The organism is Bacteroides propionicifaciens DSM 19291 = JCM 14649, assembly GCF_000375405.1.
GTDB lineage: Bacteria > Bacteroidota > Bacteroidia > Bacteroidales > Bacteroidaceae > Bacteroides_E > Bacteroides_E propionicifaciens.
Map to the genome: position 1 here is coordinate 1 of NZ_AQWS01000014.1, position 57,671 is coordinate 57,671.

General features: G+C 38.5%; 44 protein-coding genes and 4 pseudogenes (1 of these 48 running past the window's edge). 12 read left to right on the forward strand and 36 right to left on the reverse strand.

All coding sequences use genetic code 11. The features are described from left to right. Positions 1 to 207, forward strand: a pseudogene (locus B091_RS12460) (transposase); the annotation flags it as partial. Between the two features lie 87 nt (positions 208 to 294). Here the strand turns inward: B091_RS12460 and B091_RS0105565 are convergent. The 5 genes and pseudogenes from B091_RS0105565 to B091_RS0105580 all read right to left on the reverse strand — a co-directional run bounded on the left by B091_RS0105565 (position 295) and on the right by B091_RS0105580 (position 6,338). After that, positions 295 to 1,449 (reverse strand): MORN repeat-containing protein, encoded by a 1,155-nt coding sequence (locus tag B091_RS0105565; protein WP_025069660.1) that lies wholly within the window; start codon positions 1,447 to 1,449, stop codon positions 295 to 297. A gap of 103 nt (positions 1,450 to 1,552) precedes the next feature. Next, complete coding sequence (locus tag B091_RS0105570; RefSeq protein ID WP_018109023.1) at positions 1,553 to 2,842, reverse strand: M16 family metallopeptidase; 1,290 nt, start codon at positions 2,840 to 2,842, stop codon at positions 1,553 to 1,555. An 11-nt stretch (positions 2,843 to 2,853) separates the two neighbouring features. Beyond that, positions 2,854 to 3,609, reverse strand: coding sequence for a 3-deoxy-manno-octulosonate cytidylyltransferase (gene kdsB, locus B091_RS0105575; RefSeq protein ID WP_025069659.1), 756 nt, complete (start codon positions 3,607 to 3,609; stop codon positions 2,854 to 2,856). Between the two features lie 66 nt (positions 3,610 to 3,675). Beyond that, a pseudogene (locus tag B091_RS12830) lies at positions 3,676 to 3,990 on the reverse strand (2-amino-4-hydroxy-6-hydroxymethyldihydropteridine diphosphokinase); the annotation flags it as partial. 11 nt (positions 3,991 to 4,001) lie between these two features. Beyond that, positions 4,002 to 6,338, reverse strand: a complete 2,337-nt coding sequence (locus tag B091_RS0105580) for a transglycosylase domain-containing protein (RefSeq protein WP_018109025.1) — start codon at positions 6,336 to 6,338, stop codon at positions 4,002 to 4,004. Between the two features lie 201 nt (positions 6,339 to 6,539). Between B091_RS0105580 and pyrB the strand changes: the two genes are divergently transcribed. From pyrB to glyA, 4 genes are all read left to right on the forward strand, one after another. Then, positions 6,540 to 7,481: an aspartate carbamoyltransferase gene (gene pyrB, locus B091_RS0105585; RefSeq protein WP_018109026.1), complete on the forward strand. Its 942-nt coding sequence runs from the start codon at positions 6,540 to 6,542 to the stop codon at positions 7,479 to 7,481. Beyond that, complete coding sequence (gene pyrI / locus B091_RS0105590) at positions 7,468 to 7,932, forward strand: aspartate carbamoyltransferase regulatory subunit (protein ID WP_018109027.1); 465 nt, start codon at positions 7,468 to 7,470, stop codon at positions 7,930 to 7,932. Before pyrB ends, pyrI begins: the two co-directional genes overlap by 14 nt. Positions 7,933 to 8,020: 88 nt before the next feature. Continuing rightward, positions 8,021 to 8,737 (forward strand): porin family protein, encoded by a 717-nt coding sequence (locus B091_RS0105595; RefSeq protein WP_026166325.1) that lies wholly within the window; start codon positions 8,021 to 8,023, stop codon positions 8,735 to 8,737. Positions 8,738 to 8,787: 50 nt separating this feature from the next. Beyond that, entirely contained in the window at positions 8,788 to 10,068 is a 1,281-nt protein-coding gene (glyA, locus tag B091_RS0105600) for a serine hydroxymethyltransferase (protein WP_018109029.1), read from the forward strand. 173 nt (positions 10,069 to 10,241) lie between these two features. Here glyA and B091_RS0105605 read toward each other — a convergent pair whose 3' ends face one another. The 12 genes and pseudogenes from B091_RS0105605 to B091_RS0105660 form a co-directional block, all read right to left on the reverse strand. Beyond that, positions 10,242 to 10,583, reverse strand: coding sequence for a hypothetical protein (locus B091_RS0105605; RefSeq protein ID WP_018109030.1), 342 nt, complete (start codon positions 10,581 to 10,583; stop codon positions 10,242 to 10,244). Positions 10,584 to 10,703: 120 nt separating this feature from the next. Next, positions 10,704 to 11,372 carry a MarC family protein gene (locus tag B091_RS0105610; RefSeq protein WP_025069551.1) on the reverse strand — a complete coding sequence of 223 codons (669 nt, stop codon included), beginning with the start codon at positions 11,370 to 11,372 and terminating at the stop codon, positions 10,704 to 10,706. Positions 11,373 to 11,509: 137 nt separating this feature from the next. Further along, positions 11,510 to 13,144 carry an aspartate 4-decarboxylase gene (aspD, locus tag B091_RS0105615; RefSeq protein WP_018109032.1) on the reverse strand — a complete coding sequence of 545 codons (1,635 nt, stop codon included), beginning with the start codon at positions 13,142 to 13,144 and terminating at the stop codon, positions 11,510 to 11,512. Between the two features lie 29 nt (positions 13,145 to 13,173). Then, positions 13,174 to 14,877 (reverse strand): aspartate-alanine antiporter, encoded by a 1,704-nt coding sequence (gene aspT, locus B091_RS0105620; RefSeq protein WP_018109033.1) that lies wholly within the window; start codon positions 14,875 to 14,877, stop codon positions 13,174 to 13,176. A gap of 26 nt (positions 14,878 to 14,903) precedes the next feature. After that, entirely contained in the window at positions 14,904 to 16,205 is a 1,302-nt protein-coding gene (gad, locus tag B091_RS0105625; RefSeq protein WP_018109034.1) for a glutamate decarboxylase, read from the reverse strand. Between the two features lie 49 nt (positions 16,206 to 16,254). Next, the gene (locus B091_RS0105630) at positions 16,255 to 17,472 is read right to left on the reverse strand and encodes an ABC transporter permease (protein WP_018109035.1); all 1,218 of its coding nucleotides are present in this window, start codon (positions 17,470 to 17,472) and stop codon (positions 16,255 to 16,257) included. Beyond that, positions 17,456 to 18,640 (reverse strand): ABC transporter permease, encoded by a 1,185-nt coding sequence (locus B091_RS0105635; RefSeq protein WP_040368852.1) that lies wholly within the window; start codon positions 18,638 to 18,640, stop codon positions 17,456 to 17,458. The genes B091_RS0105630 and B091_RS0105635 overlap by 17 nt, the downstream gene beginning before the upstream one ends. A gap of 15 nt (positions 18,641 to 18,655) precedes the next feature. After that, positions 18,656 to 19,645 carry an HlyD family secretion protein gene (locus B091_RS0105640; protein ID WP_018109037.1) on the reverse strand — a complete coding sequence of 330 codons (990 nt, stop codon included), beginning with the start codon at positions 19,643 to 19,645 and terminating at the stop codon, positions 18,656 to 18,658. Between the two features lie 30 nt (positions 19,646 to 19,675). Then, positions 19,676 to 21,115, reverse strand: a complete 1,440-nt coding sequence (locus B091_RS0105645) for a TolC family protein (RefSeq protein WP_018109038.1) — start codon at positions 21,113 to 21,115, stop codon at positions 19,676 to 19,678. Between the two features lie 85 nt (positions 21,116 to 21,200). Beyond that, positions 21,201 to 22,331, reverse strand: a pseudogene (locus B091_RS11815) (metal-dependent hydrolase family protein); the annotation flags it as partial. A gap of 116 nt (positions 22,332 to 22,447) precedes the next feature. After that, positions 22,448 to 23,788, reverse strand: coding sequence for an MATE family efflux transporter (locus B091_RS0105655; protein WP_018109040.1), 1,341 nt, complete (start codon positions 23,786 to 23,788; stop codon positions 22,448 to 22,450). A gap of 206 nt (positions 23,789 to 23,994) precedes the next feature. Continuing rightward, positions 23,995 to 25,662, reverse strand: a complete 1,668-nt coding sequence (locus tag B091_RS0105660) for a formate--tetrahydrofolate ligase (RefSeq protein ID WP_025069553.1) — start codon at positions 25,660 to 25,662, stop codon at positions 23,995 to 23,997. Positions 25,663 to 25,835: 173 nt separating this feature from the next. Here B091_RS0105660 and B091_RS0105665 point away from each other — a divergent pair, with 173 nt between their 5' ends. Continuing rightward, positions 25,836 to 26,390, forward strand: a complete 555-nt coding sequence (locus B091_RS0105665; RefSeq protein ID WP_018109042.1) for a hypothetical protein — start codon at positions 25,836 to 25,838, stop codon at positions 26,388 to 26,390. A 4-nt stretch (positions 26,391 to 26,394) separates the two neighbouring features. Here the strand turns inward: B091_RS0105665 and B091_RS0105670 are convergent, their stop codons facing one another. Genes B091_RS0105670 through ftsY form a run of 3 tightly spaced genes read right to left on the reverse strand, consistent with a single transcriptional unit; the run spans position 26,395 to position 29,941 of the window. After that, positions 26,395 to 27,678: a LysM peptidoglycan-binding domain-containing protein gene (locus B091_RS0105670; RefSeq protein ID WP_018109043.1), complete on the reverse strand. Its 1,284-nt coding sequence runs from the start codon at positions 27,676 to 27,678 to the stop codon at positions 26,395 to 26,397. A gap of 11 nt (positions 27,679 to 27,689) precedes the next feature. Next, entirely contained in the window at positions 27,690 to 28,988 is a 1,299-nt protein-coding gene (rimO, locus tag B091_RS0105675; RefSeq protein ID WP_018109044.1) for a 30S ribosomal protein S12 methylthiotransferase RimO, read from the reverse strand. Further along, positions 28,985 to 29,941: a signal recognition particle-docking protein FtsY gene (gene ftsY / locus B091_RS0105680; RefSeq protein WP_018109045.1), complete on the reverse strand. Its 957-nt coding sequence runs from the start codon at positions 29,939 to 29,941 to the stop codon at positions 28,985 to 28,987. Before ftsY ends, rimO begins: the two co-directional genes overlap by 4 nt. A 171-nt stretch (positions 29,942 to 30,112) precedes the next feature. On the opposite strand from ftsY, the gene B091_RS0105685 reads away from it, so the two are divergent. Then, complete coding sequence (locus B091_RS0105685; RefSeq protein WP_018109046.1) at positions 30,113 to 31,138, forward strand: pirin family protein; 1,026 nt, start codon at positions 30,113 to 30,115, stop codon at positions 31,136 to 31,138. A gap of 71 nt (positions 31,139 to 31,209) precedes the next feature. Here B091_RS0105685 and B091_RS12465 read toward each other — a convergent pair whose 3' ends face one another. From B091_RS12465 to tsaD, 5 genes are all read right to left on the reverse strand, one after another. Then, positions 31,210 to 31,362 (reverse strand): DUF4295 domain-containing protein, encoded by a 153-nt coding sequence (locus tag B091_RS12465; protein WP_018109047.1) that lies wholly within the window; start codon positions 31,360 to 31,362, stop codon positions 31,210 to 31,212. 8 nt (positions 31,363 to 31,370) lie between these two features. Then, on the reverse strand, positions 31,371 to 31,559 hold the full coding sequence (gene rpmG / locus B091_RS0105695) for a 50S ribosomal protein L33 (protein ID WP_018109048.1): 189 nt from the start codon (positions 31,557 to 31,559) through the stop codon (positions 31,371 to 31,373). A gap of 16 nt (positions 31,560 to 31,575) precedes the next feature. Next, the gene (rpmB, locus tag B091_RS0105700; RefSeq protein ID WP_025069554.1) at positions 31,576 to 31,836 is read right to left on the reverse strand and encodes a 50S ribosomal protein L28; all 261 of its coding nucleotides are present in this window, start codon (positions 31,834 to 31,836) and stop codon (positions 31,576 to 31,578) included. A gap of 112 nt (positions 31,837 to 31,948) precedes the next feature. Beyond that, complete coding sequence (locus B091_RS0105705) at positions 31,949 to 33,196, reverse strand: CinA family nicotinamide mononucleotide deamidase-related protein (protein WP_018109050.1); 1,248 nt, start codon at positions 33,194 to 33,196, stop codon at positions 31,949 to 31,951. Positions 33,197 to 33,385: 189 nt separating this feature from the next. Further along, positions 33,386 to 34,408, reverse strand: a complete 1,023-nt coding sequence (gene tsaD / locus B091_RS0105710) for a tRNA (adenosine(37)-N6)-threonylcarbamoyltransferase complex transferase subunit TsaD (RefSeq protein WP_018109051.1) — start codon at positions 34,406 to 34,408, stop codon at positions 33,386 to 33,388. Between the two features lie 281 nt (positions 34,409 to 34,689). Here tsaD and B091_RS0105715 point away from each other — a divergent pair, with 281 nt between their 5' ends. The 5 genes and pseudogenes from B091_RS0105715 (at position 34,690) to B091_RS0105735 (ending at position 42,072) form a co-directional block, all read left to right on the forward strand. Continuing rightward, positions 34,690 to 39,021, forward strand: coding sequence for a translocation/assembly module TamB domain-containing protein (locus tag B091_RS0105715; protein WP_018109052.1), 4,332 nt, complete (start codon positions 34,690 to 34,692; stop codon positions 39,019 to 39,021). Between the two features lie 176 nt (positions 39,022 to 39,197). After that, a pseudogene (locus tag B091_RS11820) lies at positions 39,198 to 40,050 on the forward strand (ABC transporter ATP-binding protein). After that, positions 40,043 to 40,858, forward strand: coding sequence for a hypothetical protein (locus tag B091_RS0105725; RefSeq protein WP_018109055.1), 816 nt, complete (start codon positions 40,043 to 40,045; stop codon positions 40,856 to 40,858). Before B091_RS11820 ends, B091_RS0105725 begins: the two are co-directional and overlap by 8 nt. Before the next feature lie 3 nt (positions 40,859 to 40,861). Next, positions 40,862 to 41,236 carry a GntR family transcriptional regulator gene (locus B091_RS0105730; protein WP_018109056.1) on the forward strand — a complete coding sequence of 125 codons (375 nt, stop codon included), beginning with the start codon at positions 40,862 to 40,864 and terminating at the stop codon, positions 41,234 to 41,236. A gap of 5 nt (positions 41,237 to 41,241) precedes the next feature. After that, positions 41,242 to 42,072, forward strand: coding sequence for a hypothetical protein (locus B091_RS0105735; protein WP_025069555.1), 831 nt, complete (start codon positions 41,242 to 41,244; stop codon positions 42,070 to 42,072). A gap of 181 nt (positions 42,073 to 42,253) precedes the next feature. On the opposite strand, the gene B091_RS0105740 is transcribed toward B091_RS0105735, so the two are convergent. The 11 genes in view from B091_RS0105740 to B091_RS0105790 are tightly spaced (at most 54 nt apart) and all read right to left on the reverse strand, a layout consistent with a single transcriptional unit that may run on beyond the window. Then, positions 42,254 to 44,056: a serine hydrolase gene (locus tag B091_RS0105740; protein WP_018109058.1), complete on the reverse strand. Its 1,803-nt coding sequence runs from the start codon at positions 44,054 to 44,056 to the stop codon at positions 42,254 to 42,256. Positions 44,057 to 44,068: 12 nt separating this feature from the next. After that, positions 44,069 to 44,881: an N-acetylmuramic acid 6-phosphate etherase gene (gene murQ / locus B091_RS0105745; protein WP_018109059.1), complete on the reverse strand. Its 813-nt coding sequence runs from the start codon at positions 44,879 to 44,881 to the stop codon at positions 44,069 to 44,071. A gap of 1 nt (position 44,882) precedes the next feature. Continuing rightward, on the reverse strand, positions 44,883 to 45,716 hold the full coding sequence (locus B091_RS0105750; RefSeq protein WP_018109060.1) for a hypothetical protein: 834 nt from the start codon (positions 45,714 to 45,716) through the stop codon (positions 44,883 to 44,885). A 4-nt stretch (positions 45,717 to 45,720) separates the two neighbouring features. Next, on the reverse strand, positions 45,721 to 46,884 hold the full coding sequence (locus tag B091_RS0105755) for an acyltransferase family protein (protein WP_018109061.1): 1,164 nt from the start codon (positions 46,882 to 46,884) through the stop codon (positions 45,721 to 45,723). 29 nt (positions 46,885 to 46,913) lie between these two features. Continuing rightward, positions 46,914 to 48,098: an exo-beta-N-acetylmuramidase NamZ family protein gene (locus tag B091_RS0105760; protein ID WP_238319455.1), complete on the reverse strand. Its 1,185-nt coding sequence runs from the start codon at positions 48,096 to 48,098 to the stop codon at positions 46,914 to 46,916. Between the two features lie 54 nt (positions 48,099 to 48,152). Then, positions 48,153 to 49,451, reverse strand: coding sequence for an MFS transporter (locus tag B091_RS0105765; RefSeq protein ID WP_155888272.1), 1,299 nt, complete (start codon positions 49,449 to 49,451; stop codon positions 48,153 to 48,155). 21 nt (positions 49,452 to 49,472) lie between these two features. Next, positions 49,473 to 50,789: a SpoIID/LytB domain-containing protein gene (locus B091_RS0105770; protein ID WP_018109064.1), complete on the reverse strand. Its 1,317-nt coding sequence runs from the start codon at positions 50,787 to 50,789 to the stop codon at positions 49,473 to 49,475. Positions 50,790 to 50,793: 4 nt separating this feature from the next. After that, positions 50,794 to 51,717, reverse strand: coding sequence for a DUF4922 domain-containing protein (locus B091_RS0105775; protein ID WP_025069556.1), 924 nt, complete (start codon positions 51,715 to 51,717; stop codon positions 50,794 to 50,796). A gap of 3 nt (positions 51,718 to 51,720) precedes the next feature. Next, entirely contained in the window at positions 51,721 to 53,184 is a 1,464-nt protein-coding gene (locus B091_RS0105780; RefSeq protein ID WP_025069557.1) for a glycosyltransferase family 2 protein, read from the reverse strand. Positions 53,185 to 53,204: 20 nt separating this feature from the next. Next, positions 53,205 to 55,052, reverse strand: coding sequence for an outer membrane protein assembly factor BamB family protein (locus B091_RS0105785; protein ID WP_018109067.1), 1,848 nt, complete (start codon positions 55,050 to 55,052; stop codon positions 53,205 to 53,207). Between the two features lie 6 nt (positions 55,053 to 55,058). Continuing rightward, positions 55,059 to 57,671, reverse strand: partial view of a golvesin C-terminal-like domain-containing protein gene (locus B091_RS0105790; RefSeq protein WP_018109068.1) — the 3' portion only. Its footprint extends 372 nt past the window's final position; only the last 2,613 of its 2,985 coding nucleotides appear in the window; its start codon lies beyond the right edge, outside the window; the stop codon is at positions 55,059 to 55,061.

Genomic DNA, 57,671 nt, shown 5'->3' on the forward strand with positions numbered 1-57,671 from the left:
CTATACAACTAACTTAATCGAAAATCTTAATGGCAAGATTAGAAAGTACACCAAGAACAAATTATCGTTCCCAATCGATGATTCTGTGATGAAATCAGTATATTTAGCCGTTAGAGAGGCCACAAAGAAGTGGCAATGCCTATCAGGGACTGGGGCATAATTTTAAATCAGTTCCTAATTATTTACAAAGAAAGGGTCAGGCTATAACAATAACCCAACCCAAGCTTAATTTACTTACACACTTCCTGAGACAGTGTCCGCTTTTAATATATAATGATTGAACTAAATCAAATTCTATTTACGTCTACCCTTGCTATATGAGGTTTTAACAACCTTACCTGCTTTATCCGTTTCGGTAAACTCACCGTCTTTTTTGCCCTCTGCGAAAGTTCCTTCAAACTTATTGCCATCAGCATCGACTAGAATACCATATCCGTTCTCAAGACCATCTTTGAATTCGCCAGTATAAACAGAACCATTGGTTAGAGTTAAAACTCCTTTACCCTCTGGCTGATTGTTAACCCAATCCCCTTCGTAGGTATCACCATTACTCCATATATAGCTTCCTTTACCTTCTCTATTATTAGCTTTCCACTGACCTGAATAGATAGAACCATTCTGCCAAGTAAAAACACCTTCACCATCTTGCACACCTTTACGGAATTGCCCGACATATTTATCGCCGTTAGCATAATAGTAAACACCTTGGCCTGTACGTTCACCTTGAAGATAAGCACCTTCATAGCGATCACCACTGTGAAACTCGTAAATGCCTTTACCGTGCTGTACATCATTTACCCAATCTCCAATATATTTATCGCCATGAAGATAGTTAAATGAACCTCTACCATTACGTGCATCATTTTTCCAAGTTCCTTCATACGACGAGCCATCGTCCCATCTAATCGTACCAAAGCCATCTTTCTTATCGTCTTTCCATTCTCCTGTATATTGAGAACCGTTCAGCCAACTATAAGTCCCACGACCCGATCTTTTATTCTTTATCCAAGTACCAACATACTTATCACCGTTGTGATAGTACATAGTACCCTCACCATCTTGACTGTTATTTTTCCATTCTCCACTGTAGTGGTTATTGTTTAAGTAGTAAAAATTACCCCAACCTGATTCTTGGTTATCTTTCCACTCACCTTCATATTTTTCACCATCAACAAGTTTTAATATGCCATATCCCTGACGATTACCTCGATTGTATTCACCTTCATAGGTATCACCATTTTTATAAATAGTTTTACCCCATCCGTTAGGACGACCACTCTTAACATCTCCAAAATAGATTGCGCCATTCTTAAATACGTAAGAAGCTACAGTCGATTCAGTTCTAAACTTATCTCTCAGCTTTCCAAAGAAACTTGAAGACTGAGCTTTAGTATCTGTTGAAGAGAATATTAAGAATAGTGAAAGAAATGGGTATAGAAATTTCATCATATTTACTATTTAAAGAAGCTTAGCACTATCAAGTTTTCACCAACTTCTGTATTTAATTCAAATATATAATTAATTTAAAGAACAAGAGAAATTATTACACAGATTATAATAACTTTTCACCTGCCACTACCTCTTTTAAACTCTCTTTACGGAGGTGTTTTCTTGCTAAATCTTGGATTTCAGCTGCGGTAATCGACTGTATTGATTCAAAAGATTTCGAAAAATGATCATCATCTAAACCCGATGTAAAAGCAAACATCCAAGCATCAGCTATAGAAAAAGCTGATTCATAGCTTCTACAAGACTCCCCTAGCATGTAGTTTTTAAGCTTGGTCAATTCTTTTTCATTAACTAACTCAGAATGAAGACGATCCATTTCAAAATGAACCTGTTCAATTAACGGACGCACATACTCGTTATCACACTCGGTATGAATCATCAAGAAGCTACTGAATGGATAATGTGTCATATCGGCTCCAATATGGTAGGTATAACCTTTGTCTTCACGAACATTAGAAATTAAACGACTACCAAAATATCCTCCAAAGAGTGCAAGCACTACATGGAATTTAAGATAGTCGGGATGGCTTCGCATCAGAGTTGGCATACCCAAACAAATAGCGCTTTGGCAAGCACCTTTTTTATCAATAAAACGCTGATTATCAACAGAGGGAGTAAATATAGGAGTAGGACAAACCGTGGGTGTGTTTTCATACTGCCCAAACGGGGCAAGTCCAAAAGCTGATTGAACAGCATCAAATATATCCTGATCAATATCACCAGCTAAGAAGATATGACAGTTGCTTGAATGAAAATTAGCATCAAAGAAATTATTTAACAAATCTGTTGTAATTGCACTATAATCTTCTTTTACCGTCTTTTTACCGTAAGGATGCGAATCACCTAGAAGCATATTTAGTAAGGAACGATGAGCCAAAAAGTCAACATGACTCTCATTAACCAAGAATTGTTGGATATTCATATCCTTTACAATCTCTAAACGATCTGCATCAAACAGAGGTTCTTTAATAATGGATTCTAATATGGTCAAAGTCTCCTTAAAACAGCGAGTCAAAGAATAAAGAGTAATACAAGAATAGGCTGCACCACAAGACAAGTCTAACCAAGCTCCATAAAAGTCTAATTGCTCAGCAATCTCTTTAGAACTATACTTCTTAGAACCTTCACGTAGCATTCTATTGGTAAATAGAGCTTGAAGCTTTTGGTCTTGACACCAAGTACCAGCTTTAAAAAGGATATCGATCCGGACTACTTGTTGACTCCCCATATTTATTAGGGTTATGGGAATTCCGTTTTCAAGAGTCTTGCGCTCAGGTAACGGTAGGGTTAATGATTTTAAAGGTTCTATTTTTGGCTGTATAGCTCTATTCATCAAATATGGGTTTAGTTTTTATTCTTCAAGAAAGCTTCTGCACGCTCTAAATCGTGTGGAGTATCAATACCTATTGTTTCGATTGAGGTTTCAGCCACTTTTATAGCATAACCGTTTTCCAACCATCTCAATTGCTCCAACGACTCAGCTAGTTCAAGTGGTGATTGTTTAAGCTTAGTAATTTCAGCAAGCACTGTTGAACGATAGGCGTAAAGTCCGATATGTTTGAAGAAACGGTGAGACATTAACCAGTTCGATTTGTCGATATTTCGCAAATATGGGATAACTGATCGACTGAAATAGAGCGCTCTATTATTTACACCCAAAACCACTTTTGGTGAATTAGGGTTTTCTAGCTCTTCTAAGCTATTTGTAGACCCAAAGGGCTTGACTAATGTTGCAATATCAGTAGAGTCGTCTCCCTTAAAACATGACATTAATGCTTCTATCTGGCTTTTCTGGATAAATGGTTCATCTCCTTGAATATTAATAACTACATCATACTCTTGATCAATGTTTAGATAAGCCTCATAACAACGATCGGTACCCGATTGATGATCGGGTGAAGTCATTACAACTTTACCACCAAAAGCCAGTACAGCATCTTGGATTCTAACATCATCTGTTGCAACATATACAGCATCCAAAACAGATGCTACCTGCTCATAAACACGTTGAATAACGGGTTTACCACCCAAAATAGCTAGTGGCTTTGCGGGAAAACGAGTAGAAGCGTATCTCGCTGGTATAATACCTATAAATTTCATGTTCTTATTATTTAATTCTTTAATCCCCTCACGAATATGCTCATACTCGAAGTCTTTTGGTTTTAGAACTTCGTTGCCCCACTGAATTAAATCAATGTCAAGAACAATATGGTTGGGGTCTTTTCTATCACGTCCTAACTTAGTTTCAATCTCTTTGCAAGTTGCTATAATGATTGAAGGAACTAAGGTACTTCTAAATTGTCCAACTAGGTTAAGAAAAGGGCCAGATTTTGGCAAACCTATGGGTTGGGTATAAACTTTGGTAGAAAACTCTATATTAGGCCAAGTCAGAGTTAATTCCTCAATGGCCTTATTTATGGTATATAAAGAATCTGTATTGCTCCCAAGAGAGACAATACAGATTTTATGTTCAGGATTCATCTAGCTAAATATTAATAAAACAAGTCGTCGAGCTCACTACGGTTCGATTCTTCTTCAACATGTTCTACCCTAGCAGCTTCCGAACTTGTAGCACAAGCATCGAAGTCTTCAGGGAATTCAAATTTTTCTTCAGGGTCATAACCTAGGGATTTATCACCATAGACTTTATTCATAAACTTAACCCACACTGGCAAGGCTGCCGCAGCACCTTGACCGTAGAACATACCATCGAAGTGAATGTCGCGGTCTTCACCACCAACCCATACACCAGCCACAATTGAGGGTGTGAAACCCATAAACCATGCGTCTGAGTTATCGTTTGAAGTTCCTGTTTTACCAGCAGCATCACCCTCAAAACCCAAACGGCGTACACGTCCACCTGTTCCTTCATTGATAACTGCTCGCATCATATCCAACATTTGATAAGCACTATGAGAGCTTATAACCTCCTCCATATCCGGAGTGAAGTTTGAAATGATATTACCATCGCTATCTTCTATACGAGTAACAAACAGCGGAGCTACACGAATTCCTTTATTAGCAAAGGCTGTATAAGCACTCACCATTTCACCAATTGAGATTTCGCATGGTCCTAAAGCAAGTGAAACCGTAGGTTGTATGTCTTGATTAAGTACCCCAAAATTATGAATCAGACGAACTAAAGCGTAAGGATTGAGCTTACTCATCAAATAAGCCGAAATCCAGTTATTAGAGTTGGCAAGTCCCCACTTGAGTGTTACCATCTCTCCTTCTCTACCTTTTGTACTGTTTCGAGGAGTCCAAGGAATTCCGTTTTCGTCCATCAAGGTTTGTTGAACATTTCGAGTCTCATCACAAGGAGTGAAGCCATTTTCCATCGCCAAAGCATAAAGGAAAGGTTTCAGCGTAGAACCAATCTGACGACGCCCTACCATGGCCATATCGTATTGGAAATAAGTATAATTAGTACCCCCAACGTATGCCTTAACATGCCCGTTATAGGGATCCATAGCCATGAATCCTGTACGCAAGAAATGTTTATAATATCGGATTGAGTCAAGGGGAGTAAGTGTAGTATCACGTTCACCATTGAGTGTGTAAACTGACATCTTCTCAGGGGTATTGAATGCTTTTTGAATTTCAGCTTCGGTTGCACCCGAATTTTTCATCAAACGATAGCGCTCAGTTTGACGTATAGCACGCTGTAAGATACGATCAATATCCTCCTGCTCTAATTTATTTGAATATGGAGCCTTGCGACGACCTTTCTTCTCTTTAAAAAAGTTGGGCTGTAGATAATCATCAATATGTTCTTTAACGGCTTCCTCGGCAAATGTCTGCATTGTAGCATTAATGGTCGTATAAATCTTCAGCCCGTCGGTATAAATATTGTAGTTGTCGCCATTACGTTTCTGGTTCTTTAGGCACCATCCGTAAAGCGGGTCAGTATCCCAAGCCACAGAATCTTCATAGAACTTCTGCATTTGCCAACCTCTGTAATTAGATTTAACAGGCTTCTTAGCCGACATTACACCACGAAGATACTCTCTAAAGTATGTCGCTAGCCCCTCTTTATGGTCAACTCTATGGTAATTCAAAGTTAACGGAAGTGCTTGCAATGAATCGCAAACAGCTGTCGAAATATAACCAGCTTTTTCCATTTGCTCCAATACCGTATTTCTTCTATTACGAGAACGCTCATTGAAGCGTAGCGGATTGTAGTATGAAGGGTTCTTACACATTCCAACTAGCGTAGCGGCTTGCTCAGTACTCAAGTTACTTAAGTCTGATCCAAAGTAGGTTTGGGCTGCAGTCTTAATACCAACTGCATTATTTAAGAAGTCGAACTTATTGAGATACATCGTTAATATCTCTTCTTTGGTATAATATCTTTCCAGTTGAACAGCTATAACCCACTCAATAGGTTTTTGGAACAAGCGTTCCATCACATTATCAGCTCTAGGTGAAAAAAGTTGTTTGGACAACTGTTGCGTAATAGTACTACCCCCTCCAGCATTTTTTTGCTGTAAAACACCGCGTTTTATCACGGCACGAAGTAAGGCTTTAAGATCAATGCCTGAATGCTGGCGAAAACGAATATCTTCAGTAGCAATTAGAGCGTCAATCACATTCTCTGGTAATTCATCATATGTTGTAAACACACGGTTTTCGGTACTCAAAGACCAAGTACCAAGTACTTCGCCTTCTTCAGATATAATTTGTGTAGCAAATTTATAGTTTGGGTTTTCTAAATCTTCAACAGCAGGCATATAGCCTATAGAGCCGTGAGATATAGCATAAAACAGACCAAAAACTGCAGCTACACCAAGAAGGAAGAGCACCCACAGTCCAATAATGAACTTTTTCATATGTTATTTCTTAATTAAACCAAAGATGGTTCTAAATGAACACTTTCCTGCAAAATTAGAATAAAACTTTTTCTTTAACAAAATAATGATTGACTCCTTACTAGATATAGAAAAACTTAAGGCTTTCCACGTTGGTAGTCCACCTGTTTTTACATACCTTTACAATCCAAACAATGGTATTTTACTTTTTAAAGATCATTTATGGACAATAGAAGTTTAGTCAGTCTTGCCCAACACTCTAAAGAGAAGCTTCTCTACCTCTTGGATATGGCAAAACGTTTTGAAGAAAACCCCAACCGTCGTTTGTTAGAGAATAAAGTTGTAGCAACACTATTTTTTGAGCCCTCTACTCGAACGCGACTCAGTTTTGAAACAGCAGCCAATCGGCTTAGTGCAAGAATCATCGGTTTTACCGACCCCAAATCTTCCAGTTCAGCAAAAGGAGAAACCCTAAAAGATACCATAACCATGGTAGCCAATTATGCCGACATTATAGTGATGAGACACCATCTCGAAGGTGCGGCAAGGTATGCAGCTGAAATATCCCCCGTACCGATAGTTAATGCCGGAGATGGAGCTAATCAACATCCATCACAAACCATGCTTGATTTATATTCTATCCAAAAAACACAGGGTACGCTCGAAAACCTCAATATCACCCTTGTAGGCGATCTCAAATACGGACGAACCGTTCACTCCCTTCTCACTGCAATGCGCCATTTCAATCCAAACTTTCGTTTTATCTCCCCTGAAGAATTAAAAATGCCGAATGAGTATAAGGTGTTTTGTAGACAGCAAGGCATTCCATTCGAAGAAAGTACCGTTTTTAACGAAAGGGTAATTGCTGATACAGATATTCTATACATCACGCGTGTTCAGTCGGAAAGGTTTACTGATATGTTGGAATATGAACGAGTTAAAAATGCCTATACTCTGCACAATAGCATGCTCGAAGGCACACGACCAAACATGAGAATTCTACATCCACTGCCACGAGTAAATGAAATTTCATACGATGTTGACAACAACCCAAAAGCCTACTATTTCGAACAAGCGAAAAATGGTTTGTATGCTCGTGAAGCAATCTTATGCGATGTTTTAGGAATTACTATTGAAGATATCGATAACTATGAAAGAAAATAAACAAAGACTACTGGTTGCCGCACTAGAAAACGGAACAGTTATTGACCACATCCCCTCCGACCAATTATTTACAGTTGTCCATCTTTTAAAACTAGACAAGTTAGAGACCAAAATAACTATCGGAAATAACCTAGTAAGCTCAAAGCTTGGAAAAAAAGGAATCATAAAACTTGCAAACAAGTTCTTTGATAGTGACGAGATCAATAAAATTTCAATTGTAGCTCCACATATACGTCTAAATATAATCCGAAACTACGAAGTGGTTGAAAAGCGAGAAGTTGATATGCCCAATCAACTTTTAGGCATCGTGAAATGTGCAAATCCCAAATGTATCACTAATAACGAACCTATGACAACTAACTTTCATGTGATTGACAAAGAAAAGTGTACCATAAAATGTCACTATTGTGAAAAAGAGCAAACTAAAGAGGATTTTACGATAATAGAATAAGTTATTTCACAGTAATAGAAAGCAAAATATTTTGCTTTCTATTTGTTAATCGGTATTTTTGGTTAGTTGACAAATCCATAACAACTTTATGAAAAAAATATTTCTGTTATTTATGCTCTTTGCAGTCCATCCTTTTATAAAAGGACAAGATTTGTCGGGCTTAGAAATTCCTTATAAGAAGTTCAATTTTGGAGCTAAGATTGGTTTTACATCAGCAATCTATCTGACTACTCATTTCGATATTGATGGAACAAGAATCGTAAAAGCTCAGAATAACTATAAGGTAGGTTATACTGGGAGTCTTTTTATGAGGTACAACTTCAAAGCTCACTATATTCAACCAGAAATAGCATATACTATTAATCGTTGCGAGGTCTATTTTGAGAAACCAGACTTCAAGCAGGGCACAGGAAAAGAGTTTTCTACACTCAGATCAGAGCTTCACAGCATAGACATTCCCATTCTCTACGGATACAACTTCATAAAAGAAGATATCTATGGCATGTCATTCTTTATTGGCCCAAAGATTAGATATATTTTAGAGGGACAAAGCGATATGGATTATAGCAATTTCGACCAGAAGGGTATAACAGAAAGATTCCACAGATTCAACCTTGGATTTACTGGAGGTGTTGCTGTTTATCTATCCAAAATATTTTTTGACTTCAGGTATGAGCAGTTTTTACAGAATATCTCTAAAAAAGCATCATACGACAAGGAGTTAACTCCCGTTGAAGATCAAAAGAACTTAAGATTGCACCGTAGAGATCACGTCTTAAGTTTCTCATTAGGCTTCATGTTCTAAGAAGCATTTAAACATAAACTTATTCGTATTACTATTTTATACTTAACAAAATGAAAAGAGACACTGAAATTTTTGAGATTATTGAGAAAGAACACCAGCGTCAGCTGCATGGCATCGAGTTAATAGCCTCTGAAAACTTTGTGAGCGATCAGGTAATGGAAGCTATGGGTTCTTGTCTAACAAATAAGTATGCCGAAGGCTACCCTGGTAAAAGATATTATGGTGGATGTCAATTTGTTGACATGAGCGAACAATTAGCTATTGATCGTCTTAACAAACTATTTGGTGCGGAATGGTCGAACGTTCAACCTCACTCAGGCGCACAAGCCAATACTGCAGTATTCTTTGCTTTGCTTAAGCCAGGAGATAAATTTATGGGGCTTAACCTTGACCACGGTGGTCATCTTTCTCATGGTTCAGCAGTAAACTTCTCAGGTATTATGTACACACCAGTAGCCTACAATCTAAACCAAGAAACAGGTTTAATCGACTACGATGAGATGGAAGAGAAAGCACTTGCTGAAAAGCCTAAACTTATTGTCGGTGGAGGTTCTGCTTACTCAAGAGAGTGGGACTATAAACGTATGCGTGAGATCGCAGACAAGGTTGGTGCTATCTTAATGATTGATATGGCTCACCCTGCAGGTCTAATTGCTGCTGGTTTGCTCGATAACCCCGTTAAACATGCTCATATTGTTACTTCTACGACACATAAGACTTTAAGAGGTCCTCGTGGTGGCATCATTATGATGGGCAAAGACTTCCCTAACCCTTGGGGTGAAACTACTCGTAAAGGCGAAGTTAAAATGATGTCTCAAATTCTGAATTCTGCAGTATTCCCAGGAACTCAAGGAGGTCCATTGGAACACGTTATTGCGGCGAAAGCTGTAGCTTTTGGTGAGGCCCTACAACCAGAATTCAAAACTTACCAAACTCAAGTACAGAAGAATGCTAAAGTGCTTGCTGAGGAGCTTATGAAACGCGGTTTTAATATCGTTTCGGGTGGAACAGAAAACCATTCAATGCTTGTAGACTTACGTTCAAAATATCCTGAACTAACAGGTAAGGTTGCTGAGAAAGCTTTAGTAGAAGCTGACATCACAGTCAACAAAAACATGGTTCCTTTTGATAGCCGCTCGGCTTTCCAGACTTCAGGTATTCGTTTGGGTACTCCAGCGATTACAACAAGAGGTGCTAAAGAAGATTTGATGGTTAAGATTGCAGAACTAATTGAAGAAACATTATCTAATGTTGACAATCCTGCTAAGCTTAAAGAAGTAAAAGCTACTGTAAACAAATTGATGGAAGCATATCCAATCTTTGCTTACTAAAATTCAGATTAAAGCTATTATTACATAGTAGCCTTATGATACAAATATCCCCAGAAGCTTATATAAGCTTCTGGGGATATTTACGTTCTATAATGACTCATCGCGAGATCATCTATACACCTCTCTAAATTATAGAATAGGCTACACTAAAGTACTCAATAACATAAGCATTTTTATAAGACTATAACTCGGGTAGATTGTTGAGATACAAAAACATCTTGATTCCACAACAACCTTCCTTTAGAGTAAATCTTAATATTCTTACGGCCTGAAGCTATCCGATAAGTTTTTTGTTTCAAAGGCGAAGTTCGCAGCTTATTTACTTTGGCTGAAAATGAAGTCTCATCATTAATAGTCACTTGTACTTGCTTACCAGCCAAGGTAGAAGAACTCATTAGCTTTATAAATGCTACATCATCAATAGAAGCTTTAGAATAAGTAGTCGTCTTACAACTAGAGGTAAAGACAACCACTAACGCTAGCGCTAGAAAACCAAATATCAAATTCTTTTTCATTACTCTTTATCTACAATTACGTTACAACATTATCAGCCTCTTAGTGCTGACTTAATGACACTAAAATACAAATAAGTTTGGGGTGAAGAGTAATATTTTTATTCTAAAACCCGTCCTAACCTATAATATACTGAGGTGAAAAATCTTAGATATCCCTTCTACCATAATTTGGATACCAATACAGAAAGTAAAGAATGCCACTAATTTATTAATAACCATATTCCCTTTAGTACCTAACTTCTTTACAATTACCTCTCCTTGAGTTAAAAACAAATATAGAAGTCCTGCCAAACAAAAAATCACGAGTGCAATTGCTAAATAATTGACTCCAGTTTGGAGAAAGTTGTTTTTGACACTAGCATTGGCCATCAACGTAAATATAACTGAGATACTGCCAGGCCCTACACTAATGGGGAAAACGATTGGATAAAATATCTTTCCTTGTAGTTCTTCCCAATTTGCAGTAGGCACAGCATTGCTCGTGTTGTCGGCCGAAGACCCATCGGAAAGTAAACCCAAGGCCGCTCTACAAATCAAGAATCCTCCGCCAAGCTGAATCACAGGTATTGCCAAGCCAAAAAGAATCAAGAATAGATGCCCTATTGCAACGGTACCAACACCAATTATGATATAATTAATGATTAATCTTTTGATTGCTATACTCCGTTGTTCACTGGTTAGACCAGCAAAGTAACCGTTGACAATGAATCCTGTTCCTATAGGGTTATTTACTGGAAACAGAGTCATAAAAGATGAGGAGAATATAAAAATTAAGCTAGTTATTGACATGACGATACAGTATTTAGTAATTCGAAGTTCTAGTCGTTTTGTTATTCTTGAACACCATCAGTAAGATAGCATTAAAAAAGAGGATGATAATTATAGTTACCATCCCCCTTTAAATTGTATTATTAAACAAGGATAGTCTATTTAGCTTTCCATGCCTTAACGTATTCACTCATTACCTCTGAAAGATTCTGACCAATAGTCTTATAATCTTCATCATTAAGATTGGCTAGTGAAACTCGAACAGACCACTCGGGTCCATCAAAACCTCCACCATTGAGCAATACTACAGCTGTCTTTTCAGCTAAACGAAATACGATATCAACTGGTTCGAAGTTTTTTTCTAAGAAGCCAACGAACTCTTTACCATAATTCTTCGCAGCCCACTCGTGAATATCAATCTCACAATAATATCCAGCACGTTCTTTATCTGCAATTACAGGAATTTCTAATCCCTCCCACAGTAAGTGATATCTATTGTGTATTAAATTAATACAAGCCTCTTTATAGACATTCGCCGTGTCAAGTACAGCATAGGCGGCAAAAAGCATCATCTGAGTTTGTTGAGGAAGCGAAGATCCTGCAGTATGGTTGAGTGCTACCTGACGGCTATCTGCCACCATCCGGTCGATAAATTTAAGTTTATTGGGATGTAAACTCAAGCTCTCATATAGTTTAGCCATACGGTCCTTCTCCTTTTGTGGAGCTGCTGCGAGCATTTTATCGTATATATTATCTTCGGCAATCGCAATAACACCCAAGCGCCAACCTGTGGCTCCAAAGTATTTAGAGAAGGAATAAACACACATCGTATTATGTGGTAATTCGTTCATAAGCGAACTAAAACCTTTAACAAAAGTTCCGTACACGTCATCGGTAAGGATCATTAGGTTAGGGTTTAAGCTTTTAACCACTTTAGATAGATACTTCATACTGACATCGGATAGTTTGACAGATGTCGGGTTGCTAGGATTAATAACAAAGAAAGCTTTAATCTCTTTATTGCCCAGCTTATCTAACTCTTCGTTGGGGTATTGGAAGTTTTCGTTACCATCTTTATCTTTTCCTGAACCTTGCACATAAGTTACTTTAAAATTGTAACGAGCAAGATGAGGAATCTCAAGATAAGGAGTAAATGCGGGCACACCAAGTGCAATATGATCCCCTTTATTTAGCAACCCATTGTGGAACAACGAATCAAATACATAGCACATGGCAGCAGTACCACCTTCGACAGCAAATAAATCATATTTACCTTTGTAGTGGGGATTTGTACCACACATCTCTTGTACTAAATAGTCGTGTACAATAACTTCAGCGTGCTTAAGCATACGAACAGGATCTGGATACTGATCGCCCAAGGCGCCTTCAGCCATCTCCATTACCCAATCATCGGGATTGAAGTTGTGTTTTTCGAGACCATACTTATAAACTTTCTCTAGGAGTTCAACACCAGGCTTACCTTGGTTATCTTTAAGGAAGAGTTCGAATCGTGCAGCAATACCCTCTTTTTGAGGTATTCCAGCCATGCCTACGGGGTTGTCCATTACTCTTCTGCATTCTGCTAGAGAAAATGATCCTAAGGTAAAGAAAGCCTCTCTAGGAGTTGTAGCAACCCAGTTTGGGTTTCCACGACCAGCATTAAGCATGGTCTTTGTTGATTTTTGTTGCTCCTCAGTAGCCAACTTTATCAAATTGTCTTTTAGCTCGAAGGGGCTTAATTGTTCTAATTCGTGTTGACGACGACGCGTAACACTAAGTTTAGATATATCCATAATAACATTCTTTTTTATCTTTCAAAATACTAACTCATCAATAAGACAATGACGACTCCCCAAATAATGAGCAGCGTATTTCCTATTGCATAGGTTGTCGTATAAGACAGAGCTGGAACTTTACTATCCAATGTATCTTCAAGCTGCCCTAGAGCTGCAGTAGTTGTTCTTGAACCAGCACATGCACCAAGCGTAATTGCAGGGTGAAATTTAAAGACATATTTCCCTAAATAAATACCGAAGATCATAGGAACCAAGCTCACAAAAATACCTGCAACAAATAAGCTAACACCTGCGGCCTTAAGTCCGGAGACAAAATCAGGTCCTGCAGATATACCTACAATAGCAATAAAGACATTCAGCCCTAAGTTATTCATCAGCCATACTGCTGGCTCGGGCACTGCACCAAATGTGGGACGAGTTGATCTAAACCAACCAAAAACAATTCCCATAATAAGTACACCTCCACTGGCACTAAGGCTTACAGGAACACTACCGATTCGTAGTGCTAAAGAACCAAAGATACCTCCTAAGAATATACCAAGGCCAACATAGAGTAAGTCGGTAACATTTGTTGGACGATCCGCATAACCTAAATACTTAGCAAAGCGATCAACATCCGATTTGCGTCCTTCGATTTCAAATACATCACCCATCTGAACTTCAACATTCTTAAGTAGTGGCAAAGTAGCTTGCCCGCGATTAATGTGACGTAAAATTACACCGTGACGATTTTTATCTACTTTAAGGTCTTGAAGAGTTTTACCTTTTAATTTTTTATTGGCAATTATTACACGTAGTACCTCAACTTGAAAACCCAGTAGCTCAACATCGGCAACCTCTTTACCCAATAGTTCTTCGTCAGAAAGCACTGCTCCCAACGGACCATTAAGCACCAAGCTATCTCCTTTTTGAACCATGTAATCCAGTGTAGGATCTTCTATAATATCACCTTTAGCTGTTCTAATTCTCTCGATGTAAACGGGCCAACCGTTAGATGCTTCAAGCATTTTCTCAATATCATCAACAGATTTTCCTGCATCAAAGTCTGTACTTGTTACTTGAACTACCCTAAAAGTAGCACCATCGTAAGCATATTCCATACCAAGTTCGTCTGCATGAAGTGAACCACCCAATGTTTTTTCGTAATCTTTAGTCATCTGCATTACGTTACCACCTAGCATCTTAGGCCCAATCGTAGCCAAGAACCAAGCTGTACCCGCAGTACCAAAGATATAAGTCACAGCATAAGCTACAGGGATCTGATTTATCATTTCAGTTTTCTCTGCAGAGCTAATCCCAAGTTCGTTAATTGTATCACCTGCTACCCCAATAACGGCCGATATAGTGTTAGCTCCCGAAAGCAGACCAACAGTGTTACCTATGTCAAAACCAGCAATTAATGCTGCTACCCAAGGCACAATCAGACACATCAAACAGACTAAACAAGCAAATAGTATTTGAGGAATTCCTCCTTTTCTTAAACTTTGAACGAACTGAGGTCCTACACTGTAGCCCACAGCAAACAGGAATATCAAGAAGAATGCAGATTTGACTACAGGAGAGATGGTTAAATCTAATTGTCCAACCAAAACACCCATCAAAAGAACACCCGTGACAGAGCCTAAAGAGAAGCTTTTTATTTTGATCTTACCAATCCAAACACCTAAAGCTAGGGTCAAAAAGATCCCTAGCTCTGGTGAATTTTGGATGGTTTTAATTATCCAATCCATAGTAAAATATTATTCAATTAATATAATTAGTGATGGAAGCTTTGAGGCTGCTCATCAGTTGAAGGGCCTTTCTTAACCATTTGATGTTTCTTCAAGTAGTCAATACAACGCTTTAAGTCTTCAAGCATCAACTCAGCCATATCGTGGCTAAATCCATGACGAATTAATACACGTTGAATCACCATATCTTCACAGTTGTTAGGCAAAGTATAAGATGCAATTTGCCAACCGCGAGAACGCATTCTATCAGAAAGATCGTATAGGTCAAAACCTGGATCAACTCCTTTTTTAAGCATCCATGCAGCTCCTGGTACACCCGACTTTCCATCATAAAGGATGTCAAATAGTCCCATTTTCTCAATTTCCTCAGCAATATAGATACCGTGATCCAAACATGCTTGTTGAACTCGAGTATAACCTTCACGGCCTAAACGAATGAAGTTATAGTATTGACAAATAATTTGGCCACCTGGACGTGAGAAGTTAAGTGCAAAAGTTGGCATATTACCACCTAAGTAGTTAACATTGAAGATAAGACCTTCTGGTAAATCTTCTTTTGTACGCCAAACAACCCAACCCACACCTAGAGGTGAAAGACCAAATTTATGACCTGAAGTGTTGATTGATTTAACACGAGGTAATTGGAAATCCCAAACTACTTCTTTGTGAATAAATGGTGCTAAGAAACCACCACTAGCTCCGTCAACGTGAATTGGAATATCTAGACCTGTGTCTTTTTGAAGTTTGTACAAAGCATCACTAATGGCTTTTACATCTTCAAATTGTAGCGTAAAAGTAACACCTAGCGTTGGAACAACTCCAATTGTGTTTTCATCAACACGCTTAAGAACCTCTTCAGCATTCATTAATAGACGGCCATATTCCATTGGAATCTCACGGATTTCAACATCAAAATAGCGCGCAAATTTATGCCAACAGATCTGAACTGGACCAGTAATTATGTTGGGTTTATCAGTTGATTTACCCTCTTTAATTCTTTTTTCTCTCCATTTCCATTTCAACGCTAACCCGCCCAACATCGCAGCTTCACTAGAACCTGTGGTTGAACAACCAAGAGTTGTTTCACTTTCAGGAGAATTCCATAAATCAGCTAAAATATGAACACAGCGGTTCTCGATTTCAGCAGTTTGAGGATACTCGTCTTTGTCAATCATGTTCTTATCTAAACACTTATCCATCAAGAAGTGGATATTAGAGTCTAGGTTAGTTTGACAAAAAGTAGTCAGGTTCTGTTTTGCATTCCCATCAAGTAATAGCTCATCGATAAGCAAATCACGTACTGCTAAAGGATCTTTAGACTCTTCCATAACATTACATGTATTGTGTAACGCTATATTAGGACGAGACAAGTTTAAGTTAAAAATTGGCTGCTTCTTTAATAGCAGCACTTTCTTTTTTTATATTATATCGATATACAAAGCACGCGGTTAAAAAGTAGACCAAACATTGGATCCACAACGTGATGTATTCTGTCTTAATATCAGCAATAGAGGCCCCCATGGAGTTGACTTTTACATAGCCAAGCACAGCAGGTGGAGCAGGAATTATATAATGGAATACTTTCCAATACCAAGGTATTAACTCGAGTGGATAAGATATTCCAGAGAGAAAAACTAACCCCACAGAGAAAAAAGCAATCATCAAAATTGGGCTTTCCGAATCAGCATATACTAGCGAACAAGTAAATCCAAAAAAGCAAGACGCCATAAAAAACGGAATAAGAAGCGTAATGATATCCATCGTATCTCCGATATTGGGAATACTAAATATCTGAGGCAAAAGCCCTATTAAAAAGTAGGCAAATATTGCATACAAAACACTATACACAAAGGTCTTACTCAATACAATAGCCATCATATTACCAAAACCCAGCCCATTCTTTTTATAATATAGAATGGTCTTCTTATAACGCTCCCCTCCACTAATCATACCAATAACCATCATTAGAGTTTGGAAAATGATAAGTATTAGCACCACAGGAATCAAATAGCTACCATACCCTTCCGTATGATTAAATAAGGCCGTCCCCACCACATTTATAGGCTGAGCCTGAGACATGGCATAGAGCGTAGGTAAGGGCAGAAACGTAATCATATCGGAACGATGTCGACCGTCAAGCTCAACCATGGCACCTGAAGTAGCTTCTTGTATTGCTGCGAAGTTTAAGAACGCACTTGTATTGACCATTGCTAAAAATACAGACTGATCTCCACGGCCTACCCTGCGTTCAAAGTCTCTAGGTATATAAACAATACCTACTACCTCTCTTGTTTTCATCAACTCTTTGGCCTCAAGAATATTATTGGCATGGCTGTAAACTTCTACCTGAGATGAAGCACTCAAAAGCCTTACATATTCTCGGCTAAGCGACGATTGTGAGAGATCAGCAACAACTACTGGAGCCTTACGAATCAGGTTAGGCTGGTACATATAGTTGTATAACAAACCATATACAAACACACCACCAATCATAACTAGCAGAATCGAATAACTCGTACCAATCGTTTTAAACTCACGGGCGATATAGTCGGCTATGATCTTTAGATAATTATTTCTATTATTCAATGTCTTCATACTTTCGACTTAAGATTGCACGCTTTAAATGAGGTAAAATAAGTAGTGCAGGGATTAAAAAAACAATTAGTATTACTGTATCTTCCCATACATAGGGGAAGCCATAATCACCATATAATATATTTTGAATAACATTAACAAAATGCCTAATCGGAAATAAATGAGATAAGTAATCAATTGAAGGGTGCATGTATGGCATAGGGAAGGTTACTCCTCCAAGCGTTGCACCAAGTGAACCCATCATCGAAAGAATACTAATCATTATACTCAAGGCAGGAAATAAAGAGAATACAAAAACGGCCAAAGCCTGACTAGCGATAACAAATAGAATCGTAGCCGTGTTAATAGACAAAAATCCTGTATTCATCGGTATATGCAGCAAGTCAAAGATTACAAAGTTCCCAAATATCCCCATAATAATATAGATGATAGTGTAGGGTAAAAGCTTAGCAGCAACTGCTATAAATATATTCCCATTAGCTGCGTCTAGCCAACTCTGCCAAGTCTTAAATTTGATTTCACTACCTATTACATAAGATGTAGTCAGCAAGATTAACACCTGAAATAAGACAAAGAAAAAGGGATTCGTCAGATAGGTAGAGTAATCAAGCGAAGCATTAAAAAGTGGATGAGCTTCAAAGTTGACAGGCAATAAAAAACTTTCAATCTCACTGGTTTCTGTCCCAAATACTGAACCATAGGCCACAACAGGAGCTAAAGCTATCTCGGCAAATACTGTCTCCAAAGCTGCCTCAACCTCGATACCGACACTTAAGAGGGCATAATGAATATAATATGGAATACTTGCATTTCGACCTCCAATCAGATCAGACTCAAAATTATTTGGTATTACAACATAGGCATAAATCTCTCGCTTTAGAACAGCCTCACGAGCAGCTTTAGCATCAGAAAAAAGTTCTTGCACATCACAGGTCGAGACAGTCCCCAATGTTCGGGTAATCTCTCTGGAGGTAGCAGTCTGATCTAAATCGACAATACCGATAGGAATGTTTTCCATACCACCAGTACCAAAGATTGTACTCATAAACACTATACAAAACAAAGGCAATACGATGCACACCCCGAAATAGAGTCTTCGGGATACCATGCGTGTAAGCTCTCGCTTTAGCGTAGCATAAAAAGCCGTATGTTTGATAGATTTATTCATATTAATATCTACTTCTTATTTTGATAAATCAACCAAAACTGACATTCCTGGACGAAGTTCAGGCATTGGATTAATAGGCTTAGCCTTGATTTCAAAAGTTCTCATATCGTAAGAACCAACTTGCTTGGTCGACTTCCAAGTAGCATAACTACCCAATGGGCTTACATAATAAATTTCAAAAACAATATCTTTTAGAGCTAGCGCAGGGACATCTCCCTTAAATTGCCCACCCATCTTAAAATGAGGCATTAGGTCTTCTCGGATGTTTAATACAGCATGCGAGTCTTCTAAAACCACTAAAGACATTATTGGAGTACCTGGACCAACCAGCTCACCTCTCTTGGGGTAAATAACAGAAATTTGACCGGATTCGGTAGCTACTAGTTTAGTATCTTCAAGTAAGAACGCCATTTCGTCTATAGTGCTTTTGGCTGCAGAAACCATAGATTTTGAACTTTCACGATCTTGTTTTCGAGCACCGTCAACAGCCATTTGATACTCTTGGTATGCAGCTCTTTCTGCAGCTTGCGCAGCACGATAAATAGCCTCTACCTCATCCTTACGCTGAGCAGGTACAACGCTATCTTTGTATAACGTATTTATTCTATCGTAGGTCACTTTTGCTAAGTCTAAATCAGACTTAGTTTTATTCCATAATTGATTAACTGTTGCAATTATTTGTTTACGAGTACCCTCTTGTACTTTTTGATTTTCATAAACCGCTACATCGCTCAGTGCATTGATCTGAGCAAACTTCGCCCAAAGTTCGGGGCTATTTATAACAACTAAAGTATCACCTTTAAGAACGTTTTGCCCCTCCTCCACAAGGAACTTATCAATACGTCCTGGTATCTTTCCTGAAATCCTAACTTCTGTAGATTCAATCTGTCCCTGCAAAATTTCGGGTTTATTGCCTAGAGCTAGGATGCCTATAGTCGATACGATAACGACTACAACCAGCACCACAAGAAATGCCACGGCTAGAGATTTTTTACTATTGCTCATATCTTAATATTATCTGCGTTAGAGTATGTTTTATAAATTAGTTTCACCTTTTCCTGACAGACGGTAATCTTGAAAAGCTTCAGGAATACCACAGACTGCCAATAAATTAATTAGTCCAGAATCAAATTCAAAGTAAGCTAGAAGTGCTGCAATTCGAACTTTAGACAAAATCAACTCAGCATCGATGACCTCGAGCGAAGTTGCCATACCTTCAGAGAAAGCTCTCTGGCGTGTTCTTACAAGCTCTTGACTCATTTCAATTGTAGTGTGAAGAGCAGTAACATTATCGAGTGCAACTTGAGTTTGATTATAAAACTTATCAACTGCTAAGCCCAAGTCTTCAACTAGCTTATCCTTCTGAATATCCAGGATATAACGATTTATTTTTGCTTGACTAATCTTTTTTTCACGATCAAGACCATCAAATAAATTCCAAGCAAATCCCACTCCTACCATTGTACGTGGCAACAGATTTTTGGGAACTCCATCACTATAGAGTGTCTGCTTGCCAAAAACCTCAATATTGGGTAGATAACCCGATCTTGCGATTTGAAGCTCTTTGTTTTGGATAGCATGCTGAATTCGGATTCCATTAACTAAATAGTTATGGTTATTAATCAGGTTCTTGAAGTAGTCAATAGCGGGTAAACTCTCGTTTATAAAAAGTGTTGATATGGGTCGAACACTTTCTGAGGGTTCCATTTTAACCAGAGTTTTAAAAGCACTTTGCGCAACGGATAAATCCTTTACTGCAGCCTGTAACTCTCGCTTAGCCTCGTCTCTATTAACTTGGAAATAAAGTCTTTCAGCCTTATTTATAAGACCATTAGCCTCTAGCTTTAAAGCATCTTGATAGTGTCGCTCCATAGCATAGTAAGTCTCCTGACGTACAGCAACAATTTCCTGCCCTAGTCTCAAACTATAATAAGTTTCGACCAATAAAACTTGTTGATCTGCACCAACTCGCTCTTTATTCGTCTGAGCCATATCAATCATAAGCTTACCTATCTTACTAGCGTAGATACGCTTACCTCCCGTAAATATCGGTAATGTTGCAACCGCATCTATACTCGTAGTATTTCTTGGAATCAATGGAACACTAAATGAAGCCTTACCAATACGATCAAGAACAGAGGTTATGATCTTCTCTCCTGGATCTAATGCATGAATATGCTCAACCGCAGGATCGGTAAACTGGGATAATGACTCTTTAACTTCTATTTTATTGGAAGTATGCATATAAGCACCTGCAGCAGAAATCTGTGGGTACCAAAACGCATTGAGTCGTTGACGCTCGGTTTTAGCCCACTTAAGCTGTTCGCTGGCTATTTTCAAACTGTTATTATCATTGTGCATGAGTTGCATTGCTTGCTGCAAACTAAGTCTGACCTCACTCTTTTGAGCAAACGAATTACTCGAATTTAAAAGAGCCACTAAGGCCATACCAAACACAACTATTCTCTTAAACATATTCTATACTATTATGTATACTAAACTTTTAAAACTCACAGGAAATAGAGGAAACCAAATTACCTCCTCAAGACTAAAACCTGAGTTATAGCGTATTTTTATATATTATACCATCTTTCATTATCACAGCAAAACTATTTTCTGGATCCTGTAAGAGTTCCAAGTTTTCCATAGGATTGCCATTAACCAGTAATAAATCGGCATAAGCTCCAGCCTCAATTACACCTAGTTTCTTTGGATAAGGATTTCTCAAACCCGAAAGAGCTACAATTTGTGCATTATCGTGAGTAACCATCTTCAAAATTTCGAAGTTAGTAAACCATTTCTGAAGCTTTATAATTCCGTGATTTTGGTTTTTAGTATTGGCTGGGTTAAATAATAGGTCAGTTCCCCAAGCTAGATTTACATTGTATTTTTTCGCCAAGTTATATGCTCTATCTGTACCGTTACAAATTTCGATATGTTTGGCTTGCTGAATCGGTGAAGGATAGGTATTGTCTTCAACCGTAAAAGGTTGTAAACATAACCAAGTACCACTATCAGCAAGTAGTTTCATAGTTTCTTCGTCAATAAGATGACCATGCTCAATACTCTTTACACCAGCTTTAACAGCGCGAGTAATACCCTTAGGGTTATAAACATGCACCATTACGTAAGTTCCCCAATCTTCTGCAGCACGAACTGCTGCTTGAATCTCTTCTTCAAAAAACTCTGTAACATCCAACGGATCATACAAAGAAGCTGCACCACCCCCTACAAGAAGTTTAATTTGTGATGAACCTTGTCTTAAATTCTCACGGGTTACCATCATCACAGCATCAACACCATCAACAATGCGTGAGGCACCAATTTCTTCTGTAAAAGCAAGTGCTCCACAACCACAACCTGTTTGTGCATGATCGTGAACAGTTCTAAAGTCACCATGCCCCGCAGTTTGAGAAATCATAGCACCACTAGGGTAAATTCTAGGACCATTGATTACGTGAGCATCAATAGCTTCTTTTAATCCATAAACAGGCCCACCAGCATCACGAAGTGTGGTGAAACCACGCATCAGCGTGTTGTTAGCTTCTCTTCCAGCTACATGGTGGGTAAACGAAATATCAGTAGCTAGAATATTCATAAGCGTATTACACGACATATAAGCATGCCAATGTGCATCTATTAAACCTGGCATTAACCATTTACCCGTACCATCAATAACTTGTGTTGAAGGGTTAGAAGCAGTAGAACATGATTAATTAAAATAAAGGCATAAAAAAATCAGTGCATAATACTTTCCTAAGAAAACTATTATACACTGATAAGTTAAATTAATGACTAATTTTACTGCTAATTGCTAGGCAGTCGCTTCATACGGTAGTAGATTATCCCTACAATATCCGCGACAAACCAACCTATTGGAATAGACCACCAAATGCCAACAACCCCTATCGAAGGTATAGATGCTAACCAATAAGACAACGCCACGCGCACCCCAAGAGACAACACAGTCAAGACCACAGACATACCTGGGTTACGTATAGCACGATAATAACCATAAAGCAAGAACAAGACACCTATACCAATATAGAATGCTCCTTCAATACGCAGATATTCTATCCCTATTGCCAAAATTTCAGTCTCCTCAGGACGCACAAAAATCAGCATTAAAGATTCTGCAAAATAAAACACCAGTACTGACACAACAAGTGAAAAAACAACAGTAGTAATTACAGCAATTTTAACCCCTCTTTTTATCCGATCAAACTTTTCAGCCCCGAAATTCTGAGCTATGAATGTAGAGAATGCGTTACCAAATTCTTGAACTGGCATATAAGCAAAAGCATCAATTTTAATAGCTGCAGCAAAAGCTGCCATCACAGCCGTACCAAAACTATTAACCAATCCTTGGATCATTAAAATTCCAAAATTCATGACAGATTGTTGAACGCAAGTTAGAGAAGAATACGAAGTAATCTCTTTTAGGGTAACCCAATCAAAGCACAAATCGGCCTTAGTCAGACGAAGTTCGGGACGCTTCAAGTAAGTAAAGATGAGCAAACCTACTGCAGAAATACCCTGAGCTATAACAGTTGCCCATGCAGCACCCTCAATGCCCCAACCTAGTGATAAGATAAAGTAAAGGTCAAGTATAATATTGATTACTACTGACACAGCTAAAAACCAAAGAGGAGAGACTGAGTCACCTACAGCACGAAGAAGAGCTGCATAAAAATTATAGATGAAGGTAAAAACTATTCCATAAAATATGATCCACAGATAGCTACGCATCATATCGTATATATCTGCAGGAATCTGCAAAAGCCTCAGAATGGGGTCAATCCAAGTAAAAACAGCCAGATTAAGAATTAATGTTACTCCTCCTATCAATACCAAAGAAACAAAAATACTACGCCTAAGAGCAGGTAAATTGCCCTCTCCAAATAATAAAGAGAAGACGGTGCCACTACCCAAAGATAAGCCCAACAAAATGGAGATAAGAAAAATCATCAATGTATAAGCCGATCCCACTGCTGCTAATGCGCCCGATCCAATGTATTGACCTACAATTAATGTATCTGCAATATTATAACATTGTTGCAGGAATGAACCCAGCATCATGGGGAGCGTAAAATAAAGTAGGGTTTTCGTTATACCGCCACGCGTTAGATCACCTTTAAGATTTGCCATGTAATTTATGTTTTGCTGATTTTACTACTGCGATTTGTAAAGATATTAAAAGCTACAGAGTTAAAAAAAATATAGCAGTAGTAGAATGATTTATGAACGGGCTAAAATTAAGAAAGATCCTAGTCGTACAGATGTACAACTAGGATCTTTTGGACGAATAGGTCGTTTAGGTCAAGCGACCTAGACCTATATATTTATCATAAGGTTTAGCTTAAACCTTCAATATTTCCATCAACTATGTCAATTCGAAGTGCCTGAGGAGATTTTGGTAATCCTGGCATACGCATCATGCTACCAGCAACAGCAACCAACATTTCGGCACCATTATTAATTACTAAATCACTAATTTCAAACTCAAAGCCATCGGCTGCACCATAGGCAGTAGGATCAGCAGAGAATGAGTATTGTGTTTTAGCAATACAAACAGGGTAATGCGAAACACCAAGCTCGTTTATCAGCTTAATCATCTTTTTAGCTTTGCCCGTAAATTGAACCGATTTCGCTCCATAAAGATTCTTTGCTAGTTTTTCAACTTTTGTCTCAACACTATCATTTTCTTCGTATGCAAATTGAAGGGGTTTGGAAGGGTTATTGGCAATTGTATCTACTACTAACTGAGCAAGTTCAACTGCACCTTCACCTCCTAGGGCAAAAGCATTATTAATAGCAAAACCAATGCCTTTAGCCTCACAGTGTGCTTTGATTACAGCAACTTCTTCATCCGTATCACTAGCAAATCGATTAAATGCCACCACTACGGTTTGACCAAAGGACTGTAGATTACGAATATGCTTATCGATATTAGCAAAACCTTTTTTAAGACCTTCAATACTTGGCTCTTTAATCTTATCGAGTGCAATACCGCCGTGCATCTTCAAACCTTGAGCAGTAGCAACAATTACAGTTAACTTTGGCTCTAGACCTGCCTTACGACATTTTATGTCATAAAACTTTTCAGCACCTAGATCAGCACCAAAGCCAGCCTCAGTAATAGTGTAATCACCAAAAGTCATCGCCATCTTTGTAGCAAGGATTGAGTTACAACCGTGAGCAATATTAGCAAAAGGACCTCCGTGAATAAGTGCAGGTGTATGCTCTGTTGTCTGAACTAAGTTAGGGAATAGAGCTTCACGCAATAAAACTGTTATCGCACCAGCAACACCCAAATCTTTAACCGTGAAAGGTTTATTATCGTAGGTGAAACCAAGCAATATATTTTCGATACGGCGACGTAAATCTTCTTCGTCTGTTGCTAAGCAGAGGATCGCCATTATCTCTGAAGCAGCCGTAATGTCAAAACCAGCCTCTTGAGTAATACCATTAGTTTTAGCACCAAGTCCAACCACAATATTACGTAGTGAGCGGTCGTTCACGTCTAACACTCTACGCCATAGATTTTCTTTAAGTCCGAAGCCAGAGTCTTGATTTTGGTACAAATAATTATCAAGTAGAGCCGATATCATATTATGAGCAGAAGTTATAGCGTGGAAATCACCCGTGAAATGAAGATTAATCTTCTCCATAGGTAAAACCTGAGCATAACCACCACCAGCAGCTCCACCTTTCATTCCAAAGCAAGGGCCAAGTGATGGCTCTCTAAGCGCAACAAAAGCTTTCTTGCCAAGTTTCTCAAGGCCTAGAGCCAAACCAATTGACACCGTAGTTTTACCAATTCCAGTCTTAGTAGCTGTAATGGCAGTAACGAGAATCAAGTTATTTTGTTTTACTTTTTTATCATCAATTAAATTGATGGGGAGTTTGGCGATATAATGCCCATAGTTTTCGATCTGATCTTCAGGAATTCCAGCATTTTTAGCAACTTGCTTAATGTCCTGAAGAGTAATGCTACGCGCAATTTCAATATCCGTTTTCATCATGAGGAGTATATTAAAAGGTTGTATAATACTAAAGTTCAAATTTACGAATAAAAACAGAACTTAACGTGCAGTTGCTGATTTTTGTTAAATCGGTATCCTTTTTAGGCAAACAGTTGACAGCAAGCGCAAACTTAAGTATATTTGCTTATAGACTGATAACTTGTTTGGTTATGAAAAAGTTCACTTTTATACTCATCATTATATTTTCGACACTCGGTACGGCCAAAGCTCAGCAAGAGGAGCAGAGCATTCAGATCGAGACAGAAAGAGAGCAAATGGCAACTTATAAGGAATATGGCGGATTTATATTAGATCTGACCGAAGCCCTAGCCTCCCCTGCCGTGTTTCCTGAATTTAAACTCTTAAACAAGTCAACCGACCCTTACATCAATTGGCTAGAACGACTCAATTTCGATTTTAGTAAAGTGATCTACGGCAAAGCTGATGCCAGTAACTTCGGGTTTAATAACTCCTGGAGATATCACGGTACATCCATGTACTCAGGTGTTGATGCGCCACTTAATACAGCCAGCTTCAGACTTAATGATAATTGGAGAATCAACACACAAGGAGATTATGATGCAGATGGCTACAAGCGTAGGATTCCTTCGGCACTGCCTTGGGAGAAGAACGATTTTAGAGGAGCTTTTGAACTCAAATCATCCAAAGGATTTAGCTTTCGAGTCGAAGTACAGCGCAAATCCAACCCCTACGGTATGTGGTAAATCACTAATTAGGTATACGAAGTGTAGTACCAATTGGAATATGGTTGGGATCTGTTATAATGTCAGAATTCGCCTGAACTATTACGGTCCATTTTTCTTTATCGTTATAATATAAAAGAGCAAGCGAACGAAGTGTCTCACCTGATTTTAGCGTATGATTCTTAAAATCAGCCACAGCAGGCTCTAAAGAGTTCGAAGGCAAAATTGAGTCTTTAGCAACAACTAAAGAGTCTGATATAACGGAGTTTGCAGAGTCAGTTGGCAAATCTGACTCTGTGTTAATTTGTTGCAGATACTCTTCCTCTAATTCAGCGAATGTTTTCTCATTCGAAGTCACTAAATCAACCTGTTCACTCTCCTTTGGCTCAACGACAACAACTTCATTATTAGTAGAAGGTGCGTGATAAAAAAATGCTAAAATCAGAAATACAATAATAATAATCGATAGCAATGCGGTTGTCCATTTCAAGAGCCTAACTAATTTATTTTTATCTGTAAGCTGCTTTTCGATTAGAAGAATTCGTTTATCATAGTCTTCTAATTTAAGTTGAATCTTTTCAAAAGAATTAGAACCTTCCAAAGAAACAGGCTCAGACGAGTTTTCCAATTTTTGAATTTGGCTAACAACAACCTCTTCTTCTTTAGGCTGAACAGGCTCTTCCACCACTTTCGAATTATCAGGTAGTTCAAGTTTCGCCTCTTCTTTAGGCTCATTTATAGATGGCGCAGAAGAAGAATTATCGGCAGATTTGAGATCTCTTTCGGAACAACTAAGCTCAACAGGTTTAAAATGAGAAAAAGGCTTATTGATTAACTCCTCAAACGAATCGGAGAAAATAAAATTAATTTCTCCTCCGAGTTCACCCTCAAAACTACCAAAACCTGGAATGAAACACTTCTTTTCTTTGAGCAAAGCCGACTTAACTACAGACTTGATTTGAGCTATAAATAAAGTCACGCCCTCAGGCTCCCACTCGTGTCGTTCATTAAATAAGTCGTAAAGAGGACTAGCCAGCGGATCCTCATCAGTTGATAGCACACCCAAGATAGCCGAGGAACAGAAAGAAGCTCGAAGTCGAGGAGGAATCAACAATTTGCAGCCGTCTTCTTCTTTAATATATTCAAGCTCTTTGGTAACTTCAAAAACACCAAAAGGATCGAAGCTAGCTCTACCACTAGCTTGTAATTCGGCAGAAAAGCCTAAAACAAAGGTTTCAACATAAATTGAAACCTCTGCTAAATTAATATTTTGCTTTAAAGCAAGTTGTTTTATGAATGGAATCTCCACAATATCTTTGTTTAAATAATAGTAGCGTATAAATCAAAATCGTCTGCATCAATAATCTTTGCAGTATAGAAGTCACCTACTACTAGATTTATATTTTCTTCATTCTTAATCAATACCTCAGGATCTACTTCTGGAGAGTCAAATTGAGTTCTACCAATATAATATTCTCCTTCAAGGCGATCAATAATAACGCGTTGGATTGTTCCTACTTTTGCATGTGCTACTTCAGCAGATACAGATTGTTGTAGGTCCATCAACTCATCAAGACGAGCATGTTTGAGTTCGAGAGGAACTAAATCTTCGTAATTCTGAGCAGCATAAGTGCCTTCCTCCTCAGAGTAAGCAAAAGCTCCCATACGTTCGAATTTAGCTGTCTTTACAAACTCTTTTAACTCTTCGAAGTCAGCCTCAGTCTCACCTGCATGACCCACCATCAAAGTAGTACGAATGTGGATGCCCGGAACCTCAGCTCGCATACGACGAATCAGCTCTAAGGTTTCGGCCTTAGACACATTACGACGCATCAAAGTTAGCATAGAGTCCGATATATGTTGAAGTGCTATATCCATGTATTTACACACATTATCATTTTCACGCATTACACGCAAAAGGTCAAATGGGAAATGGGCTGGATAAGCATAGTGCAAACGAATCCACTCTACACCAGGAATAGCAGCCATACGCTCAATAAGCTCAGGCAGACGTTGTTGTTTATACAAATCGACACCATAGTAGGTCAACTCTTGAGCTATCACTTGGAACTCTTTTACACCCTGACTAACCAGTAGCTCAACCTCTTCTAAGATTTCTTCGATAGGGCGAGAAACATGTTTTCCTGTAATAATAGGAATTGCACAATACGAACAGGTACGATCACAACCTTCTGATATCTTAAGGTATGCATAATGATCGGGGGTAGTTAAGCTACGTTCCAAGTGCAATTTGGGATCGTAGTTTTGACCTAAGTCGGCCATTAAAGTTTTCCAATCAAACTTACCGTAAAACTTATCGACTTGTGGTATTTCAAGAGCCAGTTCTTTGAGGTAACGCTCAGATAAGCAACCCATAACGTATAATTTCTCTAAATCACCCTCTTCCTTAGCTTGCGCAAACTCAAGAATCATATTAATTGACTCCTCTTTTGCATCACCAATAAAACCGCAAGTATTAATTACTGCAATTTCACCTTTCGGGCTCTCTGAATCGTGGGTTACGCTGTATCCTGCAGCCTCAAGCTGACGTTTTAGTTGTTCTGAATCGACAAGATTCTTAGAACATCCTAATGTAATAATGTCTATTGTTTTTCTCATTCTTTGCTTCCAAATAGCGAATCTACAAACTCTTTTTTATCAAAGACCTGTAGGTCTTCAATACCTTCTCCTAAACCTATATATTTAACTGGGATCTGAAATTGATCGGATATACCGATCACTACCCCACCTTTTGCTGTTCCATCGAGTTTTGTTATAGCCAGTGCATTGACCTCAGTAGCAAGCGTAAATTGTTTAGCCTGCTCAAAAGCATTTTGACCCGTAGAGCCATCCAAAACAAGTAATACTTCGTGAGGAGCATCGGGTAATACTTTCTTCATCACATTCTTGATCTTCGACAACTCATTCATTAAGTTGACTTTATTGTGAAGACGACCTGCTGTATCAATAATAACAACATCGGCATTATTTGCCACAGCTGAGCTTAATGTATCAAAAGCAACAGAAGCTGGGTCAGCACCCATTTTTTGTTTTATGACAGGAACACCTACGCGCTGTCCCCAAATCTCAAGTTGCTCAACGGCAGCAGCACGGAATGTATCTGCGGCACCTAGGTAAACAGATTTACCTGCAGCTTTATATTGATTTGCAATTTTGCCTATTGTCGTAGTTTTACCCACACCATTAACCCCCACTACCATAATCACATAGGGGCGAGCTTTCTCCTCTAACTCAAAACCAGCACTAGAAGCTGTGTTTTCAAGAAGCAGACTTGAAATCTCATCACGAAGAATGGTATTTAACTCTTTTGTGTTAACGTATTTATCCTTAGCTGCACGCGATTCAATACGCTCTATAATTTTCAGAGTAGTATCAACTCCAACATCAGAAGTAATTAATATTTCTTCTAAATCATCGAGAACGATATCATCGACTTTCGATTTTCCAGCAACAACACGAGCTATTTTGCTAAAAACACTCTCTTTTGTTTTCTCTAGACCTTTATCTAAAGTCTCCTTCTTTTCTCTGGAGAAAAAATTAAAAAATCCCATATTTCGCGAATTAGTTTAGTACATACCTCTTTTGAGTATACAAAGATAATAATTAAATAGGATTTGACTGACATTTATACGCCTTGAATAAGCAACCATCATACTACTTATAGCAACTAAATATCCATTTATATTGTTATTTAAACAAGTATACTTTAAAACTAATAAAAGATGAAGATTATCAGAATTGAACCCATGAGTTTCCGTTTAGATGTTTTAAATCCTTATATTATTTGCTTCCATCATAACGACTTGTTTCCTAAAGGAAAGCCTGACATGAGCCCCATAGAATACCTGCCGAGCAGAAACCTTAATGGAGATTTTGACTTAGAGGCAGATTGGCGTATGTATTATGGCGATAAAATACCAGGATTTCCTGTTCACCCACACCGAGGCTTCGAAACAATAACAGTAGTAACCAGCGGTTATGCCGACCACTTCGATTCAAAAGGCTCTAAAGGAAGATATGGACAAGGTGATGTGCAATGGATGACAGCAGGCAAAGGTATCCAGCACTCTGAGATGTTTCCGCTAATCCATGAAGACAAGGAAAATCATCTCGAACTATTTCAAATTTGGCTCAATCTGCCACGAAAGAGCAAGATGGTTGAACCAAGCTACAAAATGCTTTGGAGCGAAGACATCCCCTTGGTGGAAATAAACAACGGACACGGTAAGGCTCTAGTCAAGATCTTAGCTGGCGAGTTTGACGGAGTTATCTCACTCGATCCTACCCCACACTCTTGGGCGCACGATCGCAAGAATAATGTAAGAATCTTACTTATCGAATTAGAGCAGTCTGCCTCATTAACTCTAAATGCTGTATCGTCAACCATCAGCCGAATGCTATACGCTTATTCTAAAAATGGTGCAAAAGTAGATATCGAAGGGACAATACTCAAAGAGGGTCACTATGCTCAACTCAAAGGAGACGAAGATATTGAAATCAAAAACACGAGTGGCAGACCTATCCAGCTACTTTTGCTCGAAGGCGAGCCAATTAATGAACCCATATCGGCTCACGGACCTTACGTGATGAACAGTAGAGAGGAAATTATCCAAGCCTTTAAAGACTATGAAGAAACCCAGTTTGGAGGATGGCCATGGGAACAAACCGACCCTGTAAACTCAAAAGAGGATAAACGCTTTGCCAGTTACGATCACGGCAACGAAATTCAATACCCAGAAAAGCAATAGCATCAACTAAATAAAAGCGTCCATACTTCAATGTGAAATATGGACGCTTTTTAAGTATCTAATATAATTCCTTATTTTTTAAAGAAATCATTAAGTTGATCTTTGTGAAGAATCTTTTCATCAAACATGTAAGCTCCAGTTTTAGGAGACTTAACCATTTTGATAGCTTTTATATATGCGCGGTCTTGACCTTCATGTGTACGCGCAACAGGTTTCTTTGCCATGAGTTATATTATTTAATTTCTTTATGTACTGTTACTTTCTTCAAGATAGGGTTGTATTTTTTCAACTCTACTCTTTCAGTTGTATTTTTTCTGTTCTTTGTAGTGATGTAGCGAGAGGTACCTGGCATTCCACTATCTTTGTGCTCTGTGCATTCTAGGATAACTTGCACTCTATTACCTTTTGATTTTTTTCCCATTACTCAGTTCTCCTGTTTATCCGATTACTTTAATATCATTCCAGTTGCAAAAGCCTTTTTCTACAGCTTGACGTAGAGCAGCTTCTAATCCAACCTTATTAACTGTACGTAAACCAGCAGCACTAATGCTTAAGCTGATCCAACAATCTTGCTCTACATAGTAGAACTTTTTGCTAAACAAGTTCACGTCAAAAGTTCTCTTAGTTCTTCTTTTTGAGTGTGAGACGTTGTTGCCAACCATGGCTTTCTTTCCGGTAATTTGACAAATCTTCGACATTTCTATCTTATTTTTAATTTTTTCTCTCTACTTATTTCAAACAGAGTGCAAAGAAAGTACTTTTCTTGTTATAAAACAAGGCTTTTTTAAAATAATTCACTGGTGCATAAGACTATTTACATTCTTGGAGTAGTTCCAAAAGCATAAATAAACCTTTGTTACAAGCCCTCTCAATGTTCATTTCTCTGCCACTATCTCGGCACAACATTGAAGTTCTTGTTACTAATCCGCATTTGACTGCTATCCAAACTGTTCCGACTGGTTTATTAGGGACTGCACCTGTAGGTCCGGCTATACCTGTTGTAGCAATACCACAATCGGTACCCATAACCTTGCAAATCCCATCTACCATAGCCAAAGCAGTCTCCTGACTTACAGCACCATGATTATTAAGTATTTCCTTATCTACGCCTAATTGCGCAATCTTCACACTATTTTGATAAGCTACGATAGAACCGTTAAAGTAGTCCGAGCATCCGGGTATTGAGGCAATTTTTGCTGCCATTCTACCTCCAGTACAACTTTCGGCTGTAGCAACTGTAAATTTAAGTCTTTTTAGCCAATATCCAAGTTGTTCTTCCAAAGAACCTTCACTTTCTAGTGAAATATCCGATTTTAAGAGTTTTAAAAGCTTCTTTTCTTCCAAAGAAACTTGAGTTTGTAATTTCGTTGACTCTTCACCTTGTGCTGTAATACGCAAGCGAACCATTCCGGGCTTAGGCAAATAAGCCAGGCTTATGCCTTGAGGCAATGCTGACTCCCAGTCTTCGAGCGTTTCCGCAAGCAATGATTCGGGATAGTTCTTAACCAAATAAGTTCTATGGATTATGGTATCGGTTTCAAACTGTTTTTGCAATCGGGGCAATACATCATATTGCATTGCAGCCTTCATTTCGTCGGGTACCCCAGGAAGCGAAACAAGCACTTTTTGATTCACATCAAACCAAGTGATCGGTGCACTACCTACCCTGTTCTGGATAACCTTACACCCCTTGGGCACGTAGGCTTGAGTCTCGTTTAATTTACTCAACATCACACGCTCAGAAAGACCTCGTCTCATATTCTCGTAGACCGAGTGGTCATAAATCAATTCGGTCTTAAAATAAGAACAAAGGGTTAGCTTTGTTATATCATCTTTAGTTGGTCCTAAACCTCCAGTGAGCAACACTATGTCAGCTCGAGAAAGAGCCGAATCGATGGCTTGAGTAATCTCCGAGGCTTGATCACTCACTGAGACAATTCGCCCCACATTAATCCCCAGTTTACTGAGCTGCTGACCCATCCAAGCGGAATTGGTATCAATAACCTGTCCGATAAGGAGTTCATCACCAATCGTAATTATTTCTGCTACTACTCTCATACTTCTTAACGTTTAATCTTAACCCAAAGATAAGAAGCTCTCTTGTAAATAGCCTCAACTTGACTACAAAAAACGAGCTACTCGTTTTAGTGCTCTTAGTAAGTCCCAAGCATCAAACGAGCTACTCGCACCAGTTAAGCAACCTAGCAGAAACTCTTTGAAGGTTAAATATAAAACATTTTGACTAGTCTATTTCAAAGAAACTCGAGAATAGGCTGGCATATCAATGGTAGCAAAATCATTGTCTTGGTATTTCAAATACCCCGACATAGCAATCATCGCTGCATTATCTGTAGTGTAAGCAAACTTAGGAATGAAGACATTCCAACCAAAGCGTTTAGCATGATCTAAAAAAGCATTACGCAATCCTGTATTGGCCGAAACTCCTCCTGCGACAGCAACATCTTTAATACCGTATGCTTTTGCGGCTTTCTTGAGTTTATCCATCAAAATATCAACGACTGTTTTTTCGAGTGAGGCAGCCAAATCGTTAATATTATTCTCGATAAAGTTCAGATCTTCTTTAATCCAGTCTTTAAGAGAATAGAGAAAAGAGGTTTTTAGCCCACTAAAGCTATAATCATACCCCTGAATATGAGGTTTATTAAACTTAAAAGCTTCGGGATTGCCTTGACGGGCCAATTTATCGATTATCGGGCCTCCAGGATAACCCAAACCCATAACTTTTGAACATTTATCTATAGCTTCACCGGCAGCATCGTCAATAGTCTGCCCAATGATTTCCATCTGACTATGCGACTTGACCAATATAATTTGAGAGTTACCTCCTGAAACGAGTAAACACAAAAAAGGCAGACTAGGGTGCTTATTTTCATCACCTTCAGCCTTAATAAAATGTGCCAAAACATGACCTACCAAGTGGTTTACATCAATCATAGGAACACCAAGCGAACGAGCAAACCCCTTAGCAAAAGAGACACCCACAAGCAAGGAACCCATTAGTCCAGGACCACGGGTAAAAGCTACGGCGCTTAATTCTTCTTTGGACACTCCTGCTCTTTTTAGAGCTTCGTGAACCACAGGAACTATGTTTTGTTGATGAGCTCTAGAAGCCAATTCGGGTACTACTCCACCATACGATTCGTGAACAGCTTGATTGGCTACAACATTGGATAATAAAAAGCCATCTTTGATTACGGCTGCGGAAGTATCATCACAAGAAGATTCGATACCTAATATAATTGTACTCATAATATCTAAACTATCTTATATCTTGCACAAAAGTAAGCATAAAAGTAGTATTCGTAATATTAAATTTTATATTTTTGTTCTGAATACTTTAAACCTTCTGTTTTATCAAAACCCTAAAAAATCTTGTTCGTTGGATATTAGGAGGAATACTCTTAATCTATATACTGCTGATTGGGCTACTCAATATCCCTGTAGTTCAAAATCAGCTCACTGAAGTTGTGGCCAGCGAATTGAGGTCAAAGCTCCAGACGGAACTCTCTATCGGCAAAATTAACATGGGTATGCTCAATCGGATAATCATTGAAGATCTGAATATTCAAGACCAAGATCAGCAAGATTTATTAAAAGTAGCACGGCTTTCAGCTCGATTTGATATTTGGGAACTCCTCAAAGGGAAGATTTCGATAAATAGTGTTCAACTCTTTGGTTTCGATCTCAAGCTCAACAAACAATCCGCTGACGATAGACTCAACATGCAGTTTATTATTGATGCTTTTTCGAAGCCGCAGTCAGATGAGCCAACTCGTATAAACCTGAGGGTAAATTCACTTTTGGTCAGAAGAGGAAAACTCTCTTACGATGTACTTGATGCGCCAACGACCCAGGGAAAATTCAATACTTCACATCTTCAATTTAATAACATCATTGCTAATATTTCTCTTAAAGCTCTACAAAACGACTCTATAAATGCTTCAATCAAACGCTTAAGCGTAACCGAATCGTCTGGTATAGAGCTTAAAAAACTCTCTTTGAAAGTTGTAGGAAATCGCGAGCAGATGCAACTTCAAAACTTCGAGGTAAATTTACCTCAATCCAAGCTTGAAATCGACACGATGAATTTGAGATATGCAGGAGTTACTTCATTTGATGAATTTGCAGACCAAGTCGAGTTTTCTCTACAAACTCTTCCTTCTCACATCTCACTTGGCGACTTGAGTGCATTTGTTCCTGGCTTTAAAAACTTCAAGGAGCGAGTTGATTTTGGACTTGCACTCAAAGGTACTATCAATCAACTCAGCTTTACAAACATCAACGTGAATGCTGACGAACACCTTTATATACAAGGTAATGCTAATATTGATGGCTTATCAAACCCCAAGGAGGCCTATCTATTTACCAAGCTATCGCGGCTTTCAATAGATCAAGAAGGTATGGCTTTTTTAATACGTAATTTTAGTAGTGAATTTACAGGAGTGCCTCCTATCCTTGAACGTTTAGAAACAATAGCATTTAATGGTGAGCTCTCTGGTTATTTCAACGATTTTGTAACCTACGGGATATTACGCTCCAAAGCGGGTACTGTACGAACAGATATTAAATTTTCTTCTGACCAAGATAAGGGCCTAAACTATAGTGGACGACTGCGAGCAGAAAAATTCGATCTCGATGTACTAACTGGCAATCCCGACTTTGGCGATATTGATTTCAACTTCGATGTCGTAGGACAAAGAAATCAAAATCAGAACTTCCCTAATGTTAAGTTGCTAGGCAAGATTAGTAATTTCGATTTTAGGGGATACAACTACGATGAGATGACCATTGATGGCCTCTACAAAAATGGAGGATTTGATGGGCAGTTCTTATTGGATGACGAAAATGCCTTAGTATCGCTCTTAGGAAGTTTCAACTTTACCAAGACCATACCCGAATTCAACTTTAAAGCCTCCGTCGATCGTTTCAGACCTTATCCTCTACATATTAGCAAGAGAGACGAAGATGCAATATTCTCTGTCGATGTAGTTGCCGACTTTACGGGTAACTCTATCGACCTACTCAATGGAGAGATTAATATCAACAACTTATTATACAACACAAGTGATTTAAGTTACAGCTTAGACAACTTTAAAATCAAAGCTGAACATACCGATCAAGAGAACAATTTAATTATTGATTCCAATTTCTTGAAGGCTAAAATCAACGGACAATATTCTTATCAAACACTTTGGGGTAGTATTTACAATATCAGTAAGACATACCTACCCTCACTTACCTCGTCACTCAAAGAACCTAAAAAGAGTAAGAACAACTTTAACTTTGAAGTAGAGTTAATAGACACTAAGATCCTCACGCACTTTCTTAATATACCATTCCAAACCTATACCAGTTCTCAGTTGAGTGGCTATTTTAATGACGAGCACCAGAAAGTACATATCAAAGGCTATTTTCCTAAGTTACGATACGGTAACACCTTCTACGAATCGGCTATGCTTTTGTTTGAGAATCCCGGTGACGAATTAATAGCCCAAATACGTTTTACGCAACAAAAGAAACATGGAGCAGTAAACGTAGCACTTTTGGCTGAAGCCAAAAATGATAAGATAGATGTATCATTAAACTGGGGAAATGATGGAGTTAACACCTATAGTGGAAAGTTTAATGCCCTAACCCATTTCGAGGTATTAAAAAACGAAAAAAGAAAACGTTATCTACAAACAGACATAGAGATTAAACCAAGCAATATTATACTCAACGATACTACTTGGAGAGTCCACCCATCAAGCGTTCATATAGGCGACCAACTTGTTGAGGTCAATAATTTCTTGTTCAGTAATGATCTTCAGTTTGCACAAATCAACGGTAAGATTTCAGCTTCACCCCAAGACACATTAGCTTTAGAGTTGAACGATATTGATCTGGGCTATATATTCGACTTGACTGGGATTTCTAGTGATGTGGATTTTAAAGGAAAAGCCACAGGATACGCCACAGCAAGCCAGCTTTTCAGTGAGCCTCAAATGCAAGCTAACCTTCATGTTAACGACTTTACATTTAATAATGGACCACTTGGAGATATGGGGATATATAGTTTTTGGGACAACAAACAGAAAGGTATATTTCTGGATGCTGATATGAACGAGAATGACCTAGGACTTACCAATGTCACAGGTTTTATCTACCCTATAGCACCCAAGGGTGGACTAGATCTTAAGATTACAGGCAAAGGAACAAATGTTAAGTTCCTCGAAGAGTATATGAAGGGAATTGCCACGGATGTGAATGGTAGAGCTTATGGTAGCGTCAGACTACACGGCCCTTTCAAAGCACTAAACCTCGAAGGAAGCCTTTTAACTGATGCCTCTCTGCGAATTGGTATATTAAACACCTCTTTTGCTATCAACGATACACTAAGATTTACTAAAAATGGTATGAGTTTTAAAGATATTCAGCTTACAGACCCTGAGAGTCAATCGGGAAAGCTAAATGGCGAACTTTATTATCAACACTTCAAGAAACTAAGCTATCATTTTGATATCAATGCCTATAATCTTCTTGTGATGAATACCCAAGAGAGTGCAGACATGCCATTCTTTGGTAAGATTCATGCCAGTGGAAATACCACAATATCAGGCAATCAAGCAGGGTTAAATGTCAATGCAGCTGTTCGAACAGATAAGAACACTCAGTTTACTTTTATAACCAATGCCACAGCATCGGCTGCAAGTAATCAGTTTATTCATTTCAACGATGTAACTCCCCATCGTCACTACCAAGACACAATCTTTATGGGTCTAGAAGAACATATGTTGAGCCAAAACGAAAAGGATGCCATCGATTCGAATATTGATATTCGCCTGAACCTTCAAATAGATGCAACACCCAATGCTAATATTAAAATCATCATTGACCCTGTAGCTGGTGATTATATGAGCGCAAATGGAAATGGTAATATTCGATTAGACTATTATAATAAGGGAGATGTCAGGTTATTCGGTAATTATGAAATTACTAAAGGACTCTATAAATTTAGCTTACAAGAGGTTATTCGTAAAGACTTTACGATAAAACAAGGCAGTAATATTACCTTTAACGGAAATCCACGAGAAGCTGTACTCGATATACGCACTCAATACACGGTTAACTCTGTTTCTCTAAATGACCTAATACCTCAAGAGAGCCTAATCACAAGTCAACCACATATCAAGGTAAACTGCCTGATGAACCTATCGGGCCAACTCACAAACTCCAATATTACGTTCAACTTGGATTTACCAAGCGAAAGCGATGAGGTGCGTACACTTGTAAAAAACTACATAAGCACTGAAGAGCAGATGAATATGCAGGTACTTTACCTCCTAGGTATAGGTAAGTTTTATACCACCGATAATGGTAATCAAAGCTCGGATATGATGTCATCTGTTCTCTCCTCAACATTGTCTGGGCAGCTCAACAACCTATTATCTCAAATGATAAATAACAATAATTGGAGCATTGGTACTAATGTCAGTACAGGTAACAAGGGTTGGACTGATGTAGAGGTAGAAGGTATGCTTTCGGCACAACTACTGAATAACCGATTATTGATAAACGGCAACTTGGGCTACCGAGAAAACCCGTTAACCAATAGTAATTTTATTGGAGACTTCGAAGCAGAACTATTACTCAACTCCACTGGCAATATTCGTCTTAGAGCCTACAGTAAGACAAACGATCGTTACCTATCACGCATAAACCTAACCACACAAGGAATAGGCATAATGTTTCGTCGTGATTTCATTTACTGGAAAGAGTTACTCTTTTGGAATAATATAAAACTACGTCGTAAAGCCCGACTAGAGGCTCAAAAAAGAGCAAGAACATTCTCGGAAGAAACTACAGAACAAGAGGGTAATTAATCTTCTACCAACTTTAAAGTAAGTTTAAGGCTAACCAACCGACAGTTCGCAGCAATATACCCCACCAAGTATTTACAACTAATATTTTAAATAATCAAAGTATTAGTTGGTGGACTGGAAACTTAATATCATCTTCACGGTGTAATAGTAAACTATAACACTAAAGCCAAAATAACATGATAGAAATCGAAAACATTACCTTCGGGTATAAAAAGAAGAAACCAATCTTCTCAAACTTCTCCTTGGAACTAGAGCAAGGAAAAGTTTATGGACTTCTTGGTCAAAATGGAACTGGTAAATCAACCCTACTATATTCCCTTTCGGGCTTACTCTTCCCCCAGAAAGGTGAGGTCAAGTATTCGGGACAAGCTGTTTCTAAACGACTACCTTCTGTATTGCAGGATGTGTTTATTGTACCTGAGGAGTTTGAACTTCCCGACATCTCAATAGAGAAATATGTAAGAATCAACAGTCCTTTCTATCCCAAATTTGACAAAAAGATGATGTATGAATACCTCAAGTGCTTTGATATGCCAACCGATATCCACTTAGGAGCATTATCTATGGGACAAAAGAAAAAGGTATTTATGAGCTTTGCCCTAGCAACCAATACCTCTTTACTATTGATGGATGAGCCTACCAACGGGCTAGACATTCCAAGCAAAAGCCAGTTCCGTAAGTTTATGGCGTTGGGTATGACAGAGGAAAAAACGATTATCATCTCTACGCACCAAGTGCAAGATGTAGATAAAATGCTAGAGCATATTTTAATTATCAATCAAAACGAGATAATGCTTAATCAGCCTGTATCAGAGATAACCGACAAATTAAGCTTCAGGCGATCTGAGGACTAATGCAGCGGATAGTATATTTTCACTTCCAACAGTTAGTGGCAATAGCATATTGAAACTTAATACCACCGGAGAAGAAACACCACTAAACTTAGAACTGCTCTACAATGCCATCTTACATAACGGCAAGGCTTTCAAGACATTGTTCAACCCTAAAGTACCTAAAAACCATGAATAACACTTTTGATATCAAACGCTTTGGACTACTACTCAAAAAGGATTTTTTTGAGAACTGGAGAAAATACATGCTACAAGCCTTGACTCTATTTAGCATCATCTTAGTCTGCTTCATCTTTCAGTCATTAAATAAATACAGCCATTCAAATGGAGACTATTTGATATCTTATGGCTATGATATGATTAATGGGCAATTAGTAATCATCTGTTTCATAATATTTACAGGAGCGTATGCTGTTTTCTTATCACAGATGATGGATTCTATACGCAACAAACAAAAACGAATTCATTACTTGACCTTTCCGTGTTCGAGTCTCGAAAAATACCTGTCTAAGCTGATAATTCATGTCGTGGGATTTATTCTTGTTTTTTTAGCATCAGTATATTTAGCTGATCTAATACGCATAATAATCTATAGCTTACCTGAGAGTAATTTTGAAGTAAGATCCATTAGATTATTGGGAGAGTTATTTGATGAAAAAGATAACAAGCCAATGGCATTACTCAGTGCGATATATTTATTTGTACTCTCTCTATATGCACTAGGAAGCACATTTTGGCAAAAAAGCGGCTTTGTGAAGACTACTGTGGCTCTAGGTGCCATAGCCGTTACAGGTGTTTTGATAATTTTCGGGGTAGCAGCAACACTGTTCACACCAGAATCACAAATTGATCTACCAAAATTAAGCCAAGGAACACAAGACATATTATATTACATAGCAACCGCAATCACTTTTGTATGTACAGTATTCATTTATGTACTCGCATACTACAGGTTCAAAGAAGCTGAGTTAATAGAAAGATGGTAAACTATGGATTTTAAAGAAAACAAAGCAATATATCTTCAAATAGCCGAACGGTTAAGTCATGAGATTTTACTTGATAAATATCCAGAGGAAGAACGCATTCCCTCAGTAAGAGAGTACGCAGCAGAGATGGAAGTCAACGTAAACACAATGATGAGATCGTATGATTACCTTCAGCAACGAGATATCATTTTCAACAAACGTGGAATAGGTTATTTTGTATCACCTGGCGCTAAGGAGAAGATATATAATACACAGAAAGAAGCATTCATTGATGAACATCTAACAGACTTCTTTCACCAAATATATCTTTTAGAGATCCCCATTGAGAAGATTGTGGCTCAATACAAAGAGTATGTAAAACAACAAAACAAAGAATAATCACTATGAGATTAACTACTAAAATATTCATCGGATTCCTGGCAAGTGTCTTATCCTTGATACTCATTTTTATGTTTTATCTTAAGACAAGAGAGATTACCTCATTACATCTTGATACGCTCAGAAAAGAACATGAGTTTGAGAAAGTAACAGAAGCAATTTCGATTCCTGCTCCCTACAGCGTTGTATCCCTTAATAGAGGAGAAGCTGAGTTAAGTCTTGAAGGAGCAATCTTAAATCATAAAGAAAATCCAGATAAAGTTCTATTAAATAAGGATCTTGTGCAATACACCCGCATGGATGTACGCAATGACACACTATTCATAAATATAGATGACAGTCAGATCCTCGACATGTTAGAGCTGAAAGGTAAAGAAAATTCTAAGTCAATATTATACGGCTACCCCAACGCTCACGGAGCAAAGATTTATCTTCCTGAGCAAAATAACATGCATATTGTCAATGAACTAGATTTTGATGTCTATTTAGATAGCCTCAATATCAACACACTAGAGCTCATGGTCTCAGGAAGTAATAATATAACAATCAACAATAGCCAGCTAAAGACCTTCACCTTTGATGATCAACCCTATACAGATATAACATTCATGTTTGTGAATTCGCATATAGGAACATGGAATATTGATGCTTATAGAGTAAATGAAAGTTATTCTGATTTCAGTTCATCTCTAGTTGAAGTACTAAATGTTCGTGGAGATGAAGCCTGCGAGTTACCCTACATCAGGTACAATACATTAAACTGGTTCCCATCAAGCAAAAAGGCTAGCCTTAGCTTGAAGCTTCAGGAAGCTACATCAATAGAAATGAAAAAATAAAGGAGAGGTAAAAAAGCTGAGCGCATGGTACAAAGACCTACTGTATAATGATTATATGCGTAGTTTAACTGATAGTTTATCGGTTAACTACGCATATATTTATAATAGTTGTTGTTAGGAACTATAATGGTATCTTAACCATAGAAGTTTGAACTGAGGACATACCAACAGAAGTAGATACCTACCTCAACTTGTCAGTCAATAGGGATGTCCACATAACATAACCATCTTCTTTAAGATGCAAGCCATCGTTCGTCCAATCGGGCCTTAGCTGATCCGATCCTTCTTCTAGAAAATGGGGATATGTATTAATGAATACGACGTTCTCTTTTGCTGCCAATTTTTCCAACTCTTGGTTTACTTTTACAATCGTTTGGGACTCCCCTTTGAGCAAACTATAAAAGCTCTTTCGCTCGTTGATGGGTAGTACACTCTGCAAATAGAGTTTGGTTTTAGGTGATTCTGCTTTAAAGCGTTGAAGGATTTTATTTATATTCTCAACCAAGGTATAATGATTTAGACCTTGAGAGATATCATTTATACCAATAGCCAAGATTAACTCTTTAGGACTTCCTGCAATTATATCATCTAGTCGCCCAAGAACACCTTCAGTATTATCTCCTACAATTCCACGATTGACCACATGCTTCCGGCCCAATCGCTTAGCCCAATCGCCCCCATTCTCAACTTGGCTATCCCCAAGTATTACGATATCATTGGAACTGATTGGAGATTCTTTTTTAAACTGATCCATTCGCATCGCATAGTGCATTAAGTAATTTTGATTGGTTGCTGTTCCATCTGACGAGGCAACAACATTCACAATTCGCATAAATAGACTGCCCATGTCTATTGGCTCTTTACTATGTAGCTTATTGGTGAGAATAATAATTGCCAACTCTGCCTGAGGGTCAATAACGATCGATGTCCCTGTAAAACCAGTATGTCCAAAACTATTGTCATGTAATAAGTCGCCCTGATTCCATGAATAAGCTGTATCGAAATCCCAACCAGGAGTGCGACCTATTTGCTCTAACCCGAGTGGCAAACTAGACATCACACGGATGCTCGCAGGGCTGAGTATCTGTTGCCCACTTGCCTGACCTTCATTCAGAAATAGAGAAGCTAGAGTAGCTACTTCAGTTGCAGTAGAAAACAGCCCTGCATTCCCTGAAACTCCACAATTCATCACACGGGCTAGTGGATCATGAACCTCGCCCTGTAACCACTGAGTTTCTGTTATATTTTCTGTAGATGCACAGCGCCTTAACAGATTACCGCTAGGTACAAACTGAGTGGAAGTTAACTTCAGTGGCTTGTAGATATTCTTATCAGCAAAAGTATCTAAACTTTCGCCTGCAATCTTCTCTATTATATATTGAAGCGTGATGTAGTTTAAACAGCTATAAACCATCTCTTCACTAGGCTCAGAGATAACAGACTGTTGATTAATATACTCTTTAAGACGATTAGGGTAATCTAAATCAACACGGTCATTAATCAAGCTAGAAACAGGAGCATAAGGAGGTAAACCCGAAGTATGCATCAATAGATCAATTACTCTAATAGGTTTCTTGTGTATATCTTCTGAAGAATTCTCGAACTCAGGAATAAAAAAACTTACAGGATCTTGAAGTGAAAGCTCCCCTCGTTCTAGTAGAACAAAAACGCTAATTGCAGTAGCTAAAGGTTTAGTTAAAGAAGCCAAGTCAAATACCGTGTGAACATCCATAGCAGTAACGACAGGATATAACTGCTGATTGCCAAATGCCTTTAGATAGGCTATTTTATCTTTCTTGACTACAGCAACTACCCCTCCAGGAAGCCCCTTATCAAGAATGGCCTCATTCATTAAACGGTCTATATTCTTTAGTTTCAAAGTATTAAACCCTAAAGCTTCTGGGATAAAAACTGGTAACGATTGTGCTCCCAGCTTTACTCCCAAAAACAAACAGAGTAATACAATTAGTCCTGTTCTATTCATAATAAAATTATATTAGCGTTGATAACTTGAGACTGCTTTTTTTACGGAGCCAAACTTCAGAAGCAATTCCTGAGCCTCATCATAAGGCAAGCCCAATTCCTCAATAATCATTCGAGTACCACGGTCAACTAGTTTTTTGTTACTCAACTGCATATTAACCATTTTGTTACCTTTTACACGTCCCATCTTAATCATCACAGAAGTTGTGATCATATTAAGGATCATTTTCTGAGCAGTCCCCGACTTCATCCGCGAACTGCCTGTAACGTATTCTGGTCCAACAATAACTTCAATAGGGATATCAGCATAAGCTGACATCGGCGAATTGGGATTACTACAAATGCTAGCAGTCAGAATACCATGCTTCTGTGCTTCTCGTAAGGCTCCAATTACATAAGGGGTAGTTCCTGAAGCTGCAATTCCAATTACAGTATCATTCTGATTCACATGATGATCCTGAAGTTCTCTCCAACCCACAAGATCATCATCTTCAGCATTCTCTACGGGGTTACGTAAGGCAATATCACCACCAGCAATCAAGCCAATTACGTAAGAAGGTGGCATGCCAAATGTTGGAGGAATCTCGGAAGCATCTAGTACACCCAAACGCCCACTGGTACCTGCACCCATATAGAATATACGACCATCCTCTTTCATTCGGGGAACGATCTGAGTTACGAGTTTTTCAATTTGAGGGATACACTCCTGAACGGCTAGAGCGATTTTCTGATCCTCGGTATTAATATCTACTAGCAATTCATGTACTGACTTCTTTTCGAGATCATCGTATAAAGATGACTGTTCGGATATCTTTATAAAACTCATTTTATTTCATGTGATAGTTAATTAAACCTTCCATAGGGCTTTTATCAATAGTGCCTATAGTCACTCCCATCTCTTTGGCTGCTTGCTCAAGAATCTCTCTGAAATAATAAGCTATTGAGCCTACAAAATGGACTTTCTCGTTTTGATACTTATACTGCATTACATTTCTTTGGAAGAAATCCTTGAAAGTATTAAGTACTAGATTCTTAATGGAGGGTTCCTCAATATGCTTTAGAATAAATGGGGATAAGCTCGCTAAAAAGCGATTAGGGAAAGGTTTCCGATAAACTCTATCAATAATATCTCCTTGTTCTAACTTATATTCTGACAGAAATGTTTCCTTCAAACCCTCCTTTAACTGATTCTTTAATAAGCTACCAATAAAAAGCTTACCGATAACTGCACCACTACCTTCATCACCTAAGATGAAACCTAGTGGAGAAACATTCTCTAAAATTTCACTACCATTATAGAAGCAAGAGTTAGAACCTGTACCTAAAATACAAGCGATACCTGATTTATTGCCACAAAGAGCATGAGCAGCTGCCAACATATCGGTACTTACTTCAATAACAGGTGAAGTAAAGAAAGATTCAAGCGCCTTTTTTACAATATCCTGCTTGCCAAAAATACAACCTGCTCCATAAAAGTAAATTCCATCAAAACTTTTACTCTTCAACTTATCAAGGAGGTTTACTTTTATTTCCGTTTCGATTTCTTCTTGACTTTGAAAAAAAGGATTCATCCCCTTTGTTGAATATCTTGATACAGACTTATCGTCATTAATCAGAGTCCAGTCGGTCACAGTAGAACCGCTATCTGCTATAAGAATCATATTATTATATTTTAATGTAAATTTTTCGTTTAAATAGTTGGAAGCCCACTACCCAGTTCAAGCCCACAAACAGTAGGGCATAAACCAAAGACCCCAAGTATGCCCCTAAAATAGGCTTTATAGCAACCCCATAGATGTATCCATTTATGCTTATAGTACCACCTGCATAGGGAAATAATATACTCCCAAAACAAATAGAAAGAAAAGCTCCAAAGACATAGATAAATAGTGGGTTTACACCAAATGAAACAAAGAACGTTGCCCATCGTTTATGGTCTTTAACATCGATAATCCATACGAGCAATGCCAATAGGGTGGAAGCTAATCCACAAGTAACCATCACAAATGTTGGCGACCAAATTTTCTTGTTTATTGGTAAGCCATATGATAATAGAAAACCTGCAAATGTTAGTATAGCTCCCCAAATAAACAGGATTTCAATCTTATCTTGAATCGTTTTGGCAGCTACAAATAACTTACCAATATAAAACCCAAGCATGACATGTGCTATTGCAGGGATAGTACTTAATAAACCTTCAGGATCTATTCCATTATCTTTATACATGTGGTTTGCACCGAGCACTGCACGATCTACTATCGAAAGTATGTTCGTTTCATTGTAAGCGTAGCCATTACCTGTTAGCAAAATAATAGTATAAGCTACCAAAAGCCCAATAATTATATAGGGAATATAACGATGCTTGACCAGTAAAGCAACGATTGCTGTAGCTCCATAAGTCAAGGCTAATCGAGGCATAACACCAAGTATTCTCAAATGATCAAAGACTAGGATTGAGTTGATTAGTCGCTGTCCAAAGCCGAAATCTTCTCCAGCCAAACTATTCCAAGTACGAAGTGACAAGCCAAACCAAGCTATAGCCAATCCGATAGCAAAAATAATCAGTGTACGTTTCAATATCTTTAGTCCTGCATCTTTAGAGAATGTAAAATTATATTTACGCAATGACATATAGGTTGAAATCCCCATAATAAACATAAAAAAGGGAAACACTAAATCTGTCGGAGTCAAGCCATTCCACTGGGCATGCCCTAATGGTGTATAAATAGCTCCCCAACTACCTGGATTATTAACCAAAATCATCCCTGCAATGGTGATTCCTCTAAGTACATCAAGAGCAAGTAGGCGTTTATTTGATATTTTATCCATAATTTAAATTCATTACTTGTTATAAGACTCTATCTATATAAATAGTATTTCTTAGAGGCTTTTTTGAAGTCCGAGGCATCTTTATCCCAAAAAGGTTTTACATCTGCCCAGGAATTGTTTTCAGAGAACAACTCTCTAACCTTTGAGCTACCACTTACTTTGTCAAACATATTGAAGCGGTCTTTATTGCAGTGATCAAAAACAGCTCTATCAGGATAGAGACGAGCTACCTCCTGCATGATATAGAATTGAATTTCACTCAACTGAGCCTTCTTGTAATCCATAATATGGACTTGAACTCCTTGAATAAGCTCTCCCTTATCTACCGAATAGAAAGGTTTGAGATACATGGGTCTAAACTTAAGTCCAGGTAAATTCAAGCTATTCATACTGTCAGCAAACTCTTCGGCCTTGATCCATGGGGCAGCAAACATCTCAAAGGGAATAGTATAGCCTACTCCTATTGACATATAGCCCAACTCTCCTAAAATACCTGACACCGGATAAAATACGGCTGATCCTGTATGTGGTATATGTGGTGACGAAGGTACCCATTGAAGCTTAGTGTCTTCGTAAGTCATCTTACGTTTCCATTTTTTCATTTTAACAACTTTCAGGTCACAAGCTTTACCCTCCATAAATTGATCATTAATCATAAGAGCCAGCTCCCCACAAGTAAGTCCGTAGAGATAGGGTATTTTAAATTGGCTAACGAATGAGATAAAACCATCTTCAACCAAATTACCTTCTACACGGTGTCCACCCAATGGGTTAGGGCGATCAAGCACAATAAATTCTTTGCCGTTTTCGGCTGCTGCTTCCATAGCAACTCCCATCGTACTGATATAAGTAAATGAACGACAACCGATGTCTTGAATATCATAAACTAACACATCAATATCTTTTAGCATTTCGGGAGTCGGTTTACGAGTAGCTCCATAAAGAGAATAAACCGGTAAACCAGTCGAAGCATCTTTGGAGTTATCAACCTTATCACCTGCATGAATGTCGCCACGCACCCCGTGCTCAGGTCCATAAAGTGCTACTAAGTTGACATTGGGTGCCTCAAACAAAATATCAACAGTCGAGACCATATTATTATCCACACCCGTAGGGTTTGTAATCAAACCTACACGTTTACCTTCAAGGATTTTGAAGTTATCCGATTTAAGCATTTCTAATCCTGTTTTTATGGTCTGTGCTGATAACGGCATAACCAAAGCCACCAAAACAAAGGCTGCAAATATTTTAAGTTTTTTCATCTTCTCTTATTTTTTACGTCCAAATTCTGGATCGATTTGTTTCTTAACTAATATAGAAGCTAGAATACCTGGGATAGTACAAACACACACCCAAATAAAAAAGTTAGTATATCCTAAAGTCTCTTGAATCCACCCTGCTATCATTCCTGGAAGCATCATACCCAAGGCCATAAACCCTGTAGCAATAGCATAATGAGCAGTCTTGTGCTCACCAGCAGCAATATAGATCAGGTAAAGCATATAGGCTGTAAACCCAAAACCATATCCTATCTGCTCAATGGCAACAGCTGTACTGATTAACCAAATATTATCTGGAGTTGCCCAAGCGAGCCAAACATAAAGTAAGTCGGGTACATTAATGGCTATAGCCATAGGGATAATCCAAGCCTTAAAACCGTTTCTAGAGATTAGAAAACCACCGATAATCCCGCCAACCAATAAGGCTACAACACCAATAGTTCCATATATCATACCTACCGAAGAGGTAGTCAGCCCTAAACCTCCCTTATCTCCTGCATCTAATAAGAAAGGAGATGCGATCTTAACGAGTTGTGACTCACCCAATCGATACGTTAGAATAAAGAAAAACATCAAACCCAAGTTCTTCTTTTTAAAGAATGAGACAAAGGTCAATGCAAAGTCTTTAAAAATACGATCCGCACTTAGGTTTGGTCGCTTTACATCTGCTGCAGCATGAGGTAAAATCCAGTTATGGTAAAGTGCTAAAGCCACAAAAATACCTGCTAGTAAGTAAAAAGTTATACTCCAAGCCACAGGAATATTCCCTTTTATAGAGGGGAAAATCAGCCCACTCTCAAGTGCTCCAGCAAACATAACTAAGACACCTTGTCCAAAGACCGTAGCCAAACGATAAGCCGTGTTACGAATACCCACAAACAGAGACTGATCTCCCGTACTTAACCCCAACATGTAGAAACCATCGGCAGCAATATCATGTGTAGCCGAACTAAAAGCTAAAAGCCAAAAGAAAGCCAGTGACATTTGCACAAAATAGGTCGTTGGAATAAAAAATGCTACCCCTGCAAAACCTGCGGCTATCAACCCTTGCATGGCTACAACCCAAGCACGCTTTGTCTTAACTAAGTCGACAAACGGACTCCAAAGTGGTTTTATAACCCAAGGCAAATATAACCAAGAGGTATAAAGGGCTATTTCAGTATTGGATAATCCAAGTCGCTTATACATTATAACAGCAATGGTCATCACTGCAACATAGGGTAAACCTTGGGCAAAGTATAAGGTTGGTACCCATGCCCAAGGGGATCTTGTTTTTTGTGTATTCATAGTATCTGTTTTCATATCTGTTTAGTAATGTTTGTCAATCTGAGCACTTACATAGTAGTGAAGCAAAATTTCGTCATACGAATAACCCTTCTCTCCCATCACAGCAGCACCAATTTGACATAACCCTACTCCATGTCCCCAACCCGCTCCTTTTAAGACGAATTCTTGGGGTATTTGATTGCTTAAATTCTTCCTCTCAACTACAAAAGCAGAGCTATATAGGTGAGAGTTCGAAAGCACCCTGCGTATCTCTAGTTCTTTTCCAAGCACAAGTGTTTTTTGGGATCCTACAATACGCAGCTTATATAACCTACTCGAAACCCCTCTGGCAACTGGTTCAAGGTCGATAATATCACCAAACTCCATTCCAAGGTTTTTTTCGATCAAAGCTCTTATTTCGTCTTGTGAGTAAGAAATCTCCCATCGATAAAAGTCTGTGGTCTCTTGATCATAATTATTAAGTACCTGACGCAGTATTACTTTGTCCTTGGTGTTACAGAAAGCATCGGGTGAGCCAAGAATCCACTTCTGAGCTTGATCTTCATCTTTAAGGTTGGGACTATTTTCGTTGTCAGTCCAATCTCTCTTCTTGACAAGATAAGGATGAGATGATTTTTCCCAACAGGTTGAAAACTCCTCAAGCATGCCACCACAGCATTTGGAGTAGCGTGCATCACAAATTCTGTTGTTATAAGTAAGTACTTCACGCTCTGTAGCTAAAACAGCTTGGCGCACCAAAGCATTTGTAGCACGAGTAATCCCTTGATAACGTTGGCAATGGTCATCAGCGCAAACATCAAAAAGGAGGTGATCTTCACGATCATACCAAATGATTCGCTCCTCAGGGGTTAGTGTGGGAGACTCAAAGGGCTCTGCTTTAGAATCTACAGCGTCTTTGTTCTTCTGAATCTGTGCCAATAACCAACTCCTCGAAATTACGGCGTGTGCCTTTAATAATTCTAAAGAAGCATTTGCACTCATTTCTGACGAAATCACAGATATCAAATACTCTTCAACAGGAAGAATATTAATTGCTGCAATCTCATTATTGTCTATTGAAAAAAGTAATGAACCTCTAAAAGTCTGATTTTCTTTGCGTTCCCAATGGAAATTAACGCCTATGGTTACATCTTTTAATTCGAAGGAACCCTTATCAGTATCTATCGGTATAAAAATAAGCTCATCATATAGGATATTATTCCAAACAATTTGTCCATTCTGAATTTGTACCGACTGCAAGCCGGCAACCTCTTGCCCTTTAACTAAGTAATGAGAATTTAAAGTAAATTCTATCACTTGACTCGACATGATGCCTACGCTAACTTGTGGTGTTTTCATAATATCATTGTTTTAGTGGTGATAAAAGTTCTAATATCTCTGATTTTGACATAGATACCTCACTTAGTATATCTTGAATAACCCTAGAGTCTATACGTTTGAAGTCCGATTCGATCGGGGTAATAAAAACACCTCCCAAGTCAACCGAAGCTGGACTAATAGTCATCTTCTCTTCTCCTTCGGCAAAATAGCAGCTTGGCCTATGCTTGCTTCGAAGCAACACAACCAATACCCACTCTAGTCCATCATACCAAGCCAGCAGATTCATCATAGGTTCTACTTCGCCCGCGTGAATGGGCAAAAGTTTGTATAACAATTCAAATGAATTTGTTAAGTCGGGAATATTCTTTGAGGTAAATACCAAGGCATTTCGAGGAGCATCATCCAAAAGATGAAGTGATGCATCCTTATACTTGAATATCAATTGGCCTGTATGCGATTTAACATCAGTCTCAATCCCCATAAAGCCTTTGTTACCAGCTTGAAAATGCATATGATCGGGTGCAGACGCTCCACATTTGGGTCCATTATAGAAGATTACATAATCATCCAATTCTCTAGCTAAATCTAGCATGTCGGCAATTCTATTGGATATTTTCTGATCGACATGATTAATATCAGGAATAGTAAGATGCCGAGGAAATATAGGAAAAGGGTTAATCAATATCTCATACTGCTTATATCGAACTCCTTTTTGCTCTTTTGGCCTATTCTGGGCACAAAGAAAACATTTACGCTCTTGGATAGATTTCGTATCTACCTTAGCTGCAGAAGAAACAATACGTGCAGGATTGAATTGAGCTCGATACTCAACATGACCAACCGTTATATCTTTGGATTGTACTTTGCCTAGAGCAGCAAAGTTTTGACTGACCAATGGCCATTCAATAAGCTGCTCTTGGATTAGTTTTTCAACTTGTTCTTTCATCATTTATTTTTTATTTAACTGAAGACGAGCTTCGAGCTCCCAAGTGCGGATTCGATCTTTGTAGGTGTTGTGTGCATTCATTTTTACGATATCCAGAGAAGCATCAGAGTTGTCTTCCCAACGACGACATAAATAAACCACATCATAAACACGTCCTATTTGATAGTTACGAGAGAAATTAAGCCCCAATGCATAATCTTCACCATAACTAGTATTTGGAACTTTAACCTCACGAAGAACTGGTGTGTAAAATGCTCTTGGAGCACCAAGACCATTGATACGCAAAGCATTATTTCGACCATTATCAGGAGTCCACTCTTTATGATCAATAATACCCGGAGCAATCATGTTCATGTTAAAGTCGGTCATCATATAAGTACCTACAACCATAGCACAGTTTTGTGCATAAAACGCATCAACCATAGTTTGCAATGTGTTTGCATCACTGTAAACGTCATCGCTATCTAGTTGAACTGAGAATTTGCCACATTTGGGATGATGAACACCTACATTCCAGCAGCCACCAATACCAAGGTCGTGACGCTTTGGTTTGACATGAATGAGCCGCTCGTCTGATGCAAATGACTCAATGGCTTCAGATGTTCCATCGGTAGAGTGATTATCGACAATAATAAGATTAAACTTAAAGTTCGTCTTTTGTTTTAGAACCGATGCGATTGCATCTTTTACGGTCTTAATACGATTACGAACAGGTATAATTACAGATGCCTCAAACTCAAAATGATTTGCATCAAACTTAATCTTATCAAACTTAGGCTCAAGGTATCCTCCGATTTCTTTAAGATGCTCAGTACAGGCTTTTTCCATTTCTATCTGAACTGCTCTATTTTTAGGATCTACATAGTCGAATATTTTCTCTCCACTCTTGCGTGTGTCATTTTCGACCTCAGAGTATAAAAACTCATTGATATGCTCCAATTTATATTTCTGACTAAGTTTTAGTCTTAAATCATAAAGACCTGCTGCATCGTAGGTTTCTTTCATTCTACTTACCGAATCTTTGAAAGCTGAGCCCTTAAAAAGTAAAACCGAACCAAAGTTAAAGTCGTCACGAAGACTTCCTTTTTGATAGTCAATAACGGGTGCGGCTTTTCTATCTTCACCAATTACTTGGTAATGGTCGGCATAAATCATTCCGGCACAAGTATCTGAAGCTATACTAACCATACGCTCAAGGGCAAAGTACCCTAACTCCAATGTAGAGTATTTGGTATACAACAAAATATAGTCTGCATCAGCATGTTTTGCAATTTGTCGCATCGTCTCCGATGAGTTCAACGCAGGTACTTTTAACACTTGGCAGCCCATAACTGAAGCAGCCGCAGAGTCTTGTGTACTTAAAAGAAAAATATTTATATTACTATCCGAGTCCTTTAAATTCTCAATTGTGGTTTTTGCTTGAGCCTGATCAATAAAAGGGATAAAGCAATTCATTTTAGTTTTCATACTGTTATTTGTTATTAGGGTTATTTTTTCCATTTTAGTAAGCCTACTTCACCACCAGTAGCAGTAAAAAAGACCTCTTTATCATTAATTGGTACAAGTGTACTTATAAGTGAGTTTCCTATTTTGTGTTTCCAAAGAACCTCTCCTGTTCTACCATCAAGGGCAAACATTAAACCATTCTTTGTGCTGCCATACATTACCCCATCTTTTTCTGCTTGCATTGATGGAGCATGTTCATAGCCAAAACCAACATCAGATGACCATATCTTTTCAGGAGTATCAGATAAGGCTGAGTAACATACAATGCTATCGTTCATAGTTTTACTAAAAACTCGAGTTTGATCTTCAGACAAGCCAACGGTTTCACGAACCATTGATTCAGCAGTCCGCCACAAAGTTTTACCGTTTGTAATATCAATAGCGGTCATTGCTCTCTTGGGATCAGTAATAAATACTTTTCCATGAGCAGCTACAGGCCAAACTGCTGCTGGCGAAAAGTGCATTCCGCGAATCCCACCAGTCCATAACCACTCTGGAGTACCATCTTTTTCATTTAAGGCATAAAGCGTATTGTCCCAAGCCCCAAAAATCACTTTTCCATCGGCAACTAGAGGTTTGGTTTCGACATATCCTTTCACCTTATCGTAATTCCAAATCAGGTTTCCTGTTTTTATATCTATTGCTCTAAAGCATCCGTCACTAGCACCAATAAAAGCTACACCATTGTGGATAGTCACAGCTCCCAATACAGGAGCATTTGCTTTAACCTTCCATAATATCTCTCCTTTTTTAGTACCTAGACCATAGATGAAACTATCTGCAGAACCAAAAACAATGACATCGTTGGCTGCGTCTGGCGTTCCAAGGATGCGGTGACCAACCTGAGTTTTCCACTGTAACTTACCATTTTTCGCATTATAACTTGTTAGATAACCAAGATCATCGGCCACAAATAGGCTCTGTTTGTAAAGTACAGGCGAACTATAAATACCTACTCCTGTACGATTTAACCAAATAGGTTTTACCTCAGGATATGCTGAGTTTACCCCAAAGTCGGGTTTCCTACTCGCATCAGGCTCTATCGCATAAGACTTAACCATGGATAGCTGAGCCCAAGGACGAGGCTCTAGACTTACTCTCTTTTCAGCTACATAAATGGAGTCGTTAGCAATTTCTATCAAACTATAACCTGGATAACCCTCTTTGTCTTTTTGTGTAGAGCGATTAATAACTCCAGGTATACCGTCATAATCAAATAACAAATTACGGTGATAATGTCCACCTAAAAATGATTTGATATTGTAGCTACGGACCACATCGGTTACTTCGTACCAATTATCGACATCTCCAGGTAGCAGAGGATAATGAGTAACCAAAAACACGGGCTGATTTTTAGCAGCCTTTGATAACTCGTCATTTAGCCAAGTGATATCTTGAGGGGCAACATGCCCATCGGCCATACGAATAAGTGGACCGGTATTGAATCCTAAAAAAAGAACTCCTTTGTGCTGAAACTTAAACCTTTCGTAACCAAATATCTTACCAAAATCGATCATCCCAGACTCTGTCCACTTGGTTTCGTGATTACCAGGAATCACATAATAAGGTTTATTTAGCTGATCTAAGAGCTCTTTTGCAGCCGTTAAAGACACAAAGTCACCCTCTTCTGAAATATCTCCTGTAACCAATACAAATTCAATTGCTTCATTAGCATTAACCTCCTTGATTACCTCAATTAGAGCCTGAGCAGGCGCCTTGTTGTTTTTTGAAATATGAGTATCAGTAAGTAGTGCGAATGTCATATCCTGTGCTGATATAAAATTCAAACTACCAAAGAGCATAAACAGCAATAATGTTAACTTTCTCATAATATTTTATTCTTTATTATTCTTTAAAATTCTTAGGATATTACTCATCAGTTCATCTCTCTGACTTGGAGATTGAATTGTTTCAAATGGAAATCCTAAAGCAACTACTTTATAATCGCCATCATAGGCAACTGCAGCACTTAAATTGTTTTCTCCGTAACGCATTATTGTAAACGCATCTTTATGGGCTGGCTCGATAGCGTCAGGTGATTCGACAGCATAGGTTTCTGAGTTTAAGATTTGATTAAACTGATAAGACGAACGATCTTCACTCAAGGGAGAAACCACTCCCTTAACCTCTCCCTTCTTTGCCGCACGATTAACTCTCCATTTCAACTTCAAAACATCCTCAAGAAACTTTTTATCAGAGTCTTGACTAGCAACCAATGGGTTATCTATTAAATCGGTAGCAATATAAGAGCCTGAAACAAATAAAGCCCCCCCAGCTAAACAATACTTACTAATTTGCTTTTGTAAATGACTAGGAAATGTTTTAAACATAAGTTTATCTATTCCAAGAGCCCCCAGCTTTGTCTGTTTCTGTTTACCTAAAATCAGATCTACAATATCATAGTCAGCTAAAGACAACTCCTCACGTTCTAGAGCTTCAAGACTCGCTGAAGCAAAGCTAAATCCTGCTTTTAGCATTGAAGCTCCATGCACTGAGGGATAATCAAAACTGTTACCAGCTATTACCTCAGTTTCAAAATCGGAATAACTATCACCAAAACCTGAAGCATCATCATCCATCCAAGGGATCGTTCTGCGAAATTCTTTCATTGCCCCGATATAACTTATATCATTTAAGTAAGGCACACCTGAGTCGTACAAGTCAAGGAAGCCAGCAAGAGAATCAGCAGAAACAACAAAATCATCGGGTGCACTGATACGAGTAAACCCATTCACAATTAATGCGGTGCCCTGTTCATTTAGAGCTCTACCAACTGATAGTATCTCAGAGGGAAAACTCTCTCCACCATCATTTAATGCTGTAACCTTAAAGCTATAGACAACTCCCCTAGGTACATCAAGTATAAATTGATTATTCTTCACTACTCGACCTTGATCAAACACACCATTGCCTACTCTTGTGTAAACCACATAAGATGTTGGATTTGCAGTACTCTCTAGAGGATCTAAAACTGCATCCCATGACAGTTTAACCTCATTTTGAGATATAAATTGTGCTGCCATATTACCTACTGGTAAAGGCTGTACAACATAAGGCACTTGATATTGTGAGGCCAAAAACTTCAACATACCCTTATAGATCGAACGACTGACTGTAAAGCGAAATCGAGGATCAAGCCCATACTGCATGTCCGCAAAATTCTGATGAGACAGAAGCTCAAGTAACATCGTAGGAACTCGCGGCGTTGAAGCTTCACTATAGGCTTTATTCCACATCCCTCGACGTGTCCAGTCGGGATGATAAAGATTTCGGATATCATCGACAATTTGAGATTGGATTAAATCATTCAAGTCGCGAGCTATATAGCGAGAAGCACCTGTAGCGTACTTTCCCTGGTAAGAATCGGTATAGAATATCCCAAGTGTCCCAATAATTGAATCGTTAAAGGTAGTTCCCGCATCGGTATGGAAAGCAAAAGCCAAATCAATAGGGATACCTAAACCTGCTTCATCAGGATTGGCACTTGAACCTCCCGAAAGATAGTTTACCCACAACCCACGCGATTGATAATCATCAGTGTAATCGTTTAAACCTTCACTGGGTGAATAAATTGAACTCGGCATACCAGCCCACTGCAACCAATATCTAGCTGCTTCAGTAAAACGAGGATATCCACTTATTTCATAAGGATAAATTATAGCTTCAGCCGAACGAGCAATGTTACCCATTCCACCACCTATTTTCACCGCATCGGCAGTAACCCATTCTCCTTTTTTGGCTGTACGATTGGATAAAACCACCTTGTTCTGGCCGCCATCACGTGCAGAAAAGTCGAAGGTTCCAAGATATATCCATGTTCCACCACCCATTTGTTGATTAACTAAGAACTCTGTTTTACCTCCACGATGATGTACCGTATAATGTGCTGTAGCAGTACTTTGAGGAAGTGTATGATAAGATACATACACAGCATATCTACCCGACTCATCAAGACTAGGGATCCATTGAGCATAACTCTCCACTCCCTTAGTGATAGTTTCGACTTGGCGAAAAGTTCCCTGCTCGAATGGGTTTTCATTGTCTTTGTAACTGGCTTTGGTATGGGCAAATCCGCTAACTTGACCCTCTTGCCAGCTCTTGCTTCCTGAATACTCCAAGTAAGTACCCTCTGAATTGAATCCATCGTTATCAATGATTTCTTCATGCTTTTGAGTATCCCTTTCTCGGGGTAAAAAAACCTGAGCTCCTGCAGATTCCAACATGGGAACTAAGAACGGAAGAACATAACTTTGTGTATAGAGATCTTCAACAGTCTGGAAAATGCGTGCCCTTTGCCATTCCCATCGCGACAGCTTAGGCTCATAATAATAACCATGGCTCTGCCAAAGTGCAATATGACGATTGCTAAGCCCTCTACCTATCGCAAATGGTTTTGTGATATTCTTCACGTGTGGTGCTTTATGTTTAAAGAAGAATCGCTCATTGCT

Bases quoted from the DNA above. Each gene is read 5' to 3' on its own strand.
- B091_RS0105565 (WP_025069660.1), bottom strand. From the start codon at position 1,449: ATGATGAAATTTCTATACCCATTTCTTTCACTATTCTTAATATTCTCT.
- B091_RS0105570 (WP_018109023.1), bottom strand. From the start codon at position 2,842: ATGAATAGAGCTATACAGCCAAAAATAGAACCTTTAAAATCATTAACC.
- kdsB (WP_025069659.1), bottom strand. From the start codon at position 3,609: ATGAAATTTATAGGTATTATACCAGCGAGATACGCTTCTACTCGTTTT.
- B091_RS0105580 (WP_018109025.1), bottom strand. From the start codon at position 6,338: ATGAAAAAGTTCATTATTGGACTGTGGGTGCTCTTCCTTCTTGGTGTA.
- pyrB (WP_018109026.1), top strand. From the start codon at position 6,540: ATGGACAATAGAAGTTTAGTCAGTCTTGCCCAACACTCTAAAGAGAAG.
- pyrI (WP_018109027.1), top strand. From the start codon at position 7,468: ATGAAAGAAAATAAACAAAGACTACTGGTTGCCGCACTAGAAAACGGA.
- B091_RS0105595 (WP_026166325.1), top strand. From the start codon at position 8,021: ATGAAAAAAATATTTCTGTTATTTATGCTCTTTGCAGTCCATCCTTTT.
- glyA (WP_018109029.1), top strand. From the start codon at position 8,788: ATGAAAAGAGACACTGAAATTTTTGAGATTATTGAGAAAGAACACCAG.
- B091_RS0105605 (WP_018109030.1), bottom strand. From the start codon at position 10,583: ATGAAAAAGAATTTGATATTTGGTTTTCTAGCGCTAGCGTTAGTGGTT.
- B091_RS0105610 (WP_025069551.1), bottom strand. From the start codon at position 11,372: ATGTCAATAACTAGCTTAATTTTTATATTCTCCTCATCTTTTATGACT.
- aspD (WP_018109032.1), bottom strand. From the start codon at position 13,144: ATGGATATATCTAAACTTAGTGTTACGCGTCGTCGTCAACACGAATTA.
- aspT (WP_018109033.1), bottom strand. From the start codon at position 14,877: ATGGATTGGATAATTAAAACCATCCAAAATTCACCAGAGCTAGGGATC.
- gad (WP_018109034.1), bottom strand. From the start codon at position 16,205: ATGGAAGAGTCTAAAGATCCTTTAGCAGTACGTGATTTGCTTATCGAT.
- B091_RS0105630 (WP_018109035.1), bottom strand. From the start codon at position 17,472: ATGAAGACATTGAATAATAGAAATAATTATCTAAAGATCATAGCCGAC.
- B091_RS0105635 (WP_040368852.1), bottom strand. From the start codon at position 18,640: ATGAATAAATCTATCAAACATACGGCTTTTTATGCTACGCTAAAGCGA.
- B091_RS0105640 (WP_018109037.1), bottom strand. From the start codon at position 19,645: ATGAGCAATAGTAAAAAATCTCTAGCCGTGGCATTTCTTGTGGTGCTG.
- B091_RS0105645 (WP_018109038.1), bottom strand. From the start codon at position 21,115: ATGTTTAAGAGAATAGTTGTGTTTGGTATGGCCTTAGTGGCTCTTTTA.
- B091_RS0105655 (WP_018109040.1), bottom strand. From the start codon at position 23,788: ATGGCAAATCTTAAAGGTGATCTAACGCGTGGCGGTATAACGAAAACC.
- B091_RS0105660 (WP_025069553.1), bottom strand. From the start codon at position 25,662: ATGAAAACGGATATTGAAATTGCGCGTAGCATTACTCTTCAGGACATT.
- B091_RS0105665 (WP_018109042.1), top strand. From the start codon at position 25,836: ATGAAAAAGTTCACTTTTATACTCATCATTATATTTTCGACACTCGGT.
- rimO (WP_018109044.1), bottom strand. From the start codon at position 28,988: ATGAGAAAAACAATAGACATTATTACATTAGGATGTTCTAAGAATCTT.
- ftsY (WP_018109045.1), bottom strand. From the start codon at position 29,941: ATGGGATTTTTTAATTTTTTCTCCAGAGAAAAGAAGGAGACTTTAGAT.
- B091_RS0105685 (WP_018109046.1), top strand. From the start codon at position 30,113: ATGAAGATTATCAGAATTGAACCCATGAGTTTCCGTTTAGATGTTTTA.
- B091_RS12465 (WP_018109047.1), bottom strand. From the start codon at position 31,362: ATGGCAAAGAAACCTGTTGCGCGTACACATGAAGGTCAAGACCGCGCA.
- rpmG (WP_018109048.1), bottom strand. From the start codon at position 31,559: ATGGGAAAAAAATCAAAAGGTAATAGAGTGCAAGTTATCCTAGAATGC.
- rpmB (WP_025069554.1), bottom strand. From the start codon at position 31,836: ATGTCGAAGATTTGTCAAATTACCGGAAAGAAAGCCATGGTTGGCAAC.
- B091_RS0105705 (WP_018109050.1), bottom strand. From the start codon at position 33,196: ATGAGAGTAGTAGCAGAAATAATTACGATTGGTGATGAACTCCTTATC.
- tsaD (WP_018109051.1), bottom strand. From the start codon at position 34,408: ATGAGTACAATTATATTAGGTATCGAATCTTCTTGTGATGATACTTCC.
- B091_RS0105715 (WP_018109052.1), top strand. From the start codon at position 34,690: ATGCTCAATCGGATAATCATTGAAGATCTGAATATTCAAGACCAAGAT.
- B091_RS0105725 (WP_018109055.1), top strand. From the start codon at position 40,043: ATGAATAACACTTTTGATATCAAACGCTTTGGACTACTACTCAAAAAG.
- B091_RS0105730 (WP_018109056.1), top strand. From the start codon at position 40,862: ATGGATTTTAAAGAAAACAAAGCAATATATCTTCAAATAGCCGAACGG.
- B091_RS0105735 (WP_025069555.1), top strand. From the start codon at position 41,242: ATGAGATTAACTACTAAAATATTCATCGGATTCCTGGCAAGTGTCTTA.
- B091_RS0105740 (WP_018109058.1), bottom strand. From the start codon at position 44,056: ATGAATAGAACAGGACTAATTGTATTACTCTGTTTGTTTTTGGGAGTA.
- murQ (WP_018109059.1), bottom strand. From the start codon at position 44,881: ATGAGTTTTATAAAGATATCCGAACAGTCATCTTTATACGATGATCTC.
- B091_RS0105750 (WP_018109060.1), bottom strand. From the start codon at position 45,716: ATGATTCTTATAGCAGATAGCGGTTCTACTGTGACCGACTGGACTCTG.
- B091_RS0105755 (WP_018109061.1), bottom strand. From the start codon at position 46,884: ATGGATAAAATATCAAATAAACGCCTACTTGCTCTTGATGTACTTAGA.
- B091_RS0105760 (WP_238319455.1), bottom strand. From the start codon at position 48,098: ATGCCGTTATCAGCACAGACCATAAAAACAGGATTAGAAATGCTTAAA.
- B091_RS0105765 (WP_155888272.1), bottom strand. From the start codon at position 49,451: ATGAATACACAAAAAACAAGATCCCCTTGGGCATGGGTACCAACCTTA.
- B091_RS0105770 (WP_018109064.1), bottom strand. From the start codon at position 50,789: ATGAAAACACCACAAGTTAGCGTAGGCATCATGTCGAGTCAAGTGATA.
- B091_RS0105775 (WP_025069556.1), bottom strand. From the start codon at position 51,717: ATGAAAGAACAAGTTGAAAAACTAATCCAAGAGCAGCTTATTGAATGG.
- B091_RS0105780 (WP_025069557.1), bottom strand. From the start codon at position 53,184: ATGAAAACTAAAATGAATTGCTTTATCCCTTTTATTGATCAGGCTCAA.
- B091_RS0105785 (WP_018109067.1), bottom strand. From the start codon at position 55,052: ATGAGAAAGTTAACATTATTGCTGTTTATGCTCTTTGGTAGTTTGAAT.